The sequence below is a fragment of the Micromonospora noduli genome (assembly GCF_003264475.1).
GTDB classification, from domain to species: domain Bacteria; phylum Actinomycetota; class Actinomycetes; order Mycobacteriales; family Micromonosporaceae; genus Micromonospora; species Micromonospora noduli.
In genome coordinates this window covers 171,308-228,978 of sequence record NZ_PYAC01000001.1, presented here as the reverse complement: position 1 = coordinate 228,978, position 57,671 = coordinate 171,308, and the positions used below count along the sequence as shown (strand labels likewise).

Below are 57,671 nucleotides of genomic sequence, written 5' to 3'. Positions count from 1 at the left end.
CCTGAGCGTCGAGGTGTGACGCGCGACAGGTTGCCCGTCCCGCGCGGGACACCTAGGCTCGGCGACGCCCAGCACCCCCGCCGCGAGGACGTGTGCCAGATGCCGACCGCCCCCCGACCTGACCAGGCGAGTGCCCCGGCCGGCCTTCCGTCGATCGAGGTGGCCGCGGTGGGGGAGACGATGGTGGTGCTCTGCCCCGCCCCGGGTGAGCCGTTGGAGCGCGCCGAGCGGGTCGCCGTGTCGGTCGGTGGGGCGGAGTCCAACGTGGCCGGTTACCTGGCCCGCCTGGGACACCTGACGACCTGGGTGAGCCGGGTCGGCGACGACCCCTTCGGCCGGGCCGTCGTCCGGCACGTCGCCGCCGCCGGCGTCCGCGTCGACCAGGTGTGCGTGGACCCGGCCGCCCCCACCGGCCTGTACGTCAAGGATCCGGGCCCGGAGGGGACCGCCGTGCACTACTACCGGGCCGGGTCGGCGGCCGCCCGGATGGACCCCGCCACGCTGGCCGACCCGGCGCTGGCCGGTGCCCGGGTGTTGCACCTGTCCGGGATCACCCCGGTGCTGTCCGCGTCCTGCCGGGCGCTGGTCGAGCACGCGGTGACCGACCGACCGCTGGCGCAGGCGATGGTCAGTTTCGACGTCAACCACCGGGCCCGGCTGTGGTCCGCCGAGCAGGCCGCGCCGGTGCTGCGCGACCTCGCCAACCGCTGCGACCTCGTCTTCGTCGGGCAGGACGAGGCGGAAACCCTCTGGGGCACCACCGACCCGACGGCCGTACGCGAGCTGTTGCCCGATCCGGAGACGGTGGTGGTCAAGGATGGCTCGGTGGGCGCCACCGCACTGGTCCGCGACGCCGAACCGGTCTTCGTGCCCGCGCCCCGGGTGACGGTGGTCGAGCCGGTCGGCGCCGGAGACGCCTTCGCCGCCGGCTACCTGGCCGGGTTGCTACGCGGCCTCGACCCGGTGCGGCGGTTGCGCCTAGGTCACCTCGTCGCGGCGCAGGCGTTGACCAGCAGCGGCGACAACGCCCCGGTCCCGCCGTGGGCCTGGTTCGAGAAACTCATCGACGCCCCCGACGACGCCTGGTCGCCGCTCGACCTGACCGACCCGGGGGCGACGACCTGAGTCGGGCCGGCGGGTTGCGACCCGACCAGCAGCAACAGTCCCACCGCGACCTCGGATGGAGTGCACCATGACCACACCGGACTTCGACCACATCTTCGGCGGCGCCCGGGTGATGGCGATCCTGCGCGGCCTGCCGGTCGCCGAGACCGTTCGGCTCGCCGAGCGTGCCTGGGATCTCGGCATCGACGTGGTGGAGGTTCCGGTGGCCACCGCCGACGCGGTCCCGGCGCTGCGGGCCGCCGTCGAGGCGGGCGCCGAGCGCGACCGGATCGTCGGCGCCGGCACCGTGCTCGACGTCGAACAGGTCGCCGCGGCGGCCGACGCGGGCGCCCGGTTCACCGTCGCGCCCGGCCTGGACCTCGCGGTCGCCGACGCCGCCGCCGCGCGTGGCCTGCCGCACCTGCCCGGTGTGGCCACCCCGACCGAGGCCCAGCAGGCACTGCGGCACGGCCTCACCTGGCTCAAGGCGTTCCCCGCTGTCTCCCTCGGCCCGGCCTGGTTCAAGGCCGTCGCCGGCCCGCTGCCGCAGTTGCGCTTCGTCGCCACCGGCGGCCTCGACGCGAGCAACGCCGGCGCGTTCCTGCAAGCAGGCGTACGCGTGGTGGCCGTCGGCTCCGCCCTCTCCGACCCCACCCAACTGGACGCCCTCGCCACCCTGACCCGCCCCACCCCCTAACCCTCCCGCCCTCCCCGTCCGCCCCTCTCGCCGATCCTGCACTTGCGGTTGTCGATGCGCCCCGATTCGCGCCTTTGGTCGCGACAGCAAGTGCAAGATCGACGGGGATCGAGGCGGGACGCGCAGTCGGGGTGAGTGCGCGGTCGGGGGGAGAGCGGGGGAGGGTGGCGGGGTTGCGCCATGGCGTAAGTGCGTCGGGGCGCGGTGCGCGGTTGGGGTGGGCTCTGCGTCGATGCTGTGGTGCGTACCACTTCTCGACACAAAGAGGTCATCGTGGCTCTGTCTCACCGGCGCCGCCGATCCGGGCTGATCGCCCTCGGCGCCGCCCTCACCCTGGCGGCCGGGTTCACCCCACCCGGCGCGGGAGCGGCCGCCGCCCCGCCGAACAACCCCGACCGCCCCGCGGGTCAACCCCCGGCCGCCGCCGGACGCGCGTCCACCGTCACCCTGATCACCGGTGACACGGTCACCGTCACCACCGCGGCGGACGGCAGCACGGTGTCGACAGTGCGCCGGCCGGACGGCAGCACCCCGAGCTTCCACCGCACCGTGCGCGACGGCGACACCTACGTCTACCCGGACGCCGCGCTGTCCTATGTGACCAGTGGTCTGCTGGACCGGCAGCTGTTCAACGTCACCGACCTCATCGCCGACGGCTACGACGACGCGCACACCGACGCGCTTCCGCTGATCGTCACGATGACCGACACGGCGGCCCGCAACCGCACCCGCCCCACCGTCGACGGCGCGGAACTGGTCCGACCGTTGGACAGCGTGCAGGGCGCGGCGCTGACCCGCCAGCGCGCCACCGCCGACCGGTTCTGGACCGCGCTGACCGCCGGTTCGACCCGGCGTACGGGTGCCGCCCCGACCCTGGCCAACGGCATCGCCAAGGTCTGGTTGGACGGTCGGGTGCACGCGGACCTGGCCGAGTCCACCGCGCAGATCGGCGCGCCGAAGCTGTGGGCCGAGGGCAACACCGCCGCCGGTGTCGACGTCGCGGTGCTCGACTCGGGTGCGGACGCCGAACACCCGGATCTCGTCGGCCAGATCGCCGAGTCCAGCAGCTTCGTGCCCGAGGAGCCCGACATCCTCGACTACAAGGGCCACGGCACGCACGTCGCCTCGACGATCGCCGGCACCGGCGCCGCGTCCGGTGGCGCCGAGCGGGGTGTCGCCCCGGGTGCCCGCCTGCACATCGGCAAGGTGCTCAACAGTGAGGGCAGCGGACAGAACTCGTGGATCATCGCCGGCATGGAGTGGGCGGCCCGCGAGCAGAAGGCCCGGGTGGTCAGCATGAGCCTGGGCGGTGAGGCCACCGACGGCAGCGACCCGATGAGCCAGGCGGTCGAGCGACTCAGCGCCGAGACCGGTGCCCTCTTCGTGATCGCCGCCGGCAACAGCGGCCCGGCCAGCATCGGCAGCCCAGGTGCCGCCGACTCCGCGCTCACAGTCGGCGCCGTCGACAACACCGACCACCTCGCCGACTTCTCCAGCCAGGGGCCACGCGCCGGCGACGGCGGGCTCAAGCCCGAGATCACCGCCCCCGGCGTGGACATCCTGGCGGCCCGCTCGCACCTCGTGCGGGGCTCCGGCGACTACACGCTGATGAGCGGCACGTCGATGGCCACCCCGCACGTGGCCGGCACGGCCGCGCTGGTCGCCGCCGCGCACCCGGACTGGACCGGTCAGCGGATCAAGGAAGCGCTGGTCAGCACGGTCAAGGCCACCCCCGAGTACACCCCGTACCAGGCGGGTGCCGGCCGGGTCGACGCGGTCGCCGCCGCGCACGCCACCGTCTTCGCTACCCCGAGCGCCTACTCCGGCTTCCAGGCGTGGCCGCAGCAGCCGGGCACGACAGTTGACCGTACGGTCACCTACACCAACCTCGGCAGCGCGCCGGTCGACCTGAGGCTGGCCCTCGACGCGGCCACCGCGCCGGCCGGACTGTTCGCGCTCTCCGCCGACCGGGTCACAGTGCCCGCAGGCGGCACCGCCACCGTGACGGTGACCGCCGCGTACGACAAGCTGCCGGTGGAGAAGCAGGTCAGCGGCATGATCGTCGCCACCGACGACACCGGTGCGGTGCGCGGGCGCACCCTGATCGGCGCCGGCAAGGAGGGCCAGCGGCAGAACCTGACGCTGGTCGCCAAGGACCGCGACGGCAAGCCGCTCGTCGGCAAGGTCATCCTCACCGCCGACACCCTCTTCACCGCCGTGGACCTGCCCGAGAGCGGCACCGCCACGCTGCGGCTGCCGGTGGGAAGCTGGAACGGTTGGATCTCCGCGGACGTGCGGGGCGCGCACGGGCCGCACTCCAAGGGCATGGCGATGCTCAGCTTCACCGACGTGAACCTGGACCGCGACCGCACCGTCACCCTGGACGCGCGCGCCGCCCGACAGGTGCAGGCCCGGGTGCCGCAGGAGGCCACCGCGAGCGCGCTGCGGATGGACATCCACCGGTCCACGAAGAACGGTCTCACCGAGAGCCAGGTGCTGCCCGACGATTCGTACGACAGCATGTGGGCGTTGCCGACGAGCCGTCCGGTGACCGACGGCGAGTTCGAGTTCGGTGCCCGGTGGCGGCTGGAGCAGCCGGCCCTGACCGTTTCGGCGGGCGGTCGCTCGTACGACGATCTGTTGGTGAAGCGGGCGACCCCGGCGCTGCCGGCCGGTCGTCGCCAGTTGGACGCGGTCTACGTCGCCGACGCGTCGGCGGCGGGGCTGGCCAAGCGTCCGGTCCGGGACCGGGCCGTGGTGGTGCGCCGCAGTGACAGTGTGGACATCGCCACCCAGGCGCAGGCCGCCGCGGCGGCCGGGGCGAAGCTGCTGCTCGTCGTGAACGACGGCGTCGGCCGGCTCCAGCCGTGGGACGAGGCGGCGTGGAGCCCGGAGAGCCCGGCCCCGGTGACAGTGGCGACCCTCGGCGCCGACGAGGGCGGGCAGCTCATCGCCGCCTTGGAGCGGGGCGCGGTGCGGCTCACCGTCGAGTCGCACCCGGAGACCAGCTACCTGTACGACGTGGCGCACCACTGGACCGGCACGGTGCCGGCCGACCCCACCTACCGGCCCACGAAGCGGCAGTTGGCCCGGGTCGACGTGGAGTTCCGCAACTACCGGCAGGGCAAGGCGCTGGAGTTCCGCACCGACGTCTGGCGCGGCTGGGCGTCGAGCAACCAGGAGCCGGCCCCGGCGCAGGGCCGACGCACCGACTGGGTGAGTGCCGACCAGCGGTGGATCGACGACGCGTTCATCGCCGGCGAGACCGGTCAACACGTGATGGCGGTGACCACGTACCCGGCCGGCAAGCCGAGCGCCGTCACCTGGTTCGGGCCGATCCAGCGACCCCGGATGGGCGGCAGCTACGTGCCGGTCCGGTACCTGGACACCGTCTACCTGCCCGCGCCCGGGTGGGGCGACGGGGGCGGTCACATCGGTGAGGCGTACGCGAACTACGACATGGTCAACCGGACCACCCTCTACCAGGGTGACAAGGAGCTGAACTGGGGTAACGCCGAGTACCTCCAGGTCTCCGGGCTGGGGTCTCAGCGACTGCCGTACCGGCTGGTGGTGGAGAACGACCGGGCTGCCTGGACCAACCCGTACTCCCGGCAGACCCGCACCGAGTGGGGCTTCCACTCGGCGGTCACCGGGGAGGAGTCGGCCGAGGTCCTGCCGATGATCCAGCTTGACTACCAGGTGGACATCGACTCCGCCGGCACGGCGTCGCGGCGGGCACCGCTGACCGTTGTCGCCTCCCACCTGCCCGATGTCACCGGCACGATCGGGGCGGTGACCGTCGAGGTGTCCTACGACGACGGGGCGACCTGGCAGAAGCAGCGGCTGACCCGGCACGGCGACGGCTGGCGTACCTCGCTGGCCGCACCGGCGAAGGCCGGCTTCGTGAGCCTGCGCACCACGGCACGCGACACCGCCGGCAACACAGTGAGCCAGAGCATCAGCCGGGCGTTCGGCCTGCGCTGACAGCACTGCGGCCGGCCGCCGCTCGGGGTGCGCGACACACCCGAGCGGCGGCCGGTGCCGTCAGTGCAGTTCCTCGGCGAGCTGATCCCAGTCCGTGATGACCGGCAGCAGGTCGCCGGCCAGCCAGGCGGCGCTCTGGTCGTCGTGGTGCGGGTCGCCGGGCACCCCGCAGGCGCCCAGGGGGACCACCCAGCGGCTGTCCGAGCGGCGGGCCAGGTCCCAGACGAAGCGCGCCGCCGGCCCCCGGAAGCACCAGTGGGTGACCCCGGGCACGCTGGAGGTGGCCAACACACAGTCGTGGTCACCGTCGAGCCGGGGGCCGGGCCCGGTGTCCGGGCCGGGCAGGGCCCGCCACGGCGCCAGCCGGTGCAGGTCCCCCCAGGGCACCTGCCCGGCCGCCGCGTCGCCGACCTCCTCGGCCGCCGCGCGTACCAGCGCGGGGATGTCCACACCGGGCAGCGGGGTCGCACCGAGCAGGTGCTCCAGCGCGTGACCGACGCGCGGCGTCAGCGCCAGCCAGGGCGCGAACACCTCGGGGTACGCGGGCAGCTCGGCCAGCTCGGCCAACGCCGGGTGGGCGGCGATCCGGCGTACGACAGCCGCCCGCAGGAGGGCGTAGGCCGCCGCGTCAGTGCTGTCGGCGGCCATCCGACGATCCCAGCGCAGCAGTCGTTCACGCAGCGCGGCGGCGGCCGGACCGAGGTCCGTCGACTCGGCGAGGACCTCCAGCAGCGGCCCGGCGGCGCCCAGGTACGTGTCGGTGTGCACCGAGGCCATCTCGTCGGCCGTCCAGGCCGAACGGGCGTCGAGCAGCTCGGCGATGCGATGCGCCCGGTGCCGTGCGGCGAACTCCACCCCGAGTGGCGCCGCCAGCCCGCGCTCGTTGGCCATCACCGACCGACCGACCACCTCGGCGCGGGGCATCGGCGCGTGCCAGCCCTGCCAGGCGTACGCGGCGTCCCATCCGGGGACCACCCGCCGGCCGTTTCCCGGGTGCCGCACCGGCACCGCACCGGCGACCCGGTGCAACAGCCCTCCGGCGGTGTCCGCCGCCTGCACCACGTTGACCGGCTCCACCCAGTGCCGCAGCGCGTGGTCCACGTCGGCAACGGTGCGGGCGCGCAGCAGCTCCGGCAGCGTCGCGAAACCGAGGTCGCCCCGGACCCGGGGCGGGTAGCGCAGGCTGACGGCATTCTCGTCGTCCGGCCCACCGGCGATCACCGGACCACGATCGGTCTCCACCACCTCGACCTCGACCGGCTCGGCCCCGGCCACCTCGATCGTCTCGACGTGGCGGTGCGCCGGTCGCCAGCCGTCCGGGCCGAGCGCCTGCACCCGGGGGCCGTCGCGGCGCAGCCGCTCCGCGTACACGTCCTGGTAGTCGGCCATCGCGTTGGTGATCGCCCAGGCCACCGGACCGGCGTGCCCGAAGTGCGCGATGCCCGGCACACCCGGCACCGCCAACCCGACCACGTCGTACTCCGGGCAGGCCAGCCGGATCTGCTGGTAGACGCCGGGATCCTCGATGAACCGGTGCGGATCGCCGGCGAGCAGCGCGGCCCCGGTGCCGGTGCGCTCGGCGGCGAGCAGCCACCCGTTGCTGCCGGCCACTGCCGGTCCGTCGGTGGCGAACAGGTCGACCGCGTCCGGCCCGAGCCGCTGCGCCACGTGCTCGCGCCAGAGCTTGCCGGGGAACCCGGCGAACAGGATGTGGTGGCCCAGCCAGACCGCGAGCGGCGTCCACGGCTCCCACCGACCCGGGCGCAGCCCGGTGGCGGCGAACTCCGGTGACCGGGCCGCCCCGGCGGCGAGAGCGGCGTTGACGCCGTGCACGTAGGCGCCCACCCACTCGGAGGTCGCCGGGTCCAGTGCCGCGTGGCAGCGGCGTGCGGTGTCGTCGAGCCGGACCTGCCGGACGAACCGGTCCCAGCCGAGCGCGTCGGGGCCGAGGAACGCCGCGCTGGTGCCCTGGGCGCGGTGCCGTTCGACCTCGATCTGCCAGGCCCGGTCGTACGCGGTCACCCGGCCCTGCGCTGCCGCCAGCGCGAGCGGGTCGTCGGCCCGCAGGTGCGGCACCCCCCACGGGTCGCGGAAGCGCCGGCCGCTGTGCTCGCTCACGCCGGCTCCGGGGCCACTGTGGTGGCACGGCGTCGGGCCGCGGGGACGACCAGCGGGGTGCCCGTCTCCGGGTCGTCGATCACCCGGCAGGGCAGCCCGAACACCTCCGCCACCAGGTCGGCGGTGACCACCGACGCCGGCTCCCCGGCGGCCACCACGCGCCCGTCGCGCATGGCGATCAGGTGGGTGGCGTAGCGGGCCGCGTGGTTCAGGTCGTGCAGAACGGCGACAAGGGTGCGGCCCTGCTCCTCGTGCAACCGGGCGCAGAGGTCCAGGATCTCGATCTGGTGGGCGATGTCGAGGTACGTGGTCGGCTCGTCGAGCAGCAGCAGGGGCGTCTGCTGGGCCAGCGCCATGGCGATCCAGACCCGCTGCCGCTGCCCGCCGGACAACTCGTCCACCGCCCGGTCGGCGAGGTCGCCGACCCCGGTCGCGGCCATCGACTCCTCGACCACCCGTTCGTCCTCGCGGGACCACTGCCGCAGCAGCCCCTGGTGGGGGTAGCGGCCCCGGGCGACCAGCTCGGCGACGCTGATGCCGTCCGGTGCGATCGACGACTGCGGCAGCAGGCCGAGCGTACGGGCCACAGTGCGGGCCCGCAGATCGTGAATGTCCCGTCCGTCCAGCAGCACCGCACCGGCGCTGGGGCGAAGCATCCGGGACAGGGCGCGCAGCAGCGTCGACTTGCCGCACGCGTTCGGGCCGATGATCACCGTGAAGGACCTGTCGGGCACCGCCACGGTCAGGTTCTCGGCGATGGTGCGCTGGTCGTAGGCGAGGGTCAGCGCGGTGCCGCCGAGTCGGGATTCGCCGGGTCGCATGGGTGCTCCTTCGAGGGCGTCACTGGTGTTCACAGCCGGCCCGCCCGACGTTCCATCGCCAGCAGCCAGACCAGGTAGCCGCCGCCGATCACGCCGGTCACCACGCCGACCGGGAGTTGGTGCCCGGCGAACGCGCGCTGCGCCACCAGGTCGGCCCCGACCAGCAGCGCCGCGCCGACGGCCATCGACGGCAGCAGGTTCGGGCCCGGGGCCCGGGTCAGACGTTTCGCCACGTGCGGGGCGACGAGCGCCACGAAGGACACCGGCCCGGCGGCGGCCGCCGCGAACGAGACCAGCAGCACGGCGGCAGCGAGCAGCACCAGGCGCAGCCGGCGCACCGGCACGCCCAGGGCGCTGGCCGCGTCGTCGCCCAACTCCATCATCCGCAGCGCCGGGGCGCAGCCGACGAGCACCAGCGGCGCCAACACGACCAGGACGGCGAGCAGCGGCCCGGCGTTGGCCCAGCCTCGCCCGTCCAGGCTGCCGGTGAGCCAGAGCACCGCGCGGGCGGCTTCCATCAGAGGCGCCCGGGTCAGCAGGTAGCCGTTGACGCCGGTCAGGATCGCGGCCACCCCGATGCCGACCAGGATGAGCCGGTAGCCGTGCACTCCGCGCCGCCAGGCGAGCGCGTAGATCACCAGGCCGGTGCCGAGGCCACCGACGACCGCCGCGCCGGCCAACGCCAGGCTGCTGCCACCGAGGACGACCACCACCAGCGCCCCGGTCGACGCGCCCTGGGTGAAGCCCAGGATGTCCGGGCTGCCCAACGGGTTGCGAACCAGCGACTGGAACACCGTGCCGGCGAGAGCCAGGGCCGCACCGACCAACAGGGCGGTGACCAGCCGGGGCAGGCGCAGCTCGAGCACGATGAACTGCTCCGCCGCACTGCCACCGCCGGTCAGCGTGCGTAGCACGTCCGCCGGCCCCATCGGGTAGTCACCACTGCCCAGGGCCACCAGACCGAACCCGGCGGCGAGCACCGCCGCGCCGGCCCCGACGCCCAACGCGCGGGGCCGGAACCGCAGCGACAACCCCCATGAAGTACGCAGAACTGTCACGGTTGCGCCACCGGTCGGCGGGTGACCAGCCACAGGAAGAGCGGGCCGCCCAGCACGGCGGTCACCATGCCGACCTGGAGTTCTCCGGGGCGGCCCAGCACCCGGCCGAGCACGTCGGCGCCGAGCAGCAACGCCGGTGCGAGCACCGCGCAGTACGGCAGCAGCCAGCGCAGGTCCGGGCCGGTCAGGGCGCGGACCAGGTGCGGCACCAGCAGCCCGACGAAGACGATCGGTCCGCACGCGGCGGTCGCCGCGCCGCAGAGCAGGGTGACGGCGACGATCACGGCGGCGCGGATCAGCGCGGGTCGCGCGCCGAGGGCTCGCGCCGCGTCATCGCCGAGCGCCAGCGCGTTCAGCGGACGAGCGGCGCCGAGCGCGACCAGCAGCCCGATGAGGATGAACGGCAGCACCCGGGTGACGGTCGCGGAGTCCGCGCTGGCCAGTGAGCCGACCGTCCAGAAACGCAGCCGCTCCAGCGACGCGGTGTCCAGCAGCATCACCGCGCTCACGTAGGAGTAGAGGGTGGCGTTGAGCGCCGCCCCGGCCAGCGCGAGTCGGGCCGGGGTGGCGCCGCGTCCGCCGCCGACGGTGTAGACGAGCGCGGTCACCGCCGCCGCGCCGAGCAGCGCGAACCAGACGTACCCGCCGACGGCGGTGACGCCCAGGAACGCGGCGGCGGTGGCGACGGCCGCGGACGCGCCGGCGTTGATGCCGAGCAGCCCGGGGTCGGCGAGTGGGTTGCGGGTGAGGGCCTGCATGACCGCGCCTGCCACACCGAGGGCGGTGCCGGCGAGCAGCCCGAGCAGGGTGCGGGGCAGGCGCATCCGATGCACCACGGCGTACTCGGTGGCGTCGCGGTGCAGCAACCCGGACCAGACGTCGGCGAGCGGCATGGCCTTCGCGCCGACCGCGATGCTGAGCACCACGATCACCGCGAGCAGTGCCACGGCGGTGACGAGGCCGGCGGCGCGGGCCGCCCGACGGCCACGCCGGCTCGGGGGTGCGGCCGTTTCCCTGGCCGGCACGGGCGGTGCCGGTCGGGTGACGGTGGGTGTGGCGTCCAGTGTGGGCTCCGGGGTGGTGGCGACACGGCGAACCGCTGTTGACAATGACCGAGGTTAGGCTAACCTAACCCCGCTGCCCTGGTCGAGTCCGGCCAACCCTTGATCGAAAGACAACACCATGCCCGATGCCCTGTCCGCCCGCCGCCTCTCCCGCCGTGGCCTGCTGGCCGCCGGTGGCGCTGCCACGCTGGCCACCCTGCTCGCCGCCTGTGGCAAGGACGACGCCGCGAAACCCGCCGCCGGAAACGGAAGTGGCCCCTGGTCGTTCACCGACGACCGCGGCACGAAGGTTGAGGCCCCGGCGCGTCCGACCCGCGTGGTGGCCTTCACCGGTGTCGCGGCGGCCCTGATCGATTTCGGTCTCGACAAACAGCTCGTGGGCGTGTTCGGTGAGACCAGGCGTGCCGACGGCACGGCCGAGCCGCAGGCCGGCGACCTGAACGTCGAGGGCGTCGAGATCCTCGGCAACGTGTGGGGCGAGTTCAGCCTGGAAAAGTACGCGGCGCTACGCCCCGAACTGCTGGTCACCCACATGTACGACCCGGACGCGCTCTGGTACGTGCCGGACGAGAGCAAGGCCAAGATCCTCCCGCTGGCGCCCAGTGTGGCGATCACCACCGCCCGGGTGCCGATGACCAAGCCCATCGAGCGGTACGCGGCGCTGGCCGAGTCGCTCGGCGCGGACCTGTCCGCGAAGAAGGTCACCGACGGAAAGGCCCGCTTCGACGCCGCCGCCGAGGCGGTCCGGCAGGCGGTCAAGGCCAACCCCGGGATCAAGGTGATGGCCTGCTCCGGCAGCCCCGACCTCTTCTACGTCTCCAACCCGAAGGTCAGCACCGACCTGATGTACTTCGCCGAGTTGGGCGTCGACATCGTGGTCCCCACCAAGCTCGAAGCCGGCGACTACTTCGAGGCGCTGAGCTGGGAGAGCGCCGGCAAGTTCCCGGCCGACCTGATCCTGCTGGACAACCGCAGTACCGCCTTGCAGGCCAAGGACCTCACCGCCAAGCCGACCTGGCAGCAACTGCCGGCAGTCAAGGCCAACCAGGTGAGCCCGTGGGACGCGGTACCCCGCTTCTCGTACGCCGGCTCAGCGCCGCTGCTGGAGAACCTCGCCACCGCCATCCGGAACGCGAAGAAGGTCAGCTGACGCCATGAGTACGAGCGCCACCGCACCGATCGCCTCGCAGTACCGCTTCTACGCCGCGCACGTCGTCCGGGCCCGTCGGGTCGGCGCCTCGCTGATCCGGGTCACCTTCGGTGGCGCGGAGCTGGCCGACTTCGCCGGCGGCGGCCGGGACCAGAGCGTCTCGCTGTTCCTGCCGCACCCCGGGCAGCACGCCCCGGTGGTCCCGGTCGAGCAGGGCGAGGACTGGTTCGGCGGCTGGCGGGCACTGCCGGCGGACGTCCGCGCGGTGCTGCGCTCGTACACCATCCGGGAGCACCGCCCGGCCGAGACCGCTGTCGACATCGACTTCGTCAGCCACGGCGACACCGGCCCCGCCTCCCGCTGGGCCGCCCTGGCCGGCCCCGGCGACCGGGTGCTGCTGCTCGGCCCGGCGGTGCCCGACAACCGCAGCGTCTGCTTCCGCCCGCCGGACGGCACGGACCTCGTACTGCTCGCCGCCGACGAGACCGCGCTGCCGGCCGTGGAGGGCATCCTGGCCTGGCTGCCCGCCGGCACCCGGGTGCGCGCCTGGATCGAGGTGCCCGACGCCGCGGACATCACCGACCTGCCCACCGCTGCCGACGTCGAGATCAGGTGGATCGTGCGGGGCAGCACACCGCCCGGGAGTGACCTGCTGGTCAGCTCCGTGCGCGCCGCCCGGCTCCCCACCGGCGGCACCCCGTACGCCTGGATCGCCGGTGAGTCCGGCGTGGTGCGGGCGCTGCGCCGGCACCTCGTCGACGAGCGCGGCTTCGACCGCCGGAGGGTGACCTTCGCCGGCTACTGGCGACGCGGACTGTCCGAAGAGGACCTGCGTGCCGAGGCGCTGGCCGGCGCCACCGCCTGACTGACGACCCCAACCGATCGGCAGCACTGCCCCGAGGCGCACCGCCGCGCCGGGGAGGGTTCCGGCTGCCCCTCGTCGAGAACGTGGAAGGACATTCCGTGACCGTGCCGACGTACCCCGTCGAGACCACCACGCCGCCACCGGCGTCAACCGCCGCGCGGGCCCAGCTGCTGCACGGCGGCTCGGTCGAGCAGTACCGCCGGACGATCGCCGACGGCGTCGACCGGGTAGCCCGCCGAGTGGCCACCGTGGACCGTCCCGGCACCGGGATCACGCCGGCCGAGCTGGCCCCCCTGGTCGACCGGGTGGACCTGGACCGTCCGCTGGGCGACGCCGGCGCCGCCCTCGACGAGCTGGAGAACGTCTACCTGCGCGACGCCGTCTGGTTCCACCACCCCCGCTACCTGGCCCACCTCAACTGCCCGGTGGCCATCCCGGCACTGCTCGGTGAGGCGGTGCTCACCGCCGTGAACTCCTCGCTGGACACCTGGGACCAGAGCGCGGGAGCCACCCTCATCGAGCGCCGGCTGATCGACTGGACGGCCGAGCGGATCGGCCTCGGTCACCGCGCCGACGGCATCTTCACCAGCGGCGGCAGCCAGTCCAACCTCCAGGCGCTGCTGCTGGCCCGGGAGGAGGCGTGCGCCGACGCCATCGGCCCGGCGGCGCGTGCCGAACTGCTGCCCCGGCTGCGCGTGCTCACCTCCGCCGCCGGTCACTTCAGCGTGCAGAAGTCGGCCAAACTGCTCGGCCTCGCCCCGGACGCGGTGATCGCGGTACCCACCGACGCCCGGCGACGGATCCGGCCGGCCGCCGTCCGCGAGGAGATCGCCCGGTGCCGGCAGGCCGGGCTGGTGGTGATGGCCGTCGTCGGCACCGCCGGAACCACCGACTTCGGCTCGATCGACCCGCTCACGGACCTGGCCGGGATCTGCACGGCAGCCGGCGTGTGGCTGCACGTGGACGCCGCGTACGGCTGCGGTCTGCTCGTCTCGCCGACGCGCCGGCACCTGCTCGACGGCATCGAGCGGGCCGACTCGGTGACCGTGGACTTCCACAAGTCGTTCTTCCAGCCGGTCAGCTCCAGCGCGCTGCTGGTCCGCGACCGGCGGACGCTGCGGCACGTCACCTACCACGCCGACTACCTCAACCCGGCCCGGATGGTGGAGCAGCGCATCCCCAACCAGGTCGACAAGAGCTTGCAGACCACCCGCCGTTTCGACGCGCTGAAGCTCTGGCTCACCCTGCGGGTGATGGGCCCGGACGCGCTCGGCGGGCTCTTCGACGAGGTCGTCGACCGCGCCGCCGACGCCTGGCAACTGGTCAGCGAGGACCCGCGCTTCGAGGTGGTGACGCGCTCGGAGCTGAGCACCGTGGTGTTCCGCTACCTGCCCACCGGCCCCGGCCGGGAGTTGGCCGACGCCGCCAACCTGCACGCCCGGGAGGCCCTCGCGGCGTCCGGTCTCGCAGTGGTCGCCGGGACCCGGGTGGACGGCCGGCACTTCCTGAAGTTCACACTGCTCAACCCGGAAACCACAGTCGACGACGTCGGGTACGTGCTCGACCTGATCGCCACCCACGCCGGTCAGTACGTGCACGACCACGTCGACGCCGACCTGACCTGCCCCGTCGGCTGACGCCGATGGACCTGCCCCGTCGGCTGACGCCGGTGACCACGAACCCGCGCCTGGAGACCCCGATGTCCACCCACGACTTCATCGCCATAGGGTTGGGCCCGTACAACCTGGGCCTGGCCTGCCTCACCGCGCCGATCGACGAGCTCGACGGGGTGTTCCTGGAGGCCCGGCCGAGCCTCGCCTGGCACCCCGGCATGCTGCTGGAGTCAGCCCGGTTGCAGACCCCGTTCATCGCCGACCTGGTCAGCCTCGCCGACCCGACGTCGCCGTACTCCTTCCTCAACTACCTCAAGGAGATCGGCCGGCTCTACCCGTTCTACATCCGGGAGAGCTTCTACCCGCTGCGCAGTGAGTACGACGCGTACTGCCGGTGGGCGGCGGCGAAACTGCCGAACCTGCGCTTCGGCCAGAGCGTGACCACTGTGGAGTACGACAGCGCCGACGAGCGGTACGTGGTGCGGGCCAGCACCGGCACGGGGGAGACCGTGCAGTACCGGGCCCGGCACCTGGTGCTCGGCACCGGCACCCCGCCGCACCTGCCCCCGGCCGTGGCCGACCTGCCGGGCGACGCCGTGCACAACTCCCACTACCTGGAGCACCGCTCGGCGCTGCGCACCAAGCGCAGCATCACGGTGGTGGGCAGCGGGCAGAGCGCCGCCGAGATCTACCACGACCTGCTCGGCGACATCGACCGGTACGGCTACCAGCTCAACTGGGTGACCCGGTCGCCGCGGTTCTTCCCGCTCGAATACACCAAGCTGACGCTGGAGATGACCTCACCGGACTACGTGGACTACTTCCACGCGCTACCCGAGGCGACCCGCTACCGGCTGGAGTCCGAGCAGAAGGGCCTGTTCAAGGGGATCAACGCCGACCTGATCAACGACATTTTCGACCTGCTCTACGCGCACAGCGTGGACGGGCCGGTGAACACCCGCCTGCTCACCAACACCGAGCTGGTCAGCGCCGAGCACCAGGACGGGCAGTACACGCTGGGGTTGCGTCAGGTGGAGCAGGAGCGCGACTTCGTGCTGCGTACCGAGGGGCTGGTGCTGGCCACCGGCTACCACTACCGGGTGCCGGAGTTCCTCACGCCGGTGTCAGACCGGATCCGCTGGGACGCGCACGGCCGCTTCGACGTGGCCCGCAACTACAGCATCGACCACAGTGGGCGGGGCATCTTCCTGCAGAACGCGGGCACCCACACGCACAGCATCACCTCACCGGACCTCGGCATGGGCGCCTACCGCAACTCCTGGATCATCCGCGAGCTGCTCGGCCGGGAGCACTACCCGATCGAGAAGAGCATCACCTTCCAGGAGTTCGGGGTGTCGTCGTGACGAGCGTCTTCACCCGGGTCGACGAAGGGCTCGGTGAGTTCGCGCTGCGGCCGCTCGATCCGGACGCCGACGCGGCGCTGCTGCACGCCTGGGTGACCCACCCGAAGGCGGCGTTCTGGATGATGCAGGACGCCGACCTGGTCCAGGTCGCCGAGGAGTACCGGCGCATCGCCGAGCACCCGCACCACGACGCGTACCTCGGCCTGTGGCGGGGGAGTCCCGCCTTCCTGGCGGAGCGCTACGACCCGGCCCACGTCGAGCTGGTCGGCCTGTACGACCACCAGCCCGGTGACGTGGGCATGCACTTCCTCTGTGCGCCGGTCGACGCCCCCGTGCACGGCTTCACCCGGGCGGTGATCGGCACCGTCATGGCGTGGCTCTTCGACGACCCGACGACCCGACGGGTGGTGGTCGAACCGGACGTGCGCAACACCGCAGTGCACGCGCTGAACGCCGCCGTCGGCTTCGCTGTCGTCGGCCCGATCGCCAAGCCCGAGAAGGACGCGCTGCTCAGCGTCTGCACCCGAGCCCAGTTCCAGGCTGCCTCCGACCGCGTCGCCGCCGACCGCGCCGCTGTCACCCGAACCGAAGGAGCCCCGGCGTGACCACCACCGCCGTACCCACCCACCCGCCCGTCGCCACGGCGCACAACGCCCCCGGCGACCCGGTCGGGCACCTCACCCCGCAGCGCTGGGCCCGGGCCAACCGGCTGCTGGTCCGCAAGGCCCTCGCCGAGTTCACCCACGAGCGGCTGCTCACCCCGGAGGCCGTGGCCGGCCCCGACGACCGGCAGTGGTACGAGGTCCGCAGCGACGACGGCACTGTCACCTACCGGTTCGCGGCGCGGGTGCTCGCCCTGGCGCACTGGCAGATCGACGCGGACAGCATCACCCGACACCGCGACGGCAGCGCCCTGGCCCCGGACGCGGTGGACCTCATCGTCGAACTGCGCGACACCCTCGGGCTCTCCGCGCGGGTGCTCCCGGTCTATCTGGAGGAGATCACCTCGACGCTGGCCGGTACGGCGTACAAGCTGACCCAGGCGGCGCCGAGCGCCGCCGAGCTGGCCGAGGCGGATTTCCAGACCATCGAGACCTCGATGACCGAGGGCCACCCCTGCTTCGTGGCGAACAACGGCCGGCTCGGGTTCGGCGTCGACGAGTACCACCGGTACGCCCCGGAGGCCGCAGCGCCGGTGCGGCTGGAGTGGCTGGCCGCGCACCGGGACCACTCGACGTTCAGCAGCGCCGCCGACCTCGACTACGACACGCTCATCGAGAGCGAGTTGGACGCCGAGACGCGGGCCCGGTTCGCGGCCACGATGGCCGATCTCGGGCTGGACCTCGCCGACTACCACCTGATCCCGGCGCACCCGTGGCAGTGGTGGAACAAGCTGGCGGTCACCTTCGCCGGGGAGCTGGCCGAGCGGCGGCTGGTGCACCTCGGCCCCGGGCCGGACGTGTACCTCGCCCAGCAGTCCATCCGCACCTTCTTCAACGTCAGCGAGCCGGGCCGGCACTACGTCAAGACCGCGCTGTCGGTGCTGAACATGGGCTTCATGCGGGGGCTGTCGGCCGCCTACATGGAGGCCACCCCGGCGATCAACGACTGGCTGGCCGACCTGATCGCCGCCGACGAGGTGCTGACCGGCACCGGTCTGACCGTCATCCGGGAGCGGGCCGCTGTGGGTTACCGGCACCGGCAGTACGAGGCGGCGACCGAGCGCACCTCCCCGTACCGCAAGATGTTGGCCGCCCTGTGGCGGGAGAGCCCGGTGCCCGAGCTGGCGCCGGGGGAGCGACTGTCCACCATGGCCGCGCTGCTGCACGTCGACGACGAGGGCGGCTCACTGGCGGCGGCGCTGATCGCCCGGTCCGGCCTGGTGCCCGAGGTGTGGCTGCGTCGCTACCTGGACGCCTACCTGACCCCGTTGCTGCACAGCTTCTACGCCCACGACCTGGCCTTCATGCCGCACGGCGAGAACGTCATCCTGGTCCTCGACGAGCAGGACACCGTCCAGCGGGTGATCTTCAAGGACATCGCCGAGGAGATCGCGGTGATGAGCGACACTGTCGAGCTGCCGGCGGCGGTGGAGCGGATCCGCGTCGAGGTGCCCGACGACACCAAGCTGCTGACCATTTTCACCGACGTGGTGGACTGCTTCCTGCGGCACCTCAACGCGGTCCTGGTCGAGGCGGGCGTGCTCGCCGAGGACGACTTCTGGCGCACTGTCGCGGCCTGCGCCGCCGACTACTTCGACCGGGTGCCGCACCTGGCCGAGCGGGTCCGCCACTACGACCTGTTCGCCCCGGAGTTCACGCTGTCCTGCCTCAACCGGCTGCAACTGCGCAACAACCAGCAGATGATCGACCTGGCCGACCCGTCGGCGGCGCTCCAGTTCGTCGGCACCCTCACCAACCCGCTGGCCGCCCACGCTCGGGCCCGGTGACCGCTATCGCGTTTGGTCAGCGGGCACGCCAACGGGTGCAATAGGCGGATGGGAGTTCTGAGTACCGCGAGCCTGTTCGCCGCCACAGTGACCACCGGCCTGACCGCCGGGCTGTTCGCCGCCTTCGCGTACGCGGTCATGCCGGGTCTGGCCCGCACCGACGACCGGACGTTGGTGCTCGCCATGCGGCGGATCAACGAGTCGATCCTCAACGGTTGGTTCGCGGTGTGCTTCGGCGGCGCGCTGCTGTTCACGCTGCTGGCGGCGGCGCTGCACCTGGGGGCCGAGCGTCGGGCAGGGCTGCCGTGGATCGTCGCCGGGCTGGTGTTGTACCTGGTGGTGCTCGGCGTCACCGCCGTGGTCAACGTGCCGCTCAACAACGTGCTGGCCCGCGCCGGCGACGTCGACGACGCCACCGACCTCGCGGCGTTGCGGGCGCGCTTCGAGGTCACCTGGGTACGCGGCAACGTGGTCCGCGCCGTCGCGTCGACCGGTGCCTTCGGGTTGCTGGCGTGGGCGCTGGTGGTCGAAGGCCGGCTGCTCGGCTGAGGCCGGATGGGAGGGCGACCGACCGGGCCGGCGTCGGCTCAGTCGGTCGGGTCGGCCGTGCCGGCCTGCTGGAACGCGCGGGCCAGCTGGGCGAGGTCGAAGCCCTCGAAGTGCTGGAGGAACCGGCGGCGTACGGCGGCCAGGTGACTGGGCCAGGACTCCTGCAGGCGGGCGTAGCCCGCGTCGGTGAGGACGGCGTTCCAGCCGCGCGCGTCCTCCTCGCACCGTTCCCGTCGGACCAGGCCCTGCGTCTCCAGCCGGATGATCGTGCGGGTCATGCCGCTGAGGGAGAGGTGGCAGAGCGCGGCGAGCTCGTTCATGCGCATCCGCCGCTCCGGTGTCTCGGAGAGGTTCATCAGCGCGGTGTACTCGGTGAGCGGCAGCTGACGGTCACCGACCATGTCCGCGTCGATCGCGCGGGGCAGGACGTGCATCACCTGGCCCAGCGCGCGGACCAGGGATTCCTCGTCTGGGGTGAGGGGTTGTGGAGTCGCTGCGGAGGGGTTGGGCATCCTCCTATCATACTTGTTTGACTGAGCAAATGCTTACCCTCCGTGTGACTACGCCCATAGGCCACATATTTGCTTGACCAATCAAGCACCGGTTAGCGTTCCCGTCGTCAGGCAAGGACCTCTGAAAGGCGCCACACATGACCAGGATCGGGATCATTCTCGGAAGCACCCGCCCGGGGCGTAACGGCGAGGCTGTCGCCCGCTGGGTGCTCGACATCGCCAAGCAGCGCTCCGACGCGGAGTACGAGCTGATCGACCTGCTCGACTACCAGCTGCCGCACCTCGACGAGGCGTACCCGCCCTCGATGGGCCAGTACACCCAGCCGCACACCAAGCGGTGGGCCGAGACGATCGCGTCGTTCGACGGGTTCATCATCGTCACCCCCGAGTACAACCACTCGACCTCGGGCGCTCTGAAGAACGCGATCGACTTCCTCTACGCCGAGTGGAACAACAAGGCCGTCGGCTTCGTCAGCTACGGCTCGGTCGGCGGGACGCGCGCCGTGGAGCACCTGCGTCTGATCTCCGGTGAGCTCCAGATGGCCGACGTGCGCTCGCAGGTCGCGCTGTCGCTCTTCACCGACTTCGAGAACTTCAGCGTCTTCAAGCCCAACCAGTTCCACCAGGACTCGCTGACCGCCACGCTCGACCAGGTGGTCGCCTGGAGCGCGGCGCTCGCTCCGCTGCGCAAGGGCTGAGCGTTCCGCGCCTTTCGGAAACGGCCGTGGGGGATCCCACGGCCGTTTCCGGGCGTTCAGGCACGCTCTGCGCCGGCGAACAGGTCCAGCGACAGCTGCCACAGTCGCGCCGCCGCCGTGGGGTCGATCGCGTGGTCGGCGACGCCGCGCAGCGGGTCCGCCGGGTCGTGACGCACCGCCTGCTGGCAGTCCTCGAAGTACCGGCCGCCGGTGCCCTCCAGCTGCGGCCCCGCGGCGAGCAGCACGGAGGTCGCGGCCCCCTGCTGCGGGGTCTTGAAGTCGAACGCCGGAAGCTGCGCGTAGTCCTCCTCGGTGAGGTGCCGTCCCAGGTTGGTGACGACCGCGCCCGGGTTGGCCACGTTGACGGTGATGCCGTCGCCGGCCCAACGCCGGTTCGCCTCGACGGCGAACAGCGCGGTGGCGGTCTTCGACTCGCCGTAGGCGAGCAGACGGTCATAGGGGCGTGCCCGGAAGTTGACGTCCTCGAAGACCATCGGGGCCGAAACGTGGGCGATGGAACTCAGCGAAACGACGCGGGCCCCACCGGCCTCGGCGAGCGCCCGGTGCAGCCCGTTGGCGAGTGCGAAGTGGCCGAGGTGGTTGGTGGCCAACTGCAACTCCCAACCCTCCGCCGTGCGCATCTCGGGGGTCGCCGACACCCCGGCGTTGTTGACCAGGATGTGCAGGGGCCCGTCCCAGGCGGCCACGAACGCGGCGACCGACCGCTGGTCGGACAGGTCCAACGGCGCGACCCGGAGCAGCCGGTTCCCGGTCCCGGCGCCGATCTCCCGCGCGGTCCGTTCTCCGGCCCGCACGTCCCGTACCGCCACTGTCACCTCGGCGCCCGCCATGGCGAGCGCCCGGGCGGTCTCCACCCCGATGCCGGACGAGGCGCCGGTGACGATGGCGCGTTGCCCGGTCAGGTCGACACCGGCCACGACGTCGACGGCGGTGGATTGGGCGTTGAACGGCGTGCTGACGCGTGTTTCCGACATGAACGTCTTCCTTCGGTGGGTGTCCTCACGTGGCCGTGCCGGCTCGCCGTACCGGCGTACGGTGTGCCGGCGCCGCCCTTCACACCGATCGTGCGCGGAGGTCTGTGCGGACGGCCAACACGCTCTTCCTGGCGTGGCTACAGTCTGTTCCTGTGGCCACGCCTGAGCTGCGACAACTGCGGTACTTCCTGGTCCTCGCGGAGGAGCTGAGCTTCACCCGTGCCGCCGCCCGCCTGATGATCGCCCAGCAGTCGCTGTCGCAGCAGATCACCGCCCTGGAACGCGCCCTCGGGGCGAAACTGTTCGACCGTGACAGCCGCGGCACCACCCTCACCGACATCGGTGCCCTGTTCGTGCCCGAGGCGCGCGCCGTCACCGACCGCGCCGAGCAGGCCGTCGCCGTCGTGGAACGGGCCCTGCGGGGTGAGGTCGGCACCCTCCGGCTCGCCTTCCTGACCACCGTCGCCAACCATCTGCTGCCCCCGGTGGTCCGGGCAGCCCGCCAGCACCTCCCCGACCTGCACCTGGCCACCGAGTCCACCAGCATCGCGACACTGGTGCAGGGCGTCCTCGACGGGCGGTTCGACGTCGCCTTCACCCGGACCCCGCTCGTGCCCGGCCTGGAGTCCAGGAGACTGACGACCGAACCGGTCTGCGCGGTGCTGCCCGAGGGCCACCCGCTCGCCGGGCGCGACGAGTTGACCCTCGCCGACCTGGCGGACGAACCGTGGGTCATGACCCCGCGCAGCTCCTGGGAACCCTGGCACCGCGCCTACGAGGACCAGTTCCGGGAAGCGGGCTTCGTACCGACCGTCGTTCAGGAGGAGGCCGGCGTGCAGAGCCTCCTCGGCCTGGTCGCCGCCGGGCTCGGCGTCACCCGGCTCGCCTGCTCGGCGGCGAGTCTTCGCCGCACCGGCGTGGTGTTCGTTCCGCTGACCGGCGCCTACGCGTACACCGAGATGGTGTGGTTGGCGGGCAACACCGCGCCCGTGCTGCACCGCTTCCTGGACGTGGTCACGGAACTCGCGGCGACCACCGACCTCACCAGCACCGGCTGACGGTGAGCCGGCCGGCTCACCGCGTCGCGAGGTGGTGGGTGGTGCCGTCGGCGACGGCGCGAAGCTTGTCGGGGTTGGCGACGTTGTGGATGGCGGTGATGCGACCGCCGGCGTCGATGTCGAAGGAGACGGTGGCGACCACCCGACCCGCACCGCTGAACACCAGACCCGGGCCCCCGTTGATCTCGACCAGAGCGGCGCGCATGTCGTGCGGCGCGACGCCCTGGTAGGTGACGGTGGCGATGGCCGCGAACCACGCGGCGACCGTTCCCGCGCCCCTGATGGGACGCAGGGCCTGGCGGACCTTACCGCCACCGTCGGTCCACAACGTGACGTCCGGAGACAGCAGCTCCAGCAGGGTGTTGATGTCGCCACCGGTCGCGGCGGCGAGGAATCGCTCGGTGACCCCGCGCTGCTGCGACCGGTCCGCCGTGAAACGTTGCCGCTGGCCCCGAACGTGCTCGCGAGCCCGGTGGGCGATCTGGCGGACCGCCGCCTCGGAGCGCTCCACCGCCGCCGCGATCTCCGCGTGGCTGAAGTCGAAGACCTCCCGCAGGACGAACACGGCGCGTTCGAGCGGGCTGAGCGTCTCCAGCACCACCAGCATCGCCATCGACACCGACTCGGCGTCGGTGACGGCGTCGGCGGCGTCCCCTTCGGTCAGGACGGGTTCGGGCAACCACGGCCCCGGATAGGTCTCGCGGTGGTGCCGGGCCGAGCGCAGACGCTGCAACGCGAGGTTCGACACGATGCGGGCGAGGTACGCCTTCGGGTCGGCGACCTGGGAGCGGTCCGCCGAGGACCAGCTGATCCAGGCGTCCTGCACCGCGTCCTCGGCGTCGGCCGCGCTGCCGAGGATCCGGTAGGCCACCGAGAACAGCAGGTTGCGATGACTGTGGAACACCTGCTCGTCAGCGTCCGGCGAGTGCGTCACCGGGCGTCCCGCAGGCGGGTGAAGCGGCCGCCGCGCGGCCAGAACGCGCCGGAGGAGGGCAACCGCGACATGCGACGGTAGGTCGGCCAGGGCGAAGCGCTCACGGTTTCCTTGTACCAGACCGCCATCCGCCCGGTCAGACACCCGCGGCGAGGGCTGTCGTCCGGGCGGGTGAACTGCACGACCGCGTCGTTTCGACCCAGGCTCACCGGCGTGTGGTAGTAACCGAACCGGAACGGCCTGGGTTGCCTGCCCCGCAGCGCGCGGGCGATCGACACCGCCGCGTGCACGCCGGTCGGCATACCGCTCTGGCAGGTGCCGTGCAGCACCCCGTAACCCTGCCGGATCGCTGCCGCATCGCCGATCGCGTACACCTCGGGGTGCGACACCGACCGCAACGCGGAGTCGGTGACGACGCGACCGCGTTCGTCGACGGTCAACCCGGCGGCGGCGGCCAGCGGCGCCACCCGGGTACCACCCGTCCAGAGGACGATGTCGGCCGCCACGGTCTCCGCACCGGCCAGTTCGACAGCGTCGGGCCGGACCCTGGTGACCGCCGCTCCGGTGATCACCTGGACGCCGAGGCGGGTCAGCGCGGCCCGCAGGTACGCCCGGGCCTTCGGGTTCATGCTCGCTCCCGGGTCCTGCTGGCCCACCAGCGTGACACCGACCTCCGGGTGCCGTTCCGCGATCTCCGCGGCCGCCTCGATCCCGGTCAACCCGCTGCCGACCACGACGACAGTGCCGGCGCCGAGCCGTGCCAGCCGGTCCGCCAGCGTGGTCGCGCCACTCGGACCGTCCAGGCTGTACGCGTGCTCCTCGACGCCCGGGACCGCCGCCGTGTCCGTCACGCTGCCCAACGCGTAGACCAGGGTGTCGTAGCGCAGCACCCGGCTGTCGTCGACGCGGACGGTCTTCGCGTGCGCGTCCACCGCCGTCACCCAGCCGCGCACGAACTGCGCACCCGTTCCCGCCAGCAGCTCACTGATGTCCAGCTCGGCGAGCCGCTGACCGGTCGCCGTCATGTGCAGCCGGAGACGCTCGGTGAACCGCTCCTGCGCGTTGACCACTGTCACCTGCACGTCGGCCCGCCTGGTCCGGGCCGCCAGTTGGGTCGCCGCGGCCATGCCCGCGTAGCCCGCGCCGAGGATCAGCACGCGGTGTGTGTCCGCCGGGACCTGTCGATGCGCTGTGCTCATTGTTCCGCCTCTCTGATCGGACTGACGACCACGAGATGCGTGCCGCTCGTCGGTTCGTGACATGGCAGCGATGTGACGCCCGCCACGGCCAGCGTCGGAGGGGCGCGTTCACTACCCTTGGCGCGATGAGCCGATCCGCCGTCGCTGGTCGGGCTCCGCTCTGGCGGGACCGGACCTTCGGCACGTACTGGGTCGCCCAGTCGCTCTCGGCGGCCGGCGACTCGTTCGCCTACCTGGCGGTGCCGCTGCTGGTGCTCCAGGCGACCGGGTCGGTGGCGCAGATGGGCCTGCTCACCGCGGTCGCGGGCGCGGCGTCCGTCGTCGCCGGGATCTTCGGTGGGGTGCTGGTCGACCGGTACGACCGCCGCACCTTGATGATCGTGGCGGACCTGACCCGGCTGGTGCTCTACGCCCTGGTGCCACTGGCGTGGCTCGCCGGCCCGCAGGTCTGGCTGCTCTTCGTCGTGCTGCCCATCTGCGAGGCGGCCGGCATGCTGTTCCAGGTCGCTGCGGTGACCGCGGTCCGCAACCTCGTCGACTCCGACTGGATCACCGAGGCCAACGGCCGGTTGCAGGCGACGTACGCGGCGGCGGCCGTGCTCGGGCCGCTGCTCGCCGGTGTGGTGGCGGCCCGCTTCGGCCCGGCCACCGCCATCGCCGTCAACGCGGCGAGCTTCGCGCTCTCGGCGGCCGGCCTGTGGCTGATCCGACTGCGCCCCGTCCGGGTGGACGAGGGGGTGGCCCGGCAACGTCCGCTGGCTGAGTTCCTGGCCGGGGCGCGGTTCCTGTGGCGACAGCCCGTGCTGCGCGCGCTGACCGTCCTGTTGTCGGTCTTCATCTTCCTCACCTACGGCTTCGTCGACGTGCTGATCTACCACGTCACGCACGACCTCGGCGGCTCGGAGGGCACTGTCGGCACGGTGCTCGGCCTGGCGGCGCTGGGCACTGTCGCCGGCGCGCTGCTGGTGGCGCCGCTGCGCCGCCTTCGCGGCTTCGGCCCCACCTGGATCGGCGCGCACGCGATCTGCGGTTTCGCCGTGGCGGGGGTCGGCCTCGCCACCACAGTGCCGGCGGTCACCACACTGACGGCGGTGTACCTGTGCTGTCTCAGCGTCGGCGGGATCTGTTCGATGTCCCTGCGCCAGGAGATCACCCCCGATCACCTGCTGGGCCGGGTCACGTCGGCGTTCTGGAGCACGCACTACGCCCTCGGTCCGGCCGGCGCTGTGGTGCTGACCTGGGCCGCCGGCCGCTACGGTGCTCCGGCGGTCACGCTCGCGGCCGGCGCCGGGTGCCTGCTGGTCGCGGTCGGCGGCCTCTTCACCCCGATCCGCCGTGCCGGCGCGGAGCCGGCCGCCGGGCAGCCCGGACTGCGCCCGGCCCCGGCCGGCGGCACCGCTGGTTGAGACGGCGGCACCGTTGGTGGAGACGCTATGGAGCTGATGTCGTAAACGATTCAGGCGGCGGGGAGGCCCCAGGCGGTGGGGAAGATCCGGACGGCCCGGCCAGGGGCCGATTCGTTTGTGACATCAACTCCAAAGGCGCCGATCACCACAGTGGCCTCCTGAGCGAGCGGAGCGGGAGCGGTCAGAACTCCTGGTACATCACGTGCAGGCCGACCCGGCCGAGGATGGGGTGACCGAACGCGCCCGGCACGGTGCCGACCACCTCGAAGCCCTCCCGCCGGTACAGCCGCACCGCCGAACTGTTGCTCTCCGCCACGGCGTTGAACTTTATGCCGGCGTAGCCCTGCCGGCGGGCCCAGGTGAGGGCGTCGCGGCACAGCGGTGCCCACGCGCCGGACAATCCGTTGTCCGCGGGTGCATCTGCGCGGCCTACCCGGTGCGAAGCATGGATCGTGACGAGACGTCACGGATCCGGTCGCTTCGACGAAAGGCCCGCTGATGAAGATCGCACGAATCGCCGCCCGGATGGCGGTGGGTGCCGTGGCCACCGCGCTGGCCACCACCGCGGTCGCCGTACCGGCCGCTCAGGCCACCAGCAAGCCCAAGCCGCTCGGCACGACGTCACTCGCCCAGGTGCTCACCCGGGACAGCAGCGGCTTCGATCGCAACTCGCGTGATTTCGACGTGCTGACGGCGGCCGTGCTGGCCGTGCTGGAGGCCAAGCCGAACTCTCCGGTCAAGGTGCTCACCGACGGCACCGTGGCGCTGACCGCGTTCATCCCCACCGACGCCGCCTTCCAGCAGTTGGTCCGCGAGATCACGCAGGCCCGGAAGCTGCCGAGTGAGAGCGCCGCCTTCACCGCAGTGGCCGGGCTGGGCATCGACACCGTCGAGTCGGTGCTGCTCTACCACGTGGTTCCGGGGGCCACCATCGACCGCAAGACGGCGGTCCGGGCCGACGGCACGGACCTGACTACCGCGCTCGGTTCGACCGTCGAGGTCGACGTGCGCACCTACCTGTACTTCTTCCGCCAGGTGCGGCTGGTCGACGCCGACACCGACGACCGTGACGCGCGGGTCGTCTCCTACGACGTCAACAAGGGCAACCGGCAGATCGCGCACGCCGTGGACCGGGTGCTGCGCCCGATCGACCTACCCTGACCGCGGGCGGGTGGCGTCCGACCACGCGCCGGACGCCACCCGCGCCGGGCGGTCAGCCCGAGGCGAGCGCAGCCAGTTCCTCGTCGAGCAGGGCCGCCAGCCGGGCCGACCGCCCGGGATGGCTGCGCGCTGTCATCCCGCGGCTGGGCATCTCCACAGTCATCAGCAGGTACAGGTGCAACCGGTAGAGACCGAGCCGGCGGCGTGCCGAAGCGTCCAGCACCAACGGTTCGACTGCGCTGGCCTGGTAACCGAGCAGCAGAGGGTGCTCCGGCTCGTCCTCGACGCGTCGGAAGAGCAGCGGTGAAACCAGGTCCAGCAGTGGGTCGCCGTAGAGGAACCGCTCGCCGTCCACCAGGCCGCGCAGCCGCAACCGGCCGTCCCCGTCGGGCGCCGCCAGCACGTTGCCGTCCCAGCAGTCGAAGTGCAGCAGCGCCGGCCGGCGCACCTCGTCGAGCACGTCGCCGTGCCGCCCCACCAGTGCGTGCAGGCGGTCCGGGGTCACCGGCAGCCGGACGTCCCAGTCGACCGCGTCGGCCAGGAGCGCGTCGAGCATCGCCGTGAACGCCGCCCGCCAGGTCGGCCCGCCGGCCCGTTCGTCGTCGTACCCGAACCGCTCACCGGTCACCCGGTGCAACGCGGCGAGAGCCACCCCGAGGTCGTAGCGCGCCGGGCCGTCGTCGACCACGACACCGGCCTCGGCCAGGTCGGCCAACGACCGGCCGGGCAGCAGCGCAGTGACCAACCACTCGCCGTACGCCGGGTCGGCGCCGCGCCAGAGCACCGGGGGGACGGGCACCTGCGGCGCCCGCTGCGCGACGAGCCGAAAGTACCGCTCCTCGGCAGCGCAGAGCCCGCGCTCGTAGCGCAGCAGCGGCGTTCCGGCCGGCGGCGCCAGCTTCAGCACCACCCGACGGTCGTCGTCGAGCAGCACCCACCAGACCGTCGCGTACCCTCCACCGGCCAGTGGACCGGCGTCCCGGACCCGGGTGTGTGGCCCGAACGACGCACCGACCAGGTACGCCACATCGGCGCGCGTGAGGGGCCGCTGGGTCGGGCTGACACCGGTCACGACGTGCTGTCACCTCGCCGTGCGCGTGGCGCGGAACCCGCTGTGGCGCGGGTGGACAGTGGGACGGGACCGGCGGTGTCGCGGCGGACCAGCTCGGCGGGGAGCACCTCGACCCGGGGCGTCGGGGCCCCGACGCCGAGCACCAGGGACATCGCCCGCACACCCATGTCGACCAGGGGCAGCCGCACGGTGGTCAACGCCGGGGTCACGTCCCGGGCGATCGGCATGTCGTCGAAACCCAGCACCGAGATCTGCTGCGGCACGGCCAACCCACGCGCGCGCAGGGTGGCGAGCGCGCCGATGGCCATCGAGTCGTTGAGCGCCACGATCGCGGTCAGCTCCGGGTCGGCGTCGAGCAGTCGGGCGGTGGCCTCGGCCCCGCCGTCGCGGTCGAACTCCGCGTACCGGATGCGCCGTTCGGGCAGCTCGCGGCCCTGCTCTGTGAGGGCCTGCCGGAGCCCGGCGAGCCGGTCGGTGGTGGTGGTCAGGATGCGCGGGCCGGCGACCACACCGATCGCCCGGTGCCCCAGACCGCACAGCTCCCGCCCGGCGAGGTAGCCGCCGGTCCGGTTGTCCGGCATCACCGCGTCGCCGGAGTGCTCGTGCCGGCCGATCACCGCCACCCGCCCGCCGGTGGCCTCGTACGCGGCGAGCTTCTCGTTGAGTTGCCGGGTGAACGCCTCGTCGTGGTAGCCCGAGCCGGCCAGGATCAGCGCGGCCACCTGGTGGCCGCGCAGCAGCTCCACGTACTCCAACTCGCGGTCCGGGTCCCGGTAGCTGTTGCAGATCATCAGCAGTCGGCCCTGGTCGGTGGCGACCCGTTGCAGCCCCCGGGTGATCTCGGCGAAGTACGGGTCGGAGACGTCGTGCACGATCACGCCGACCGCGCTGCGGTGCGAGCGGGCCAGCAGTTGGGCGTGCGCGTTCGGCACGTACTGCAACTCGGCGACGGCGGCGAGCACCCGTTCGCGCAGCTCGTCGGTGACCGGCTTGCTGCTGCCGTTGATGACGCGGGAGGCGGTGGCGGGCGAGACGCCCGCTCGGCGGGCCACATCGGACAGGGTCGCCATGGCCCGCCCCCTCGATCTGTTGACGGCGTTTCGTCGTGCCGGCTAGCGTCACCGTACCGCAGAGAAAGCCCTTTCCCGCAGGGAGGCCCGGCCGTGTCCGATCGCTTCGCGGTACTTCAACTTGACGACCTTCCCGTCCGGCACTGCTCGTGTGGGACCACCCGCCGGGGTTTCATCGCCGAGAGCGAGGGCCAGGCCAGCGTGCATCTGCTCCAGGTGCAGGACGCGGTGACCCACCACCACCGGATCGCCACCGAGTACTACGTCGTGCTCGCCGGTGAGGGCGAGATCGAGCTGGACGGTGTCCGTCACCCGGCCCGGCCGATGTCCGCGTTCCTGATCAAGCCGGGCTGCCGGCACCGGGCCATCGGCGATCTCACCGTGCTGCTGGTGTCTTTGCCGGCCGCCGACGACACCGACGAGTACTTCGATGCGTGATCGGCCGGCACCGCTGCCCGGTGGGGTCGGGGTGTCCCGGCTGCGCGTCTACGACACAGTGGCCCCGGACGGCCTGGTCGGGGGCACCCCGCACGTGCACCTGTGCTGCACCGAGGGGTACGTGGTGACCGACGGCGAGGGCGCGGTGCAGACCCTGACCACGGCTGGCTACCGGGAGACGCCGCTGCGCCCGGGGGTGGTGGTCTGGTTCGAGCCGGGCACCGTGCACCGCCTGGTCAACACCGGCGGGCTGAGCATCGTGGTGCTGATGCAGAACAGCGGCCTGCCCGAGGCCGGCGACGCGGTGCTGACCTTCCCACCCGAGGTGCTGGCCGACCCGGCCGCGTACGACGCGGCGGCGGCGTTGCCCGACGGGGGAGCGCCGGGCGCGGACGTGCACGCCGCGTACCGCCGTCGGGATCTGGCGGTGACCGGCTTCCAGGCCCTGCGGTCCGGCGGTCCGGCGGCGCTGGCCGCGTTCCACGCCGCCGCGGTCGCCCTGCGCCAGCCGCTGCTGACGCGGTGGCGGCAGCGGTGGGAGGCCGGCGCGGGCCGCGCCGCCGCCGACACCGCCGAGCAGCTCGACGCCCTGGAGCGGGGGGATCCCGGCCACCTGGGCGACGCCGGGGTGTACGCGGTGAACGAGCCGGTCGAGCGGGGCCGGTTGGGTATGTGCGGCCTCCTCGACACCTACCCGGCGGCCGGCTGACCGTCCCTTCGGGACAGCTGCCGGGCATCGGCGGAAACAGATCGAGGAAAGGCCTTGCCCGGCGTGAGGGGGCCGCCTACGCTCCAGGAAAGCGTTTGCCTGATCCGCCGACGGCCCGGTCCATGGGTGCCGTACCGGGCCCCGAGGAGGTTCCGCGTGACCGAGAACTCTTTGGACACGGCGGGCCGGCAGGCCGCCGCCGACCAGGCCAGCGGTGCGAGAGCAGCCGCTGCCGGGCCTGGCAGTGTCGATGCGGCGGACGGCCTCGACGGCACGGCTTCGTCCACTGTGGCAAAACAGCCGCCCGGTGGCGGCCGTCCACCACGTCCCACGCTCGGTCGCCGGGCGCTGACCTTCGCCGACTCGCTCTGGCGTCCGGCGCTGGTGCTCGCGGTCTTCTTCGCCGCCTGGTGGTTCGTCGCGGCCCGCGAGTACGTCCCGAACTACCTGGTGCCCACCCCCGGCCAGGTGTGGGAGACGATGACCACGCAGTGGTCCGAGCTGGCCCGGCACACACTGGTCACCCTCTACGAGACGGTGCTCGGCTTCGTGCTGGCCGCCGTGTTGGGTCTGGTCACCGCAGTCGCCATCGCCTACTCCCGCACCCTGGACAAGGCGCTCTACCCGATCGTCCTGTTCGCACAGGTCATTCCGAAGATCGCCATCGCGCCGCTGCTGGTGGTCTGGTTCGGCCTCGGCCTCACCCCGAAGATCATCCTGGCGGTGCTCATCGCGTTCTTCCCGGTGGTCATCTCCGGCGTGGCCGGGCTGCGCTCCACCGACCCGGAGTTGCTCGACCTCGCCGCCACCATGGGCGCCGGGCCGTGGCGCACCTTCCGCAAGATCCGCTTCCCGAACGCGTTGCCGCACCTGATGGCCGGCCTGAAGGTGGCCGTCACCCTCGCCGTGGTCGGTGCCGTGGTCGGTGAGTTCGTCGGCGCCAGCGAAGGGCTCGGCTACGTCCTGTTGCTGGCCAACGGCAACCTCGACTCCGCGCTGCTGTTCGCCGACCTGATCCTGATGTCGGCCATCGGCATCGTCCTGTTCGTCCTGGTCGAGATCGCCGAGGCACTGCTCATTCCGTGGCACGCCAGCCGCCGGGCCGGCGTGTCCCTCACCACCTCCTGACCGACCCCATCACGGAGGCACCGATGAAACGCACCGCCACCACCATCCTGGCCACCGCCGCCCTGCTCCTCGCCGTCACCGGCTGCGGTGGGGACGATCCCGCCGGCAGCACCAACGCCGACGGCAGCAAGCAGGTCACCCTCACCCTCAACTGGGTGCCCTACGGCGAGCACGCGCCCTTCTACTACGGCCTGCAGAAGGGTTACTACTCCGCCGAGGGCATCGACCTGAAGATCCTGCCCGGCAACGGCTCGGGCAACACCGTCAAGCAGGTCGCCCAGAAGCAGACCGACTTCGGCTGGGCGGACAGCCCGGTGCTGCTGAAGTCGGTGGCCAGCGGCATGCCGGTGCGCAGCCTCGGCGCGTACCTGGAGAAGGGACCCTCCTCGGTGGAGTTTTTCACCGAGGAGAACATCAAGACCCCGGCCGACCTCAAGGGCAAGACCGTCGGCGGCACCCCCGGCGACGCCCTCTACGCGACCTTCCCGGCCTGGCTGGAGAAGAACGGCCTCAAGAAGGACGACGTCAAGGTGGTCAACGTCGACGCCGCTGGCAAGATCGCCGCCCTGGCCGAGGGCAAGGTCGACGCCATCATGGGCTTCTTCCACGACCAGGCGCCCACCATCGAGAGCAAGACCAGCAAGAAGGTCGACGTGCTGCTCTTCGCCGACTACGGGATGAACCTGCTCGGCACCGGCCTGATCGCCAACACCCAGACCCTGCAGAAGGACCCGGAGCTGGTCCGCAAGTTCGTTCGGGCCACCCAGAAGTCCTGGGCCGACGCCGCCCGGGACCCGGCCGGCGCGGTGAGCGCGATGACGGCTCTGGCCGAGAACGAGCCGGCGCCCGAGGTGCTCACCAAGCAGCTCACGCTCAACATGCCGCTGATCGGCGCGGACGGCCCGCCCGGGGTGAACACCGAGGCCCAGTGGACCGAGACCATCGACCTGATGTCCCGCTACGCCGAGCTGAAGGACCCGGGAGCGCCCAGCGCGTACTGGGACTCCTCGTACGCGGCGCAGGGGTGACCCGGTGACCGCCGCGCCGGCAGCCACCGGCACCGCCATCGGGATGTCCGGGCTGACCGTCCGGTTCACCACCCGACGGTCGCAGACCACCGCGTTGGACGACGTGTCGCTGGACATCGAGCCGGGCGAGTTCGTCACGATCGTCGGCCCGTCCGGCTGCGGCAAGTCCACCCTTCTGAAGATCGTCGCGGGGTTGGTCAAGCCAACCAGCGGTGACGTGTCGCTGTTGCAGCGCCCGGTGCGCGGCCCGCAGAAGGAGATCGGCTTCGTCTTCCAGAAGGCCGCGTTGCTGGAGTGGCGCGGTGCCCGAGCCAACATCCTGCTCCAGGCCGAGATGCGCGGCATGGACCGGGCGCAGGCGGCCCGCCGCGCCGACGAGCTGATCGAGATGACCGGCCTGACCGGCTTCGAGAAGGCTTTGCCACACGAGCTGTCCGGCGGCATGCAGCAGCGGGTGGCGCTCTGCCGCGCGCTGCTGCACTCCCCGCCGGTGCTGCTCATGGACGAACCGTTCGGCGCCCTGGACGCGCTGACCCGGGAGCAGATGAACGCCGAACTGCACCGGATCTGGCGGGAGACCGGGACCACTGTGGTGCTGGTCACCCACTCCATCGCCGAGGCGGTCTTCCTCGGCACCCGGGTCGTGGTGATGAGTCCCCGGCCCGGCCGGATCATCCGCACCTTTTCGGTCGAGCTGCCGGCGCACCGCGACTACGCGCAGGTGATGTCGGATCCCCGCTTCGACCGGCTCGCCACCGACCTGCGTGGGTTGCTCGGCAGCGCGGCCGCCAACCACTGAGCGCGGATCGGCACGACCAGCACGACGGAAGGAACACCATGACCCGCAGGTCGATCGGCATCATCGTCAACGGCGTGACCGGACGGATGGGCTACCGGCAGCATCTCGTCCGGTCGCTGCTGGCCATCCGCGAATCCGGTGGTGTGGCGCTTGCCGACGGCACGACCATCTGGCCGGAACCGGTCCTGGTCGGGCGTAACGAGACGAAGCTCCGGGAGCTCGCCGAGCGGCACGGGCTGACCGACTGGACCACCGACCTGACCTCGGCGCTGGCCCGCGACGACGTCGACATCTACTTCGACGCGCAGGTCACCCAGCAACGGGAGAAGGCGATCCGGCAGGCCATCGAGGCCGGCAAGCACATCTACACGGAGAAGCCGCTGGCCGAGGACACCGCGGCGGCCCTCGACCTGGCCCGGGCGGCCGACGCGGCCGGCGTCCGCACCGGTGTCGTGCAGGACAAGCTCTTCCTGCCCGGTCTGCGCAAGCTCAAGCGCCTCATCGACGGTGGCTTCTTCGGCCGGATCCTCTCGGTGCGCGGCGAGTTCGGGTACTGGGTCTTCGAGGGCGACTGGCAGCCCGCTCAACGGCCGTCGTGGAACTACCGGACCGAGGACGGCGGCGGCATCGTGGTCGACATGTTCCCGCACTGGCACTACGTGCTGGAGGAGCTGTTCGGCCGGGTCACTGCCGTCTCCTGTGTGACAGCCACCCACGTGCCCGAACGGGTCGACGAGGCCGGTCACCCGTATGCCGCCACCGCCGACGACGCCGCGTACGCCACCTTCGAACTCGACGGCGGGGTGATCGCGCAGATCAACTCCTCCTGGGCCGTGCGGGTGTACCGCGACGAACTGGTGGAGTTCCAGGTCGACGGCACGGAGGGCAGCGCGATCGCCGGCCTGCGCAACTGCCGTGTGCAGCATCGGGCGGTCACCCCGAAGCCGGTGTGGAACCCGGACCTGCCGGCCACCGAGGACTTCCGCGCCCAGTGGGCCGAGGTGCCCGACAACGAGGAGTTCGACAACGGCTTCAAGGTGCAGTGGGAGGCGTACCTGCGGCACGTGGTGTCCGGCGAGCCGTTCCGGTGGGACTTCCTGGCCGGCGCGCGCGGCGTGCAGCTCGCCGAGCTGGGCCTGCGCTCGGCCCGCGAGGGCGGTCGCATCGAGGTGCCGGAGCTGCGCTCATGACCGCCGAGGTGGTGCTGCCGGGCGGGCGACGGCATCGGCTCACCGGGGGTGGCGGCTTCGCCCGACCGGACGCGCCGGCGACCAGCCGGATCGCGTACGCCGCCGCGCACGTGGTCGCCGACCCGGGCGCGGAGAACGTGCCGGGTGCCCCGGCCGCAGTGGACTGGGACACCACCCTCGCCTTCCGACGGCATCTCTGGTCGTACGGGCTGGGGGTCGCCGAGGCGATGGACACCGCCCAGCGGGGGATGGGGCTCGACTATCCGGCCACCCGTGAGCTGATCCGGCGCAGCGCCGCCGAGGCCCGCGCGGTCGACGGGCGGATCGTCGCCGGGGTCGGCACCGACCAGCTGCCGGTCGGCCCGGCCACCCTGGCGGCGGTCACCGCCGCGTACGCCGAGCAGCTCGACGACGTCCGCGCCGCCGGTGCCCGGCCGGTGCTGATGTGCAGCCGGCACCTGGCCGCCGCCGCGCGCGGCCCCGAGGACTACCTGCGGGTGTACGACGAGCTGCTGAGCGCCGCCGACGAACCGGTGGTGCTGCACTGGTTGGGTCCGATGTTCGACCCGGCGTTGACCGGCTACTGGGGTGCTGTGGACCTGGACCTGGCCGCCGACACGGTGATCGAGCTGATCAAGGCGCACCAGTCCAAAGTGGACGGCATCAAGGTGTCGCTGTTGGACGCCGACCGGGAGGTCGCGTTGCGCCGCCGCCTGCCGGCCGGGGTACGCCTCTACACCGGTGACGACTTCCACTACCCGGACCTGATCCGCGGTGACGAGGTGGGTCACTCCGACGCGCTGCTCGGGGTGTTCGCGGCCATCGCGCCGGCCGCCGCCGCCGCGCTGGCAGCCCTGGACCGGGGGGACCTGACGGCGTACGACGAGATCTTCGGTCCCACCGTGCCGCTGGCCCGGCACCTGTTCGCGGTGCCGACCTGGCACTACAAGACGGGGATCGTGTTCCTGGCCTGGTTGGCCGGGCACCAGGACCATTTCACGATGGTCGCTGGCGCGCAGTCCGGCCGGTCTCCGGCGCACCTGGCCACGCTGCTCACCCTGGCCGACGCGGCCGGGCTGCTGCCTGACGCCGACCTGGCCGCAGCCCGCGCCCGGGCCTTCTTCACCGTCGCGGGGGTGGAGCAGTGAGCCTCGCGCGGTTCTCGTTCAACCAGGCGACCGCCCAGCGCTGGCCGCTGCCCGAGGTGGTGGCCGGGTGCGTGGCGGCCGGTGTGCCGGGCATCGGCCTGTGGCGGGAGCCGGTGGCCGAGTACGGGTTGGCCCGCTCGGCGAAACTGGTCCGCGACGCCGGCCTCGCCGTCACGTCGCTGTGCCGGGGCGGGTTCTTCTCCGCCGACGGCTGGCGCGCCGAGAACCTGCGGGCCATCGAGGAGGCCGCCGCCCTCGGCGCCCCGGAGCTGGTGCTGGTCTCCGGTGGGCTGCCCGGCGGCAGCCGGGACATCGACGGCGCGCGGCGTCGGGTCGCCGACGCCATCGGCGAGCTGGCCCCGCACGCCGAGGCCGCCGGGGTACGGCTGGCCATCGAGCCGCTGCACCCGATGTTCGCCGCCGACCGGTGCGTGATCGCCACCCTCGGCCAGGCGCTGGACATCGCCGAGAGGTTCGACCCGGCGGTGGTCGGCGTGGTCGTGGACGCCTACCACGTCTGGTGGGACGACACGGTGTACGCGCAGATCGCGCGGGCCGCCGCCCGGATCGCCGCGTTCCAGGTCTGCGACTGGGTGACCCCGCTGCCGGAGGGGGTGCTGCTCGGCCGGGCGTTGCCCGGTGACGGCTGCATCGAGCTGCGTCGGCTGCGCGAGGCGGTGGACGCGGCCGGCTACGTCGGGCCGATCGAGGTGGAGGTCTTCTCCGCCGAGGTGTGGGCGCGTCCGGGCGCGGAGGTGCTCGACGCGGCGATCGCCGGCTACCTGCGCCACGTTGCCTGACGTCCCCGAACGGCGGTGGCCGGCGGCGGTCGGCGCCTGGCTGGGGATCGGCACCGCACCCGCCACGCTGGTGCTCGGCGCGGCGATGGCCGCCCGACACGGCGGCGCGGTGCCGGTGGCCGGGCTGCTGGTCGGCGGGGTGCTGATGGCGGCCCTGCTCTGGGGGCAGGGCCGGATCGGGCTGCGCCGACCGCTCGGCGACGGCGGGACGTTGACCGCGGTGCTGCCCGCGTACCTGGGGGACACCTCGCGGCTGCTGCTGGCGGCGGTGCTGGCCGTGTCGATGGTCGGTTGGAACGGGTTCAACGTCGGGCTCGGCGGGGCCTCGCTGGCCGCGCTGACCCACCTGCCGGGCTGGGCCGGGCCGGTGCTGCTGGAGGTGGCGGTCCTCGCCGTGTCCTGGGCGCCGGCCCGGCTCGGCAACCGGGTCGCGGTGGTCACCACGCTCAGCGCGGTGGTGCTGGTCGGCTGGTGCCTGACGGCGCTTCCACCACCCGGTGCGCCGGTCCGCCTCGCCGGCGGCGGGCTCGCCGACGCCGCCGCGCTGATCGGGTACGCGGCCGTGTTCGCGCTGCGCGCACCGGACTTCAGCGTGGGCCTTTCCCGAAGGCGGGACCTGGCCTGGTGCGTGGGGCTGCTGATCGGGCCGGCACTGCTCGGGGTGCTCGCCGGGGCCGGCCTCTGGCTGCGGACCGGCTCGGCCGACGTCGTCGCGCTGCTCGCCGCCGGCTCGGGGCTGGCCGCGTACGCGAATCTGTTCGTCGCGGTGGCGGTCTTCGCGGCGGCGCTGACCACCACGTACTCCGGTTCCCTGGCGTTGCGTGGCCTGGCTCCCCGCCTGCCGGCGCGGGCGGCGATGCTGCTCGTCGCGGTGCTCGGCGGGATGCTGGCGGTGGCGCGGTTCGACCGGCTGGTGCTGCCCTGGCTGACCCTGCTGGCCGCCGCGTTGCCGGTGCTGGTGGTGCCGATGGCCGTGGAAGCGGCGGGCCGTCGGCGCGGTCGTGTCCCGCGTACCGTGCCCGCCTGGTGCTGGATGCCGCCGGCGCTGCTCGCGGTGGCCTGCACGCTCGCCGGGGTGGGTGTCGCCCCGCTGCTCGGGCTGGCCCTGGCCGCGGCGTGCACTGTGCTCTGGCGGCGCCTCGGCGACGCGACCTGGACGAGTAAGTCCTGACCTGGCTGACGCGGGCGGCGATGACCGTCGGTCGCGTCCGTCGGGGCGGATGCGGTATTGAGCGGTATACCTCAGAGGTATGAATATGACTCTGAGGTATGGGGCTCAACAGCACGTCGACATGCCGGGGCCAGCCAACGCGCATGCTGGAGGTCGTAGGCGATCAGGACAGCCGTAAGCCCCAGAGTGAGGCTTACTCGTCTAGGCGCTCCGGTTGGTGGCCACCCAGTCCCGGGAGACGGTGAACTTCTCGACCGGGTCGCCGAGGACCGACCACGGCCACTCGGTGACCATCCCGTCGAGCAACGCGAACACGTGCGCGGCCGCGTCGAACTCCTCGGCCAGTTCGAAGGTCAGCGCGAAGATCGCCAGCCGTGGCGCCCAGCCGGGACCGGCGGGAATGTAATCCGGGTGGAAGATCGAGTTTTCGGCGGCGGTGAGAAGCTCGGCGCGGACCTCGTCCGAGTTGAAGTACGCGTTGCCCTCTTCTACGTCGGTGGCCTCCCACCTCTCGAAGTGGGCAGCGGCCACCAGTTCGTGCAGGAGGCTGTTGGGCCCGGCCGCCGCGGCGGCGCTCCGTGCGAAGTCGAACATCTCCTCGTGGCTGCCGGACCACTTCTTACACAGATACTGCAACCGCTGCTCGTGCGCGACCACGTGCCCCGGGTGGAGTCGCGTCACCGCCTCGAAGCGCTGTTGAGCCTCCGCCGCTCCGATGCCCAGGCCCCGGGCGCTGGTGACCAGCCAGGCTCGTGCGGTGACGTTGTCGGGTTCCTGGGCGAGCACCTTCTCCAACAACTCTTCGGCGTACTGCAACCGCTCATGGAACGCCTTGAACTGGGCAGCGGCGGTGTACTTGGCCCGCTTGCCGCCACGTGCCTCCCACGCCCAGTGGACCGCGTGACAACCGGCGACCAGCACGGGCAGCGTCGACTCGGGCTCGGCGTCGATCCAGTCGCCGATCCAGTCCTGGATCCCGTCGACCCCGCCGACCGCCTCCATGAGGAAGGCCATCTCGTCCGGATCGGCGGCCATGGTGAGCAGTTCCCGGGCGAACTTCCACCTGCGCTTCTCCAACGCCCGGATCAGGGCCTTCCGGTGCGGGTCACCATAGGTCGGGTCCAGTACCGGGGCCTTTGACCGCTTGATGAATGACCACATGCCACCGAACCCCCATGTCGTACGCCAGGTGGCCGCTGATACTAGATGATCACGCGGCCTGCGGCTGACCGATGCGCTCAGCGGTGGCGGAGCCGACTCGTGGGGCTGGGCCGCATCGCCGAGGCGTTGTGATCTTATACGCACCAGTGATCCGTAACACCGCGCAAATCTTCGATTAACCGTCGTGGACTTGGGTGGGGGAGCGCTCCCAGTGCGGGTCGCGATCAATGAGAAACGCTCCACAAGGGAGCAACCGAAAGGAGCCTCGTGGCTACAGGCACGAGCGGAAACAGGCTGCGAAGACTGGCGATACCTACGCTGGTCGTCGCCCTGATCACCGGTACCACCGGTGTAGCGGGAACGGCGTCGGCGGCACCCGCCGGGTCGTCGGGCAACGGCAGTGGCACCGGCTACTTCACCGCCGGGTCCGACCGGAAGGTCACCCTGACCGACGGGGCCGACCGCCGACCCGGCGGCAACCGTGCGGCCACCCCGAAGGCAGCCGTCGACGAGACCGGCTCCGGCATGTACGTCGTCGAGTTGGCCGAGGACCCGTTGACCACGTACACCGGTGGGGTGTCCGGTCTGGCGCGGACCCGCCCGGCAGCGGGTAACCGGCTGGACGTGACGTCGACGCCGTCGCAGGCGTACCGCCGGCACCTCGACACGCAGCGGGGGGCCGTCGCCGCCGCGGCCGGGGTCACTGTCAACGCCGTCTACACCGCCGCCTTCAACGGGTTCTCGGCGAAGTTGACCGCCCAGCAGGTGAGCACGTTGCGGGCGGACAAGCGCGTCCGCGCCGTGACCGCCTCGCGGGCCCTCGGCACCCCCTCGGCGCCGCCCGCCGCGACCACGCCGACCGAGGCCAACCCGACGCCCGCCACCCCCGGTGGCGCGGACCAGTCGGCGCCGACGGACCGCTCCGGCCGGCCGGCCAAGCCCGGCCCCGGCACGGGCGCGGGCATGGTGATCGGCGTCCTGGACACCGGCATCTGGCCGGAGAGCGCGTCGTTCGCCAAGAAGATGCCCGCCCCCGCGACCTGGCACGGCACCTGCCAGACCGGGGTCGCCTTCGTGGCCGAGCACTGCAACGGCAAAATCGTCGGTGCCCGCTACTTCGCCGACTCGTGGCTCGCCGGCGGTGGTTCGGTGCCCGAGGGCGAGTTCCTGTCCCCCCGCGACGCGGCCGGGCATGGCACCCACACCGCCTCCACGGCGGCCGGCCTGCCGATCTCGAACGTCACGATCGACGGTCGCCGCTTCGGTCCCGTCTCCGGGGTGGCACCGGACGCCCAGATCGCCGTCTACAAGGTGCTCTGGGGCGGCATGGGCTACGACGCCGACATCATCGCCGGCATCGACGCGGCCGTCGCCGACGGCGTGCAGGTGCTGAACTTCTCGATCGGTTCGCAGCTCGGCGACTGGGAGGCCAACACCCCGATCGGCATCGCCTTCCTCAACGCCACCCTGGCCGGGATCTTCGTGGCGGCGTCGGCGGGAAACACCGGCATCGTGAGCGGGGCCATCAGCAACGCGGCACCCTGGGTGACCACTGTCGGCGCGGCGGTGACCAAGCTCGACGAGGCCACCGTGAAGCTGGGCGACGGCACGAAGCTGGTCGGCGGCTCGCTGGACGCCCTGCCCGGCGGTGACGCACGGCCGCTGGTCTTCGGTGAACAGGCCGGCTCCCCGGATCTGGGCGCGGTCTACTGCGAACCCGGCAGTCTCGACCCTGCCAAGATCAAGGGCAAGGTGGTCGCCTGCGCGCTGTCCGACATGTTCGGGTCCGCCGCCGAGATCAAGGCCAAGGGCGGGGCGGCGATGGTGGTGTTCGACCCGGTCGGCAACTACCGGATCAACTCCATCTTCAACTTCCCGGTGGTCTACCTGCCGACCGAGAAGCAGGCCGGCACGCTGTTCAACTACCTGATGCGCCACCCCACCGACGCGACCGTGTCGTTGCGCACCGGCGGTGACGGCTCCAGCGTCCCGGGCATACCGAGCGTGGCGGACTTCTCCTCCACCGGCCCGGACAAGGTGACCTACGGCGTCTTCAAGCCGGACCTGGTCGCCCCGGGGTCGGACATCATCGCCGCGGTCTCACCGGCGGGCAACTTCGGGCGACAGTACGACGCGTACTCCGGCACCTCGATGGCCTCGCCGTACGTTGCCGGCGCGGCAGCAGTCCTGCACGCCACGCATCCGGACTGGTCGCCGGGCAGAGTCGCCTCGGCGTTGCGGACCACCGCCACCGACACCGTTGGCACCAGCAACCCTCTGGACCAGGGCAGCGGCTTCATCAACCTGGCCGGGGCCACCGACCCGGGACTGGTCATCGAGCCGACGGCGGCGGAGCTGACCAAGTTCAGCGAGACGGCCGCACCCGACGGCAAGGAACTCAACCTGCCGGCCATCTCGTTGCGCGAGTACGACGGGACCCGCCCGGTGACCCTCACCCGCACCCTGACCAATGTGGGCAAGGCGCGGGAGACCTACCGTTCGTCGGTGTCCGGTCTGCCCGGCATGAAGGCCACCGTGTCGCCGGCGTCGGTGACCCTGGCGCCCGGCAAGTCCGCGACTGTCACCATCACGCTGCGTCGGGGCAGCGCGCCCTGGGACCGGTACGTGACCGGGTCAATCACCTGGCAGGGTAAGGCCCACAGCGTCCGGATCCCGGTCGCCGCCCGTCCGTGGGGCATCTCGGCCCGGCCGTACGCGGACGACGGCGAGGAGTTCGCCCGGATGGCCAACGGCGCCTTCGGCATGGTCCAGCCGGGCTTCACCGGCCCGCTCGTCGGTCGCAGCACCGGCTACACCCCGATGCGGCGCACGTCGTACTCGATGCCGGCCGGCGTCTACGGGGGCGTGTTCGACCCGAGCGCCACCGGAGTGAAGAAGGTCGACTTCACGGTGCCGGCGAACACCGCCGGCATTGTCATCGAGGCCAACACCGCCGACCCGAACACGAACCTTGATCTCTACCTGTACAAGGGCGACAAGCTCATCTACAGCAGTGACAGGTTCTGGACCAGTGCCGAGCAGGCGTACAAGTTCCTGCCCGAGCCGGGGCGCTACACCGCGTACGTGTTCGCACAGTACCCCGGTGGTCCCGTCGTCGACTTCGAGCTGGGCCACGCCATCATCGGCCGTAACGCCACGTATTCCGGTGCCACCCTCACGCTGCCCTCCACCTCGGAGCGCGGTCAGGGCTTCAACTTCACCCTGAAGCCGAACAAGCCGCTTCCCGAGGGCGACTTCTGGGCGTACACCGAGTACAGCACCAACGGCACTGTGGTCCCCGGCAACCTCGTCTACACCCAACAGAGTTCCTGGCAGTAACCGTTCAACCGGGCGTGGGGCGGCGCCGACGTGCACCGCCCCACGCCCGGCACCACCGACCAGGTGGTGACGTACGCCAGCGGCCGGCACGGCCGCGGACGACGCAGGCTTTATCGCCGTGCCCGCTCTCGTCGCCCAGCCTGATACCTTCTGACCCGACTTGAGTAACGCTCCTATTCGCCCCAGTCGAGTTGATGACCGGGTACGCCGACCGTCCGGCCGTACTCCACGGCGGCGTCTCTTCCCGCGCGATCACCTTTGGTATAGCGGAAGACCCGACCGGGGAAAACGACGACGTGATCATCCCCTACCTCGAAGTCCGCGTACCAACCTTGATCGCTGACCAAGGATTCAGCCAGCGCCGCTGCTACCTCGTCGGCTACCTCGTCGGGCGCCTCGAAGTCCAGAAAAGTCCAGACACTCGGCTGGTCAGCCGACGTTGAAATTGATACGTCGTGCCTGCCGACTCGGACGACGCGTAGCGAAGGTACGCGCACGTCGACGCCAACGCGCAGGCTCTCGGTCAGTAGTCGTCCACGTAACATCAACCGACCTTCTCATAGCGACGACTTCACGAGAACAACTCTCATGCCGCTGGTCGAGCGGCGCCGAAGCTGTCAAGTGATCAAGGAAGCTTCGAGGTCGCTGCGGGTGAGGGCGGCGCGAAGCTGTAGTGCCTCGGCCGCGAGATTCTCACGACCGCCCTGCTCGCGGTCGATGGCGCAGACCACTGTCTCCACCTGCGCGCCGATGGACCGTAGCTGCGCGCACGATGCCAGTAGTGCGCCTCCCGTGGTGACGACGTCCTCGATCAGCACGACACGCCGCCCGTTCACCGGACCGCCCTCGGCAGCCTTGTTGGTGCCGTACTCCTTGGCGTGCTTCCGCACGAAGACTGTGGGCAGCCCCGTCAGCTGTGACATCACAGTGGCGAGAGGGATACCGCCCATCTCCATCCCCGCCAGCACATCGCACTCCGGCAGCTTGGCCACCATCGCTTCGGCGACCTCGCGCAACAGATCCGGCTGCCCTTCGAACAGGTACTTGTCGAAGTATTCCTCGCTGATCTGCCCTGACCGTAGACGGAAACGTCCGGTGAGATGGCAGGTGTCGTAGACGCGGCGCGCGAGCGGGTAGGTCATCTACTCAGCCTGGCATCTCGCCTGGATCAAGCAATCGTGCCCGTAGCCGGAGGTTCGGATCATGACGGCCGTGGTCCCGCCTTCAGGAAAGCGGGTACGCGGTGAGGTGGTCGGCGAGTTGCTTCGGGTGGCTGAGCGCCACCGCGTGGCCGCCGTCAATTTCGTCCGGGACGACGCCGAGCCGGTCGGCGGCAATCCGGCGCTGGAAGTCCGCCGGGAAGAACCGGTCCTCGCGTGCGAGGAGCACCGTCGTCGGCACGTCCGGCCAGGCCTCCAGGGGCCACGGCTCGTCCCCTTCCGCACTGACCTGGTCCCGGGTGTGTGCCGCTGCCTCGGCGACGACCTCGGTCGGGACACCGTTGTAGAACTGCTGCTCCTCGCTGAGCCCTTCCGCGCCGCGGTAACCGGTGTTGGCCCACCAGTCACCGGGCCTCTCACCGGGCTTGGGGATCATCGGCGTCAGCAGGACGATCAGCCGCACCGGCAGCTTGTCAGCAATGAGCGGTGCGGTGAACGCGCCGTACGAGTGCCCGACGACCACGAGGTCTCTCCGGTCACCGATCGCGTCGACGACCGTCTGGCAGAACTCGGCGAACCCCGCGGAACTGTCCTCGATCGGTAGCTCCGGCACCACCACGTCGTGGCCGCGGCTGGTCAGCTCGGGGACAAGGAGGTGCCAGTCCCAGGCGCTGCCCCCACCGCCGTGGATCAGAACGAAAGTCGCCATGCCCCGAAGCCTCACACACAGGTACGACACGTGCCTGTGTCGATGACGACGGTGCTCTGGATGCAGACGACGAGAGCGCTTCGGGCCAGTCAAACCGAGGTTGAGGTCAGTAGGGTGCCGTCGATGGGGTACCGGCCACCCCTGAGGTAGTCCTTGGCGTGGCTTAGGTGACATCTACCGATTGCGAAGGAAGCCCGGCATGAGCAGCCCACGCGAAACTTTCCTCCGGCTGGTGAACGGTGTTTGCGACGGTCCGTACGAAGACTTGGCCGACCTGTACGCCGAACAAACCCATGTCACGCATCCGTTCCACCCGCTCAACCCGCCGCCGCTGCGTAGCCGTAACGAACTGCACGAGCACTTCACCGCGCAGCCTCCGGTCGCCCGGACGCTGAGCCGTAAGCCAGTCGACGTGACGGTTCATGAGACTGGGGACCCGGAGGTGATTGTCGCCGAGTTTGCCTATCAGGGGCGGGTGGTCGAGACAGGTGAGGCGTTCACGGTGCCATGCGTCTTCGTGATGCGTATCCGCAATGGGCTCATCATCGAGTCCCGAGATTACATCGACCCCATCGCCAGCGCGCGGGCTTGGGGTCAACTCGACAGCCTCCTGACCGCGCTCCGTCCGCAAGAGAGCACCACCATCGAGGGGGCATCCCGACCCTGAGCAGGTGCGCCTACCGCTGCCGATCTGGATGACACGGCCCCATCCCTTGGCCCGCATCGCGGGGACTAGATGTCGGATCAGGCGGACCGAGCTGAGCACGTTGAGGTTGTACATGTCGGCCCACGCGTCGGCGTTCAGGTCGGACCACCCTGATTCGGGATCGTAGGCGCCGGCGTTGTTGACCAGGATGTCCACCTCACCGGCCTGGGTAGCCACGGCCTCGGCGCCGACGTCAGTGGTGAGGTCTCCGACCACGGCCTGACCGCGTACCTTCTGGGCGGTCTGCTCCGTTCGGGTCTGGTCCCGGCCGTGAACGACCACGGCAACGCCTTCGGCGGCCAGGACCGCCGCGATCTCCGCGCCGAGACCGCTGCTCGCACCCGTCACCAGAGCGCGCTTACCAGCAAGCTGCAAATCCATTGTCTTCCCCCGTCGCTTCCGAAACGGTCGGGCCAGTGCTCGCCGCCGTATCGGACTGTGACTCGCAGATAATGGACCTGCTAGTCCAGAATCGGTACCGCCGATCCATCCAGCCGGAGGACCTCGCGTGTCGGCACCTCAGGGCCGAGCCTCGTCGAACGGTGGGACGCCTCGCGGCGATATTGATCGAGTTGAGGCGGGCACGTCCGCGCGAGGACTTGGGGCTGGGTCAGCAAGGTTCGACCTGAACAGCTTTACCGCCGCAACCCAGATCTTGGACAGTTTCCGTTGCGCGAGAACGGAAACTGTCCAAGATCTACGTTGCCGGCTCCCCGATCAGCGTCACCGGCGCGGCCTGGGAGCATCTGACGCGCCGACGCCTCGGCTCGCCGGGCCCGTGGACTAGATCGTCTGGGCGCACCACCGTCTAGTGCTCAACCCTGCGGTGTCGAGCGGCGGCGGGCGGGTTGACCCCCGCCCGCCATCGCACGACGGTCAGGTGACCGTGATGGTCTGGTTGAGCGAGCGGGTCTCCCCGCTGGTGTAGGTGACCGTCACCCGGGCGGTGAAGGTCCCCTTGCGGGGGTAGCTGTGGGTCGTCGACCGTAGTGTCGCCCCGTGCGTGATGGCGCTGTTGTCGCCGAAGTCCCACGCGTAGTCGGTGATGCTCTGCCCGGACGGCGCCGTTGCCGTGGCGGTGAGCGTGGTGGTCAGCGGTGCGGCGCCGCCGGTCGGGTTGGCGGCCAGGGACAGCGTCCCGCCCGGCTCCTGTTTGACCCCGGCGCCGTTGAACCGCAGCCAGTCCAGGGCGAGCAGGTCCGGGGTGCCGTTGACCTGGGCGGCGTTGACGAACTTCGCGTACAGGGTGGTCGTGCCGGTGGGCTTGTTGGTCAGCGTGACGGTGGGGGAGACCAGGTTGTCCCACCCGCCGGTGGAGCCGATGGTGGCCGTGCCGATCAACGTGCCGGTGGGCGAGCCGGTGCGCAGTTCGATGGTGCCGCCGAGCCCGCCGTTGGTCACCCCGAGCGTCACCGAGCCGACGTTGCGCAGGTCCGCCGGCCCGAACGCCACCCAGTCGTTGTGGTCGACCTCGCCGAGCCGCTTGCCGGCGCGGGCGGTGGCCCGGTCGTTGACAGTGACGCCGGACTGGGCGCTGAAGTGCTCGGCCTCCTTGCTCTTCGGCTGCAACTGCACGCGGGTCGAGCCGGTCAGCGCCGGTACGCCGCCGGCCGCGCCGCCGTCGGTGTACTGCGCGGTGATCAGGGTGTAGAGGTTCTGCCCCGGCCCGTGGCCGTCACCGGCGTCCGCCTCGGTGGCGAGCAGGCCCGAGCAGCCGGTGTAGACGTCCAGCGGGTGGGCGTGTGAGTCGTGCCCGAGCTGGGTCTGCACTGTCACCTTGGCGCAGTCGATGGTGCTCTCCTCCGGGTCGGTGACCGTCACCGTGTACGGGATCTTGTCGCCGAAGTCGAAGAATCCGCCGTCGGGCACGGTGATGGTCACCGTCGGTCGGGTGTTGCCGACCACCACGTCGGTGACCGCGGTGGCGGTCAACCCGTTGCCGCTGTTGCGGACCGTCAGCCGGGCGGTGTGCTTCCCGGCCGTCGGGTAGGTGAAGCTCGGGTTGGCGGCGGTGGAGTCGGTGCTGCCGTCGTTGGTGAAGTCCCAGGCGTAGCTGAGCGCCGACCCGTCACCGGCGGACGACCCGGCCGAGGAGAACGTCACCGCGAGCGGCGTACGTCCGCTGTCCGGGGTGGCGGCGACCTTCGCGGTCGGTGGCCGCCCGTTGGCGACGTAGTCGATCCGGTAGATGCCCGCGCCGGCGTTGCTGCCGCCGCGACCGCTGCCGGTGCCCTCGCCGAAGTCGATGACGTAGAGCGAACCGTCCGGGCCGAACTCCGCCTCGAAGGGCTGGATCCAGCTCATGTTGCCGAAGATTCCGTTGATCGACTGGAGGTCACCCACTGCCGTCGGGCCGAACCGCGCGTTGCTGAAGGTCTGCGCCGTCTTGTGGATCGACAGCGTCTTGAACCACCTGCGGGTCAGCTCATAGGTGATCCACTTGCCCTCGAAGTACTCGGGGAACTTCGTGGTGCGGGTGTTGGCCGGGTCGTAGTCGTAGACCGGGCCGCTCATCGGCCCGCCACCGCCGGTGCCCAGCTCGGGGAACTGGGTGGAGGCGGAGTACGCGTACCAGACCAGCGCGGACTTCGCCGCCGGCAGGGTGGTCAGGCCGGTGTTGTTGGGGGAGTTGTTCACCGGTGCGGCGCAGTTGAACTTCGCCCCCGAGGTGTTGGTGGCGAAGTTGTAGTCGTTGAACGGGATGTTGTTGCCCACGCAGTACGGCCATCCGAAGTTGCCGGCGCTGGTGATCCGGTTGAACTCGACAGTCCCCTCCGGACCACGGTTGGGATCGGCCGCGCGGGCGTCGGGCCCGTAGTCGGCCACCAGCACCGCGTTGGTCTGCGGCTCGATGGTGATCCGGAACGGGTTGCGCATGCCCATCGCGTAGATCTCCGGCCGGGTCCTCGCGGTGCCGGCCGGGAAGAGGTTGCCGCTGGGCACTGTGTACGTACCGTCGGATTGTGGGGTGATCCGCAGGATCTTGCCGCGTAGGTCGTTGGTGTTGCCGGCGGTGCCCTGGGCGTCCCAGGCGGCGCGGCCGGCGCGTTCGTCGACCGGGGTGTAGCCGCTGGAGGCGAACGGGTCGGTGTTGTCACCGATCGCCGCGTAGAGCCGTCCGGTGGCGTCCATGGCGAGCGACCCGCCCATGTGCGAGTTGGCCCGGCCCTCACCGCGATAGGTGGGGATGGTCAGCAGACGTTTCTCCGAGGAGAGCGCGACGCTGTTGTTGGCGACAGTGAACCGGGACAGGTTGAGCTGTTTGAGGGTCTTGTCCGACCAGAGCAGGTAGATCCAGCCGTTGCTGGCGAAGTTGCGGTCCAGGGTCATTCCGAGCAGCCCGTCGGACTGGTCGGTCATGGCCGAGGTGTACGCGAAGTCCAGCAGCGTGGTGACCTGGAGGGTGTCGGAGTTGACCACCTTCAGCGCACCGGTGCGCTGGATGTAGTAGACCTTCCGGTCCGGGCCGACGGCCAACTCGAAGGGGTCGGCCAGGTTCTCGGTGACCAGCCCCACCCGTTCGAAGTTGCTGGTCTTGGTGGCCGAGCAGTCACCGGCGACCGCACCGGCCGCCCACTCGATGCCGTAGCGCAGGTGCTCCAGGAAGGTCGGGGTGCTGAACTGGGAGCTGGCGTGTCCGCCGGCGGTGAACCAGGACCGGCCGCCGTCGTAGCGCTGACACCAGGAGTACGCGTGGTCGACGCCCTCGTCCAGGCCGTTGATCCCGTCACGCACCTTGATCTGGGCGAGGGTGTGTACGTTGCCGGTCGGGTTGGTCCGCCAGTTGTACCACTCCTCGCTCTGCTCCCACAGCTCCGGCAGGTTGCGCGTGGAGGGGTGCGCCCGGTCGAGCACCTTGACCCGGCCGGGGAAGGTGCCGCCGGTGGACGAGAAGTCGGGGTGGTAGTCGAAGATCGTGCCGACCAGGCCCTCGTACCACGGCCAGTCGCGTTCGCTGGCCGAGGCGGCGTGCAGGCCGGCCCAACCGCCGCCGTTGCGGATGAACGTCTGCAACGCCGCCCGCTGGCTGGCGTTGAGCAGGTCACCCGAGGTCGGGAGGCTGTTGGTGTTGTTGAACACGAGAGCGTCGAAGGTGGCGAGGTTGGCGTCGGTGAAGGCCGCCGCGTCGGTGGTGGCGACGACCTCGAAGTTGTGGGCGGCGCCGAGCTGCTGGATCGCGGCGATGCCGGCCGGAATCGAGTCGTGGTAGAAGTTGGTGATCTTGGAGAAGACCAACACCCGGAAGCGCGGGGCGGCCTCGGCGGGCAGGGCGGTGGTGGTGCTCACCACTGTGGCGATGGAGAGCAGGATCAGGCAGAACGCACGGAGGTGTCGGGGCATGGGGGCGCTCCCTGTCGGACGGTGAGGGGTCGGAAAGCGCTTTCTCGCTGCCCGCATCACGGTACTGACAGCCAGTGACGACCGTCAATAGCCCTCTGGTAAGCGGTTTCCCGCCCCGGCGGCGTCCGCGCGTCGGCGGGCCCCACAGGCCCATGGGTACGGCTTAAGATGGCCTCTGGATACGTGCGGTGACTCTACGGATGCAGTGTGTCCCGTCGACCTGGGGAGGTCTCGTGACGGTGCCGTCCACGTCGGAATTGCCCGAGGGTCGGGGTGCCGACCGGATCGACACCACGACTGTTCATCCGGCTCGCCGCTACAACTACTGGCTCGGCGGCAAGGACAACTTCGCCGTCGACCGGGAGTCCGGCGACCAGATCGCGGCCGTCTACCCGGGGGTACGCACGCTCGCCCGGGAAAACCGGTCCTTCCTCGGCCGGGCGGTCCGGTTCCTCGCCGAGGAGGTCGGCGTCCGGCAGTTCCTCGACATCGGCACCGGCATCCCGAGCGCCGACAACACCCACGAGGTGGCCCAGTCCGTCGCCCCCGACTCCCGGGTGGTCTACGTCGACAATGACCCGATGGTGCTGGTCCACGCCCGGGCGCTGCTGACCAGCCACCCGGCCGGCGCCACCGCCTACCTGGACGCCGACCTACGCGACCCGGAGAAGATCCTCGCCGACCCGCAGCTGCACGCCACAGTGGACCTGTCCCGACCGGTGGCCCTGGTGCTCATCGCCGTGACGCACTTCCTCACCGACGACGACCGCCCACACGAGCAGGTCGCCCGCCTGCTCGACGCTCTGCCGTCGGGCAGCTGGCTGGCGCTGACCCACTTCACCACCGACCACATCCCCGCCGAGATCGTCAGGCGGATGGAAGCCGAGTTCGCCGCAGGCCGGATGAAGCAGGACGCCGTACCCCGCGACTGTGCTGAGTTCGCCCGCTTCTTCACCGGTCTGGAGCTGGCCGAACCGGGCATCGCCCCGGTCACCGAGTGGCGGCCGCAGGTGCCACCGGAGCAGCCTCCGCCCCTGGCCGACGCCTCCATCTACGGCGCGGTGGCCCGCAAGCCCTAACCCAGTCGGTGTCGGCGATACTCCGGCTCCAACTGGCCGAACGCGAGCCCGTTCTCGTCCAAGGCGTTGTACAGAGTCAGCCAGCCGTCCGGAAAGCGCAGGCCAACAGCGACGGAACCGTCCGCCAGGTCTCCGCCGGCCCATTCGAGAAGCTCGACCGCCTCCAACCGCTGCCCGCGCAGGGCAGCCAACACGGCGGGAGCGTCATCGCGCCAGACCAGCCGGAAGTCGTCCGATGTTGACCACACCGGCGGCCGGGTCACGTCCACCGAGTTCCAAGTGATCGACAGGTCATCGAACTTCTGGTGATTGACTTCCAGACGCTCCCCGGCGAAATCGAGCACCACCGGGCAGTCGGCAAACCACTCGTCGTGTTCGGCTTCCCACACGACCCACGGACTTCTCAGCGTTCGACCGACAAGCCTGGCCAGGCGTCCTCCGTGATGCCTCGCGACGCTGTCTTCCCCGTTCAACCAACGCGGTTGATATCCGTCGATGCCGAAGTCGAACACCGGCCGAGTATGCCGGCCCGAACGCCTCCGGGGCGAGCGGATCCTCCTGGAATGCTTTCAGCGACAGCTGTCCTGTCCACAGGTGGTGTCGACAGCCGTGCCACGCTTCGGCTGACGTCCAGACACCGCAGAATCGTATCGCCGGGACAACGGACGTGAGGTAGGGCGTTGACGCTGACGGAGCGCTGGATGGATGCGTGGGCCACGCAGTTGCAAGCCGCAGTCGACCGGGCTCTTCGTGATGTCGTGTCGGACTTTCCGTTCGAGGCGGACCATCATCAGGTGGGCCCGCCGGCGCCCAGGGCCGAGGTTGATCTGCTGCGGCAGCGCCTGCCGTGGATGCCGGTTGACCTTGTCGCGCTACACCAACAGGTCGGTCCGGTAACACTGCCGGACATCTGCAACGGATACTTCATCCATTCATCCAAGGAACTACTGGCACTACTTGACGTGCAGGATCGGGCGGATCGGATCGGCGAGCCGGGCGCCGACGGCATCGACGTAGTCGTTTTCGGCAGCAACGGCGGTGGTGACCTGTACGCCGAAGCGACGGCCGATGGTCGGGTCTTCCGGCTGCGCGGCGCCAGCTGTGTCGGCGGTGTCTACGCCGGAACCGAAGACGGCGTCACTGTCGCCGGCGCGGACCTTCGCGAGTTCCTGGAACGGCTTCTTATTACGGTGAACGCCTTCGCTGCGAACGGCACCATCCTCGATCTTTGAGCAGCCACAATCTCGCGGCCTTCCGGCGCGCCGCCGACCTGGCCGTGCGGGTGGAGGTGGCCGCGACGACCATCAGACGACTTTCCTGTAGCCCTACGCATCTGGGTCCCAGGCCAGGAGCCGGTCGATCGGGGAAATCCGGGACTCTCGTCACGCTCACTGTCTAGCACCGCGCCCCGGCATCCGGACAGCGGGTTTCGCCGCCACCGCTGGGGCGTCGGGCCGGGCCCTTGCCGGTCAGACAAACGGCTTCGGGTCGAAGCTGATGCCGCCCCGTTCGGCCATCCGGAGCACCCGATTGCCGTAACGCGGGGGTTGGCGCAGGTGAAGCGTGTACCCCGACGCCTGGAACCTCAGGTCCAGGTCGCGCCCCTCCAGGTGCCAGCAGGGCTCCCCTGACTGTGAGGGAGCCTCCGGGCGCAGGTCCTTCAACTCGAACGGCAGACAGATGGAGTGCAAGCTGCCGACGATGTCCCAAACGTTGTGGAAGGTCAACGTGGCCGGCGCGACCCAGAAGTGAACTTGCCGCATCGGCCCCGGATCGATCCGGCGCACGATGTAGTCGACGTCGAGATGCAGCTCCAAGGCCGACGGTGCGGTGGGGTCGAGGTCGTCGTCCTCCCGATAGTCCAGGGTCGGGTTCTCAGGCGGACCCTCGTCGTCGGTGACGGCGAGCGCGTGAATTCGGCAGTAGTCCCACGATGTCTCCACCAGGTCCTGATCCGTCAAGGTGGCCTTACGGAGACCGGACTCAGGGTGCACATCCGTCGTCATAGAACGATTATCGCCACGCGCGTGGTCAGCGCCAGATGTCACTCTTTGCGTGCGGGCTCCGCGGGTCGGGTGAAGAAGCGAACGATGTCTTCCGCCGCGGTGGGGGACAGCATCATCGCCTGGACTCGTGCGGACATTTCGGCGACCGGGTGGATCCTGCTGAACATCGACTCTTCGTACGTCCGAATCGCCGAGTTCGGGTCGGCGGGGTTGGCGGCGAGCTGGCCGGCGAGTTCCGCGGCGTCGAGCATGGCCTGGTTCGCGCCCTCGCCGACCGGTGGCATGAGGTGCGCGGCATCGCCGATGAGGGTGACGCCCGGCCGGCTGGTCCAGCGCGTACCGATGGGCATCGCCTCGATCAGGCGTGGCGTCGGCGCGCTCTCGGCGGCCTCGATGAGTGCGGTGAGGCGGGGGTTCCAGCCAGCGAACAAGTCCAGCAGTGCCTCCTTGGTGCGGTACCTGTCCAGGGGTCGGTCCTCCGCGCGCAGCGAGATCCCGACCCGGAGGCTGCCGTCGCCGAGACGTTGCGCTGCCAGGATCTGGTTCACCCCGACGCACCACAGGTTCCCGGGGCCGACCAGCTCGGCGAGATCGGGATGACGCTGGTCGACGTCCTCGACGCTCAGCTCCACGAGCGTTGCCACGTAGGACAGTTCGACGTCGGTCAGCAGTGACCGGACGACTGAGCGCGCGCCGTCCGCGCCGATGAGGATGTCGCAGCTGGTTCGGTCGCCGTCGTGGAACGTCAGTTCCCAGCCCCCGCCGGGTCGGTGGGTCGCCGCGACGACCCGGCGCCGCCAGGCAACCGTGTCGCCGGGGAGGGAGTCGAGCAGGAGGTCACGCAGTGCGCTCCGGTCGATCTCGGGTCGTCCGGAGAATGAGCCGGGTTGCGGCTCGTGGTGCACCAGAGTGCGTCCGGTCGGGTCGAGGATGCGATGTTCCTCGCCCTCGGGCCGCGCCTCAGACTGGAATCGGCCGGCGAGACCCGCCTCGGCCAGGGCCAGTTGCCCGGACTCCGGGTGTAGATCGAGGGCCCCGCCCTGGGGCCGGGCGGACCGGCTTGCCTCCCGGTCGTACACCACCGCGTCGATGCCGTGTTGGTGCAGGATCCGAGCCAGCGTCAACCCGCCGAGTCCACCACCGGCGATCGCAATTCGCGTTCTCACGGCGCTACCGTACACTGTATTGGTGGATACACCGTACGGTAGCGAGCCGCTGCCCGTCTGGGAGCGGCCCGAACCTCAGCCGCGGGCGGTGCCGGTGCCGTTGAGCCGCGAGAAGATCGCGGCCACGGCGATCCGGCTTGCCGACGCGCACGGCCTCGACGGGCTGTCACTGCGCAAGATCGCCAAAGAGCTCGGTGTCGGTCCGATGCGGCTCTACGACTACGTGATCAACAAGTCGGAGCTACTCGATCTCATGGTCGACGTCGTCTATGCCCGGATCGCCGAGGTGGGCCAGCGCTCCGGGTGGCGCGACACGGTGCTGGCCATCGCCCACGCGACCCGCGATGCCGCCCTTGACCACGAGTGGTTCTCCGACGTGCTCGGCGGACGGCCACACCTGGGACCACACGCGCTCGCCGTGGGCGAGGCGACCGCGGCGGCGCTCAGTGCGGCCCCCGGCGTGCGTGACATCGACGAACTCCAGCGGGCCGTGGGCGCCCTCAACGCCTTCGTCATCGGATCGGTCCGCAGAGAGGTCACCGAACGGCGCACCGTACGCTCCACCGGCACCGACGAAGCCGCCTTCCAGGCCAGCCTCGGTCCCTACCTCACGCGCATGCTGAAAACCGGCAGGTACCCCACAGTGGCCCGGCTCGTCATCGACGGCGCCCACCTCAACGCCGAGGAGACCTTCAACCACAACCTGACCACCATCCTGGACGGCATCACCCGCCGACGCCGACCGTGATCCGCTGGCCAGCGACTCGCCGGCCGGATGTGTCTCGCTGAGCGGTATACCTCTGAGTCATAGATATACCTCTGAGGTATACCGCTCTCCACCAACCTGACCCGCTCGACTTGCCGTACCCACAACGGCGACGCGAGTCCAGACAGGAGCCCACGAGTGGACGTCAGCCTGGCGACGAGCGCCGGCAGGGCCGATCGGTCGAACGAGGACTTCGTCGGTGCGGTTCCCGGCGCTGTCGTCCTGCTCGACGGTGCCGGCATTCCGGGCGCCGAATCGCTCTGCCTTCACGGCGTCGCCTGGTACACGCACCGCCTCGGCGGCGCGATGCTCGGCCACCTGTCGCGCGGCGACGGGCGAGAGCTCGCCGCGATTCTCGCCACCGCCATCGGCGAGATCGCCGCCGAGCACGGCGACACCTGCGACATCGCGGACCCCAGCAGCCCACAGGCCACCGTCGCGATGGTCCGCGCCCAACAGGACCGCCTGGACTGGCTCCTGCTCGCGGACTCCTTCCTCATCATCGACCAGGTCGACGCCGGCCCGGTGGTGATCACCGATGACCGCGAGGTGACTGCCCGGCGGGAATGCTCGGCGCCGCTGGCCGGCATCGCCCGGGGAACACCGGAGTACGACCGGGTGCGAGCCTCCTGCGTCACCGCGCTGCGTGCCCGCCGCAACCAACCGGGCGGCTACTGGATCGCGAAGGACGACCCGCGCGCGGCGCGGGAGGCGGTGACCGGCAGCCGGTCCCTCGCCGACCTGAACGGTGTGGCGTTGCTCAGCAACGGTGCCAGCCGCATCGTCAACCCGTACGGTCGGACCGACTGGCCGGGCGTGCTGGACCTGCTTCGGGCCGGCGGGCCGGCCGGCGTCATCGCCTGCGTCCGGCAGGCCGAGGCGCAGACCACCGGTGGCGCGGATGCGCACAGCCCGGACGACGCCACAGTGGCCCACTGCACGCACCTGCCGCGTTGAGCACCTGCTCCTGCCGCGAGAGCGTGCTCCGCTTCACGCGTGAGACGGGGGAGCTGCGACAGGGGCTCGGTCGTCCGACCCCTCCGGCACGGTGATCGGGGCCGCGATGATCCGGCTGGGCACCACCGGAGCGTCCCGGCCGGTGCCCCGCCGACTGTCGCCGCCGGAGGATTCCTCGTGGTAGTCCTGCTCGACGTTGACCGACCAGACGTCGTGCGTACTCCCTGTGGCGATGTTCTCGGCGGTGAGCATCGCGGTCAGCATCGAGTGGTCCTGGTTGTTGTAGCGGTGCATGCCGTTGCGGCCCACCGGGTGCACGTTCGGCACCGCCTCGGCCAGCCAGGCCCGGATCACGTCCACGTTGTGCTGGTAGCGCTCGTCGTACACCGGGTAGGCCTTGGGCATGCGCACGACGTAGCCGGCCTCCACCACGCCCTGTCGCACCAACTCCAACCGCTCCAGCTCCGCGGTGGCGAGGGCCACGAGGTCGGCATCCGGGGTACGCCACATCTCGTCGTCCTCGAACACGAAGTACTCCAGGCCCAGGCAGGTGCGGCCGTCCTTGACGAGGTACGGCGACCAGGAGCCGAAGTTCTGGATCCGGCCCACCCGTACCCCCGGGTCGTGCACGTAGATCCAGTTGTCCGGGAACGAGAACTCCGCCGGCACGACCAGGGCGACAGTCAAGAAGTCGCGGTAGCGCAGGTCGGCCGCGCAGGCCAGCACCTCCGGCGGCGCCGGCGGATGGAGCGCGGTCACCAGCTCCGAGATCGGCATGGACGAGATCACGTGATCGGCAGCTTCGGTACGCTGCCCGCCCGCGCCGTTGACCGTCACGCTGATCGCCCGCTGGCGGGCCGGGTCGCGGTGCACGGCGGTGACCCAACTGCCGGTGGACAGTTGCCCGCCCCGCTCGCGAACCTGCTCGGCGCAGCGCTCCCACATCATCCCGGGCCCGTACTTCGGGTACTGGAACTCCTCGATCAGGCTGGTCACGTCGGTGCGTCGACGTCGGGGCAGCAGCGCGTTGCGGATCGCCGTGGCCAGCGACAGGTTCTTGATCCGCTGCGCCGCCCAGTCGGCCTGCAGCCGGTCCGCCGGCATGCCCCAGACCTTCTCGGTGTACGTCTTGAAGAAGATCGAGTACAGCCGCCAGCCGAACCGGGCCGACACCCAGCCCTCGAAGTGTGACTGGTCCTTTGGCGGCCGCAGCCGGGCGCGGGCGTACGAGCCGAGGCAGCGGACGGCCTCGGGCAGACCCAGGTTGCGCAGCGCGTTCATGGCGCTGAGTGGGTAGTTGAACAGGGCGCCCTGGTAGAAGATGCGGCTCATCCGGGGCCGGGTCAGGAAGTCCTCGTCCGGCAGGATCTCGTGCCAGAACGCCTCCACCCGGGGCACCTTGGTGAAGAACCGGTGCCCGCCGATGTCGAACCGCCACCCGTCGCGCTCCACGGTCCGACTGATTCCGCCGACCACCTCGTCGGCCTCGAACACCTGAACCGACCGGCCGTGCCGGAGCAACTCGTACGCCGCGGTGAGCCCGGCCGGCCCCGCACCGATGACCACCGTGCCGTTCTGCTCGCTCATGCTGACGCGCTCCCTGCTCACCGCCATGATTGAGGCGCGGCGTCTACCCGCTATGGGCAGAATGTCACACTTGGTGATAGCTGGTCCTCGCTTCGGCGGGGTGCGCTGCGGCGTACCACGAGAAGAGCGACTTCCCCGCGCGGCCGGCGGACCGGGGGATTGGGGAGGCGGGGCGGATGGACCGGTGGCGCAGCCACGCGGCGACGCTGGCCGCCCGGGCGGTCGCGGCCGGCCGCGGCGGAGCACGCCTGGCCCGCCGGGTGCCGGCGCCCTGGCCGTACGTCATCGGCCTGTTCCTCGGCGCGAAGCTGCTGCTCACAGTGCTCGGGCTCCTGGCCCTGCACGCCTGGGACGACATCCCCGGTGCGCCGCCGGCCGACGAGACGTTGATGTGGGCGCAACAGCGGGAGATCTCCGGGCACCGGTGGATCTCCTTCTGGTTCGCCTGGGACTCGCTGCTCTACCTGCGGCTGAGCGAGCTGCCGCTGACCGGGCCGTGGCGAGACTTCGGATTCCCGCTGTTGTACCCGTTCCTGGCCCGGCCCCTCGGCGCGGTGCTCGGCGGCGACAACGCCCTGGCCCTGCTGGTGATCAGCAACGTCGCGTTCCTGCTGGCGCTCTGGTACGGCTACCGGCTGGCGGAGCTGCTGCTCGGCGACGCGGACACGGCCCGCCGGTTCACCCGGTACCTGGTGCTGCTGCCGACCGCGTTCCTGTTCCAGGCCGCACTGACCGAGTCGCTCTTCGTCTGCCTCGCGTTGGCCGCCTTCTACTACGCCGAGCGACGCCGGTGGCTGCTGGTCGGCGTGATCGGCTACTTCCTGGCGATGAGCCGCTCCGTCGGCCTGCTCGTGGCGCTGCCGCTGGCCCTGGTGCTGCTCCGGCAGCACGACTGGCGGCTCGGGCCGCGCGCCCTGCTCGGCTACCTCCGGATCGGCTGGCCGTTGGTGCTGCTACCCGCCGGATGGTTCACCTTCATGGCGTACTGCCGGTGGCGGGGTGGGGACTGGTTCGCCTACCAGCACGCCCAGGAGACCGGATGGGGCATCAAGGTGCAGAACCCCGTTCCGGTGCTGCTCAACGGGTTGACCGGGGAGCCGCGCGACGCCGCTCGGGCGTGGTTCGCCGTGGCCGTCCTGGCCGTGCTGGTCGCCGGGTTCCGCCGCCGGGAGCTGGCCTACCTGGTGTACGGCATCCTCATGGTGCTGGTGCCGCTGTCGATGGGTCCGCCGGTGTACAAGAGCCTGCTGCGCTATCTGCTCGCCGCCTTTCCGGTGGCGCTGGTGCTGGCTCGCTGGGCCCGCCACGCCAGCGTCGACGTGTGGCTGACCGCGACGCTCGC

Annotated in this window: 50 protein-coding genes and 2 pseudogenes (2 of these 52 running past the window's edge); 32 read left to right on the top strand and 20 right to left on the bottom strand. The window is 71.2% G+C overall.

Features of this window, described 5'->3' with window-relative positions:
- From MED15_RS01045 to MED15_RS01030, 4 genes are all read left to right on the top strand, one after another.
- Positions 1 to 5 carry the end of a S1 family peptidase gene (locus tag MED15_RS01045; RefSeq protein WP_112734584.1) on the top strand. The gene continues 859 nt to the left of window position 1, outside the view, so the window shows 5 of its 864 coding nt (coding positions 860-864); the start codon falls outside the window, past its left edge; the stop codon is at positions 3 to 5.
- 94 nt (positions 6 to 99) lie between these two features.
- Positions 100 to 1,125 (top strand): sugar kinase, encoded by a 1,026-nt coding sequence (locus tag MED15_RS01040; protein WP_112734583.1) that lies wholly within the window; start codon positions 100 to 102, stop codon positions 1,123 to 1,125.
- Positions 1,126 to 1,192: 67 nt separating this feature from the next.
- Positions 1,193 to 1,801: a bifunctional 4-hydroxy-2-oxoglutarate aldolase/2-dehydro-3-deoxy-phosphogluconate aldolase gene (locus tag MED15_RS01035; protein WP_112589962.1), complete on the top strand. Its 609-nt coding sequence runs from the start codon at positions 1,193 to 1,195 to the stop codon at positions 1,799 to 1,801.
- A gap of 273 nt (positions 1,802 to 2,074) precedes the next feature.
- Entirely contained in the window at positions 2,075 to 5,785 is a 3,711-nt protein-coding gene (locus MED15_RS01030; protein ID WP_112734582.1) for a S8 family serine peptidase, read from the top strand.
- Positions 5,786 to 5,845: 60 nt separating this feature from the next.
- Here MED15_RS01030 and MED15_RS01025 read toward each other — a convergent pair whose 3' ends face one another.
- The 4 genes from MED15_RS01025 to MED15_RS01010 are packed head-to-tail and all read right to left on the bottom strand — an operon-like array spanning position 5,846 to position 10,891.
- Positions 5,846 to 7,903, bottom strand: coding sequence for a penicillin acylase family protein (locus MED15_RS01025; RefSeq protein ID WP_112734581.1), 2,058 nt, complete (start codon positions 7,901 to 7,903; stop codon positions 5,846 to 5,848).
- On the bottom strand, positions 7,900 to 8,724 hold the full coding sequence (locus MED15_RS01020; protein ID WP_112734580.1) for an ABC transporter ATP-binding protein: 825 nt from the start codon (positions 8,722 to 8,724) through the stop codon (positions 7,900 to 7,902). Before MED15_RS01020 ends, MED15_RS01025 begins: the two co-directional genes overlap by 4 nt.
- A gap of 29 nt (positions 8,725 to 8,753) precedes the next feature.
- The gene (locus MED15_RS01015; protein WP_112725125.1) at positions 8,754 to 9,782 is read right to left on the bottom strand and encodes a FecCD family ABC transporter permease; all 1,029 of its coding nucleotides are present in this window, start codon (positions 9,780 to 9,782) and stop codon (positions 8,754 to 8,756) included.
- Positions 9,779 to 10,891: a FecCD family ABC transporter permease gene (locus MED15_RS01010; RefSeq protein ID WP_373861162.1), complete on the bottom strand. Its 1,113-nt coding sequence runs from the start codon at positions 10,889 to 10,891 to the stop codon at positions 9,779 to 9,781. The genes MED15_RS01015 and MED15_RS01010 overlap by 4 nt, the downstream gene beginning before the upstream one ends.
- Before the next feature lie 73 nt (positions 10,892 to 10,964).
- On the opposite strand from MED15_RS01010, the gene MED15_RS01005 reads away from it, so the two are divergent.
- From MED15_RS01005 to MED15_RS00975, 7 genes are all read left to right on the top strand, one after another.
- Positions 10,965 to 11,996, top strand: coding sequence for an ABC transporter substrate-binding protein (locus MED15_RS01005; protein WP_112589973.1), 1,032 nt, complete (start codon positions 10,965 to 10,967; stop codon positions 11,994 to 11,996).
- 4 nt (positions 11,997 to 12,000) lie between these two features.
- Complete coding sequence (locus MED15_RS01000) at positions 12,001 to 12,861, top strand: siderophore-interacting protein (protein WP_112734579.1); 861 nt, start codon at positions 12,001 to 12,003, stop codon at positions 12,859 to 12,861.
- A 98-nt stretch (positions 12,862 to 12,959) separates the two neighbouring features.
- Positions 12,960 to 14,498, top strand: a complete 1,539-nt coding sequence (locus MED15_RS00995) for a pyridoxal phosphate-dependent decarboxylase family protein (protein ID WP_112734578.1) — start codon at positions 12,960 to 12,962, stop codon at positions 14,496 to 14,498.
- A 62-nt stretch (positions 14,499 to 14,560) separates the two neighbouring features.
- Entirely contained in the window at positions 14,561 to 15,838 is a 1,278-nt protein-coding gene (locus tag MED15_RS00990; protein ID WP_112734918.1) for a lysine N(6)-hydroxylase/L-ornithine N(5)-oxygenase family protein, read from the top strand.
- Positions 15,835 to 16,443, top strand: a complete 609-nt coding sequence (locus tag MED15_RS00985; protein ID WP_112734577.1) for a GNAT family N-acetyltransferase — start codon at positions 15,835 to 15,837, stop codon at positions 16,441 to 16,443. Before MED15_RS00990 ends, MED15_RS00985 begins: the two co-directional genes overlap by 4 nt.
- Positions 16,440 to 18,287 carry an IucA/IucC family protein gene (locus MED15_RS00980; RefSeq protein WP_112734576.1) on the top strand — a complete coding sequence of 616 codons (1,848 nt, stop codon included), beginning with the start codon at positions 16,440 to 16,442 and terminating at the stop codon, positions 18,285 to 18,287. Before MED15_RS00985 ends, MED15_RS00980 begins: the two co-directional genes overlap by 4 nt.
- Positions 18,288 to 18,335: 48 nt before the next feature.
- Positions 18,336 to 18,836: an anthrone oxygenase family protein gene (locus MED15_RS00975; RefSeq protein ID WP_112725084.1), complete on the top strand. Its 501-nt coding sequence runs from the start codon at positions 18,336 to 18,338 to the stop codon at positions 18,834 to 18,836.
- Positions 18,837 to 18,874: 38 nt separating this feature from the next.
- On the opposite strand, the gene MED15_RS00970 is transcribed toward MED15_RS00975, so the two are convergent.
- On the bottom strand, positions 18,875 to 19,348 hold the full coding sequence (locus MED15_RS00970) for a MarR family winged helix-turn-helix transcriptional regulator (RefSeq protein WP_112725085.1): 474 nt from the start codon (positions 19,346 to 19,348) through the stop codon (positions 18,875 to 18,877).
- Positions 19,349 to 19,485: 137 nt separating this feature from the next.
- On the opposite strand from MED15_RS00970, the gene MED15_RS00965 reads away from it, so the two are divergent.
- The gene (locus tag MED15_RS00965) at positions 19,486 to 20,046 is read left to right on the top strand and encodes an NADPH-dependent FMN reductase (RefSeq protein ID WP_112699386.1); all 561 of its coding nucleotides are present in this window, start codon (positions 19,486 to 19,488) and stop codon (positions 20,044 to 20,046) included.
- Between the two features lie 56 nt (positions 20,047 to 20,102).
- On the opposite strand, the gene MED15_RS00960 is transcribed toward MED15_RS00965, so the two are convergent.
- The gene (locus MED15_RS00960) at positions 20,103 to 21,041 is read right to left on the bottom strand and encodes an SDR family NAD(P)-dependent oxidoreductase (protein ID WP_112734575.1); all 939 of its coding nucleotides are present in this window, start codon (positions 21,039 to 21,041) and stop codon (positions 20,103 to 20,105) included.
- Positions 21,042 to 21,193: 152 nt separating this feature from the next.
- On the opposite strand from MED15_RS00960, the gene MED15_RS00955 reads away from it, so the two are divergent.
- Complete coding sequence (locus MED15_RS00955; protein ID WP_112734917.1) at positions 21,194 to 22,099, top strand: LysR family transcriptional regulator; 906 nt, start codon at positions 21,194 to 21,196, stop codon at positions 22,097 to 22,099.
- Positions 22,100 to 22,115: 16 nt separating this feature from the next.
- On the opposite strand, the gene MED15_RS00950 is transcribed toward MED15_RS00955, so the two are convergent.
- Both MED15_RS00950 and MED15_RS00945 read right to left on the bottom strand, forming a co-directional pair.
- A complete protein-coding gene (locus MED15_RS00950; RefSeq protein WP_112725087.1) occupies positions 22,116 to 23,033 on the bottom strand; it encodes an RNA polymerase sigma-70 factor in 918 nt (305 codons plus the stop codon).
- Positions 23,030 to 24,232, bottom strand: a complete 1,203-nt coding sequence (locus MED15_RS00945; protein WP_112589999.1) for an NAD(P)/FAD-dependent oxidoreductase — start codon at positions 24,230 to 24,232, stop codon at positions 23,030 to 23,032. The genes MED15_RS00950 and MED15_RS00945 overlap by 4 nt, the downstream gene beginning before the upstream one ends.
- A 125-nt stretch (positions 24,233 to 24,357) precedes the next feature.
- On the opposite strand from MED15_RS00945, the gene MED15_RS00940 reads away from it, so the two are divergent.
- Complete coding sequence (locus MED15_RS00940) at positions 24,358 to 25,638, top strand: MFS transporter (RefSeq protein WP_112734574.1); 1,281 nt, start codon at positions 24,358 to 24,360, stop codon at positions 25,636 to 25,638.
- Between the two features lie 181 nt (positions 25,639 to 25,819).
- Here the strand turns inward: MED15_RS00940 and MED15_RS00935 are convergent.
- Positions 25,820 to 26,050, bottom strand: a pseudogene (locus MED15_RS00935) (N-acetyltransferase); the annotation flags it as partial.
- Positions 26,051 to 26,136: 86 nt separating this feature from the next.
- On the opposite strand from MED15_RS00935, the gene MED15_RS00930 reads away from it, so the two are divergent.
- The gene (locus MED15_RS00930) at positions 26,137 to 26,799 is read left to right on the top strand and encodes a fasciclin domain-containing protein (protein ID WP_112602446.1); all 663 of its coding nucleotides are present in this window, start codon (positions 26,137 to 26,139) and stop codon (positions 26,797 to 26,799) included.
- A gap of 52 nt (positions 26,800 to 26,851) precedes the next feature.
- Here MED15_RS00930 and MED15_RS00925 read toward each other — a convergent pair whose 3' ends face one another.
- Together MED15_RS00925 and MED15_RS00920 are read right to left on the bottom strand one after the other, a co-directional pair.
- The gene (locus MED15_RS00925; protein ID WP_112734573.1) at positions 26,852 to 27,871 is read right to left on the bottom strand and encodes a phosphotransferase family protein; all 1,020 of its coding nucleotides are present in this window, start codon (positions 27,869 to 27,871) and stop codon (positions 26,852 to 26,854) included.
- Positions 27,868 to 28,941, bottom strand: a complete 1,074-nt coding sequence (locus MED15_RS00920) for a LacI family DNA-binding transcriptional regulator (RefSeq protein WP_112699380.1) — start codon at positions 28,939 to 28,941, stop codon at positions 27,868 to 27,870. Before MED15_RS00920 ends, MED15_RS00925 begins: the two co-directional genes overlap by 4 nt.
- Before the next feature lie 93 nt (positions 28,942 to 29,034).
- Here MED15_RS00920 and MED15_RS00915 point away from each other — a divergent pair, with 93 nt between their 5' ends.
- The 9 genes from MED15_RS00915 to MED15_RS00875 all read left to right on the top strand — a co-directional run bounded on the left by MED15_RS00915 (position 29,035) and on the right by MED15_RS00875 (position 37,352).
- Entirely contained in the window at positions 29,035 to 29,379 is a 345-nt protein-coding gene (locus MED15_RS00915; RefSeq protein ID WP_112602449.1) for a cupin domain-containing protein, read from the top strand.
- On the top strand, positions 29,372 to 30,088 hold the full coding sequence (locus tag MED15_RS00910) for a cupin domain-containing protein (protein WP_112725091.1): 717 nt from the start codon (positions 29,372 to 29,374) through the stop codon (positions 30,086 to 30,088). The genes MED15_RS00915 and MED15_RS00910 overlap by 8 nt, the downstream gene beginning before the upstream one ends.
- A 156-nt stretch (positions 30,089 to 30,244) precedes the next feature.
- A complete protein-coding gene (locus tag MED15_RS00905) occupies positions 30,245 to 31,216 on the top strand; it encodes an ABC transporter permease (protein ID WP_208646435.1) in 972 nt (323 codons plus the stop codon).
- Positions 31,217 to 31,239: 23 nt separating this feature from the next.
- A complete protein-coding gene (locus MED15_RS00900; protein WP_112734916.1) occupies positions 31,240 to 32,244 on the top strand; it encodes an ABC transporter substrate-binding protein in 1,005 nt (334 codons plus the stop codon).
- Positions 32,245 to 32,287: 43 nt separating this feature from the next.
- The gene (locus tag MED15_RS00895; RefSeq protein ID WP_425271069.1) at positions 32,288 to 33,043 is read left to right on the top strand and encodes an ABC transporter ATP-binding protein; all 756 of its coding nucleotides are present in this window, start codon (positions 32,288 to 32,290) and stop codon (positions 33,041 to 33,043) included.
- A gap of 38 nt (positions 33,044 to 33,081) precedes the next feature.
- Positions 33,082 to 34,233 carry a Gfo/Idh/MocA family protein gene (locus MED15_RS00890; RefSeq protein WP_112734571.1) on the top strand — a complete coding sequence of 384 codons (1,152 nt, stop codon included), beginning with the start codon at positions 33,082 to 33,084 and terminating at the stop codon, positions 34,231 to 34,233.
- Positions 34,230 to 35,381 (top strand): dihydrodipicolinate synthase family protein, encoded by a 1,152-nt coding sequence (locus MED15_RS00885; RefSeq protein ID WP_112734570.1) that lies wholly within the window; start codon positions 34,230 to 34,232, stop codon positions 35,379 to 35,381. Before MED15_RS00890 ends, MED15_RS00885 begins: the two co-directional genes overlap by 4 nt.
- Positions 35,378 to 36,181, top strand: a complete 804-nt coding sequence (locus tag MED15_RS00880; RefSeq protein WP_112734569.1) for a sugar phosphate isomerase/epimerase family protein — start codon at positions 35,378 to 35,380, stop codon at positions 36,179 to 36,181. Before MED15_RS00885 ends, MED15_RS00880 begins: the two co-directional genes overlap by 4 nt.
- Positions 36,174 to 37,352: a purine-cytosine permease family protein gene (locus tag MED15_RS00875; protein ID WP_112725094.1), complete on the top strand. Its 1,179-nt coding sequence runs from the start codon at positions 36,174 to 36,176 to the stop codon at positions 37,350 to 37,352. The genes MED15_RS00880 and MED15_RS00875 overlap by 8 nt, the downstream gene beginning before the upstream one ends.
- Positions 37,353 to 37,553: 201 nt before the next feature.
- On the opposite strand, the gene MED15_RS00870 is transcribed toward MED15_RS00875, so the two are convergent.
- Entirely contained in the window at positions 37,554 to 38,513 is a 960-nt protein-coding gene (locus tag MED15_RS00870; RefSeq protein WP_112734568.1) for a DUF4034 domain-containing protein, read from the bottom strand.
- Between the two features lie 267 nt (positions 38,514 to 38,780).
- Between MED15_RS00870 and MED15_RS34445 the strand changes: the two genes are divergently transcribed.
- A complete protein-coding gene (locus tag MED15_RS34445; protein ID WP_112734567.1) occupies positions 38,781 to 41,852 on the top strand; it encodes a S8 family serine peptidase in 3,072 nt (1,023 codons plus the stop codon).
- 194 nt (positions 41,853 to 42,046) lie between these two features.
- Positions 42,047 to 42,295 (top strand): hypothetical protein, encoded by a 249-nt coding sequence (locus tag MED15_RS33330; RefSeq protein ID WP_167457542.1) that lies wholly within the window; start codon positions 42,047 to 42,049, stop codon positions 42,293 to 42,295.
- Between the two features lie 174 nt (positions 42,296 to 42,469).
- On the opposite strand, the gene pyrE is transcribed toward MED15_RS33330, so the two are convergent.
- Both pyrE and MED15_RS00850 read right to left on the bottom strand, forming a co-directional pair.
- Positions 42,470 to 42,994, bottom strand: coding sequence for an orotate phosphoribosyltransferase (pyrE, locus tag MED15_RS00855; RefSeq protein WP_112699373.1), 525 nt, complete (start codon positions 42,992 to 42,994; stop codon positions 42,470 to 42,472).
- 82 nt (positions 42,995 to 43,076) lie between these two features.
- Entirely contained in the window at positions 43,077 to 43,721 is a 645-nt protein-coding gene (locus MED15_RS00850; RefSeq protein WP_112734565.1) for an alpha/beta fold hydrolase, read from the bottom strand.
- Positions 43,722 to 43,920: 199 nt separating this feature from the next.
- Between MED15_RS00850 and MED15_RS00845 the strand changes: the two genes are divergently transcribed.
- The gene (locus MED15_RS00845) at positions 43,921 to 44,388 is read left to right on the top strand and encodes a nuclear transport factor 2 family protein (RefSeq protein WP_112734915.1); all 468 of its coding nucleotides are present in this window, start codon (positions 43,921 to 43,923) and stop codon (positions 44,386 to 44,388) included.
- A 24-nt stretch (positions 44,389 to 44,412) separates the two neighbouring features.
- Here the strand turns inward: MED15_RS00845 and MED15_RS00840 are convergent.
- Positions 44,413 to 44,808: pseudogene (locus MED15_RS00840) on the bottom strand (SDR family NAD(P)-dependent oxidoreductase); the annotation flags it as partial.
- 495 nt (positions 44,809 to 45,303) lie between these two features.
- Positions 45,304 to 48,768: a ThuA domain-containing protein gene (locus MED15_RS00835; RefSeq protein ID WP_112734564.1), complete on the bottom strand. Its 3,465-nt coding sequence runs from the start codon at positions 48,766 to 48,768 to the stop codon at positions 45,304 to 45,306.
- A 233-nt stretch (positions 48,769 to 49,001) separates the two neighbouring features.
- On the opposite strand from MED15_RS00835, the gene MED15_RS00830 reads away from it, so the two are divergent.
- Positions 49,002 to 49,847: an SAM-dependent methyltransferase gene (locus tag MED15_RS00830; protein ID WP_244220321.1), complete on the top strand. Its 846-nt coding sequence runs from the start codon at positions 49,002 to 49,004 to the stop codon at positions 49,845 to 49,847.
- Here MED15_RS00830 and MED15_RS00825 read toward each other — a convergent pair.
- The gene (locus tag MED15_RS00825; protein ID WP_112725101.1) at positions 49,844 to 50,359 is read right to left on the bottom strand and encodes a hypothetical protein; all 516 of its coding nucleotides are present in this window, start codon (positions 50,357 to 50,359) and stop codon (positions 49,844 to 49,846) included. The two genes, MED15_RS00830 and MED15_RS00825, sit on opposite strands and share 4 nt — an antisense overlap.
- A gap of 168 nt (positions 50,360 to 50,527) precedes the next feature.
- Between MED15_RS00825 and MED15_RS00820 the strand changes: the two genes are divergently transcribed.
- Positions 50,528 to 51,079: an SMI1/KNR4 family protein gene (locus tag MED15_RS00820; protein WP_112725102.1), complete on the top strand. Its 552-nt coding sequence runs from the start codon at positions 50,528 to 50,530 to the stop codon at positions 51,077 to 51,079.
- 237 nt (positions 51,080 to 51,316) lie between these two features.
- Here MED15_RS00820 and MED15_RS00815 read toward each other — a convergent pair whose 3' ends face one another.
- Both MED15_RS00815 and MED15_RS00810 read right to left on the bottom strand, forming a co-directional pair.
- Positions 51,317 to 51,853 (bottom strand): hypothetical protein, encoded by a 537-nt coding sequence (locus tag MED15_RS00815; protein ID WP_146766668.1) that lies wholly within the window; start codon positions 51,851 to 51,853, stop codon positions 51,317 to 51,319.
- A gap of 38 nt (positions 51,854 to 51,891) precedes the next feature.
- Positions 51,892 to 53,019, bottom strand: a complete 1,128-nt coding sequence (locus tag MED15_RS00810; protein ID WP_112734560.1) for an FAD-dependent oxidoreductase — start codon at positions 53,017 to 53,019, stop codon at positions 51,892 to 51,894.
- Between the two features lie 22 nt (positions 53,020 to 53,041).
- Between MED15_RS00810 and MED15_RS00805 the strand changes: the two genes are divergently transcribed.
- Together MED15_RS00805 and MED15_RS00800 are read left to right on the top strand one after the other, a co-directional pair.
- Positions 53,042 to 53,767 carry a TetR/AcrR family transcriptional regulator gene (locus MED15_RS00805; RefSeq protein WP_244220320.1) on the top strand — a complete coding sequence of 242 codons (726 nt, stop codon included), beginning with the start codon at positions 53,042 to 53,044 and terminating at the stop codon, positions 53,765 to 53,767.
- Between the two features lie 156 nt (positions 53,768 to 53,923).
- Complete coding sequence (locus MED15_RS00800; protein WP_167457541.1) at positions 53,924 to 54,742, top strand: hypothetical protein; 819 nt, start codon at positions 53,924 to 53,926, stop codon at positions 54,740 to 54,742.
- Positions 54,743 to 54,775: 33 nt separating this feature from the next.
- On the opposite strand, the gene MED15_RS00795 is transcribed toward MED15_RS00800, so the two are convergent.
- Positions 54,776 to 56,329: an NAD(P)/FAD-dependent oxidoreductase gene (locus tag MED15_RS00795; protein ID WP_112734559.1), complete on the bottom strand. Its 1,554-nt coding sequence runs from the start codon at positions 56,327 to 56,329 to the stop codon at positions 54,776 to 54,778.
- 176 nt (positions 56,330 to 56,505) lie between these two features.
- Here MED15_RS00795 and MED15_RS00790 point away from each other — a divergent pair, with 176 nt between their 5' ends.
- On the top strand, positions 56,506 to 57,671 hold the 5' portion of the coding sequence (locus tag MED15_RS00790) for a hypothetical protein (RefSeq protein ID WP_112734558.1). The gene runs 61 nt beyond the window's last position; 1,166 of the gene's 1,227 nt are visible here — the first part of the coding sequence; it begins with the start codon at positions 56,506 to 56,508; its stop codon lies beyond the right edge, outside the window.

Coding starts and splice junctions, on each gene's coding strand:
- MED15_RS00940 (WP_112734574.1), top strand. CDS start 24,358: ATGAGCCGATCCGCCGTCGCTGGTCGGGCTCCGCTCTGGCGGGACCGG.
- MED15_RS00960 (WP_112734575.1), bottom strand. CDS start 21,041: ATGTCGGAAACACGCGTCAGCACGCCGTTCAACGCCCAATCCACCGCC.
- MED15_RS00835 (WP_112734564.1), bottom strand. CDS start 48,768: ATGCCCCGACACCTCCGTGCGTTCTGCCTGATCCTGCTCTCCATCGCC.
- MED15_RS33330 (WP_167457542.1), top strand. CDS start 42,047: ATGACCGGGTACGCCGACCGTCCGGCCGTACTCCACGGCGGCGTCTCT.
- MED15_RS00850 (WP_112734565.1), bottom strand. CDS start 43,721: ATGGCGACTTTCGTTCTGATCCACGGCGGTGGGGGCAGCGCCTGGGAC.
- MED15_RS00990 (WP_112734918.1), top strand. CDS start 14,561: ATGTCCACCCACGACTTCATCGCCATAGGGTTGGGCCCGTACAACCTG.
- MED15_RS00795 (WP_112734559.1), bottom strand. CDS start 56,329: ATGAGCGAGCAGAACGGCACGGTGGTCATCGGTGCGGGGCCGGCCGGG.
- MED15_RS01005 (WP_112589973.1), top strand. CDS start 10,965: ATGCCCGATGCCCTGTCCGCCCGCCGCCTCTCCCGCCGTGGCCTGCTG.
- MED15_RS00890 (WP_112734571.1), top strand. CDS start 33,082: ATGACCCGCAGGTCGATCGGCATCATCGTCAACGGCGTGACCGGACGG.
- MED15_RS00965 (WP_112699386.1), top strand. CDS start 19,486: ATGACCAGGATCGGGATCATTCTCGGAAGCACCCGCCCGGGGCGTAAC.
- MED15_RS00975 (WP_112725084.1), top strand. CDS start 18,336: ATGGGAGTTCTGAGTACCGCGAGCCTGTTCGCCGCCACAGTGACCACC.
- MED15_RS00970 (WP_112725085.1), bottom strand. CDS start 19,348: ATGCCCAACCCCTCCGCAGCGACTCCACAACCCCTCACCCCAGACGAG.
- MED15_RS00920 (WP_112699380.1), bottom strand. CDS start 28,941: ATGGCGACCCTGTCCGATGTGGCCCGCCGAGCGGGCGTCTCGCCCGCC.
- pyrE (WP_112699373.1), bottom strand. CDS start 42,994: ATGACCTACCCGCTCGCGCGCCGCGTCTACGACACCTGCCATCTCACC.
- MED15_RS01000 (WP_112734579.1), top strand. CDS start 12,001: ATGAGTACGAGCGCCACCGCACCGATCGCCTCGCAGTACCGCTTCTAC.
- MED15_RS01035 (WP_112589962.1), top strand. CDS start 1,193: ATGACCACACCGGACTTCGACCACATCTTCGGCGGCGCCCGGGTGATG.
- MED15_RS00870 (WP_112734568.1), bottom strand. CDS start 38,513: ATGTGGTCATTCATCAAGCGGTCAAAGGCCCCGGTACTGGACCCGACC.
- MED15_RS00910 (WP_112725091.1), top strand. CDS start 29,372: ATGCGTGATCGGCCGGCACCGCTGCCCGGTGGGGTCGGGGTGTCCCGG.
- MED15_RS00815 (WP_146766668.1), bottom strand. CDS start 51,853: ATGACGACGGATGTGCACCCTGAGTCCGGTCTCCGTAAGGCCACCTTG.
- MED15_RS00845 (WP_112734915.1), top strand. CDS start 43,921: ATGAGCAGCCCACGCGAAACTTTCCTCCGGCTGGTGAACGGTGTTTGC.
- MED15_RS01040 (WP_112734583.1), top strand. CDS start 100: ATGCCGACCGCCCCCCGACCTGACCAGGCGAGTGCCCCGGCCGGCCTT.
- MED15_RS00930 (WP_112602446.1), top strand. CDS start 26,137: ATGAAGATCGCACGAATCGCCGCCCGGATGGCGGTGGGTGCCGTGGCC.
- MED15_RS01020 (WP_112734580.1), bottom strand. CDS start 8,724: ATGCGACCCGGCGAATCCCGACTCGGCGGCACCGCGCTGACCCTCGCC.
- MED15_RS00895 (WP_425271069.1), top strand. CDS start 32,288: ATGTCCGGGCTGACCGTCCGGTTCACCACCCGACGGTCGCAGACCACC.
- MED15_RS00900 (WP_112734916.1), top strand. CDS start 31,240: ATGAAACGCACCGCCACCACCATCCTGGCCACCGCCGCCCTGCTCCTC.
- MED15_RS00885 (WP_112734570.1), top strand. CDS start 34,230: ATGACCGCCGAGGTGGTGCTGCCGGGCGGGCGACGGCATCGGCTCACC.
- MED15_RS00945 (WP_112589999.1), bottom strand. CDS start 24,232: ATGAGCACAGCGCATCGACAGGTCCCGGCGGACACACACCGCGTGCTG.